General features: G+C 62.9%; 47 protein-coding genes and 1 pseudogene. 26 read left to right on the forward strand and 22 right to left on the reverse strand.

The annotated features are described in order from the left end of the window. Positions 1-433 (forward strand): annotated as a pseudogene (locus ACODTJ_RS25920) (ATP-dependent nuclease); the annotation flags it as partial. A 4-nt stretch (positions 434-437) separates the two neighbouring features. Next, positions 438-2,159: a UvrD-helicase domain-containing protein gene (locus ACODTJ_RS25925; protein ID WP_488850794.1), complete on the forward strand. Its 1,722-nt coding sequence runs from the start codon at positions 438-440 to the stop codon at positions 2,157-2,159. A gap of 53 nt (positions 2,160-2,212) precedes the next feature. Here ACODTJ_RS25925 and ACODTJ_RS25930 read toward each other — a convergent pair whose 3' ends face one another. The 4 genes from ACODTJ_RS25930 to ACODTJ_RS25945 form a co-directional block, all read right to left on the reverse strand. After that, positions 2,213-2,959, reverse strand: a complete 747-nt coding sequence (locus ACODTJ_RS25930; RefSeq protein ID WP_454654101.1) for a DNA polymerase III subunit epsilon — start codon at positions 2,957-2,959, stop codon at positions 2,213-2,215. A 69-nt stretch (positions 2,960-3,028) separates the two neighbouring features. Beyond that, positions 3,029-6,289, reverse strand: coding sequence for an error-prone DNA polymerase (locus ACODTJ_RS25935; protein ID WP_454654100.1), 3,261 nt, complete (start codon positions 6,287-6,289; stop codon positions 3,029-3,031). After that, positions 6,286-7,752, reverse strand: a complete 1,467-nt coding sequence (locus ACODTJ_RS25940) for a Y-family DNA polymerase (protein ID WP_488850797.1) — start codon at positions 7,750-7,752, stop codon at positions 6,286-6,288. The genes ACODTJ_RS25935 and ACODTJ_RS25940 overlap by 4 nt, the downstream gene beginning before the upstream one ends. Further along, on the reverse strand, positions 7,724-8,476 hold the full coding sequence (locus ACODTJ_RS25945) for an ImuA family protein (RefSeq protein ID WP_488850799.1): 753 nt from the start codon (positions 8,474-8,476) through the stop codon (positions 7,724-7,726). Before ACODTJ_RS25945 ends, ACODTJ_RS25940 begins: the two co-directional genes overlap by 29 nt. 146 nt (positions 8,477-8,622) lie before the next feature. On the opposite strand from ACODTJ_RS25945, the gene ACODTJ_RS25950 reads away from it, so the two are divergent. Together ACODTJ_RS25950 and ACODTJ_RS25955 are read left to right on the forward strand one after the other, a co-directional pair. Then, positions 8,623-8,940, forward strand: a complete 318-nt coding sequence (locus ACODTJ_RS25950; protein ID WP_454654097.1) for a hypothetical protein — start codon at positions 8,623-8,625, stop codon at positions 8,938-8,940. 145 nt (positions 8,941-9,085) lie between these two features. Continuing rightward, entirely contained in the window at positions 9,086-9,700 is a 615-nt protein-coding gene (locus ACODTJ_RS25955) for a hypothetical protein (RefSeq protein ID WP_089173078.1), read from the forward strand. Between the two features lie 114 nt (positions 9,701-9,814). On the opposite strand, the gene ACODTJ_RS25960 is transcribed toward ACODTJ_RS25955, so the two are convergent. After that, positions 9,815-10,990, reverse strand: coding sequence for a pyridoxal-phosphate-dependent aminotransferase family protein (locus tag ACODTJ_RS25960; protein ID WP_089173077.1), 1,176 nt, complete (start codon positions 10,988-10,990; stop codon positions 9,815-9,817). A gap of 345 nt (positions 10,991-11,335) precedes the next feature. Here ACODTJ_RS25960 and ACODTJ_RS25965 point away from each other — a divergent pair, with 345 nt between their 5' ends. The 7 genes from ACODTJ_RS25965 to ACODTJ_RS25995 all read left to right on the forward strand — a co-directional run bounded on the left by ACODTJ_RS25965 (position 11,336) and on the right by ACODTJ_RS25995 (position 18,807). Beyond that, positions 11,336-11,728, forward strand: a complete 393-nt coding sequence (locus ACODTJ_RS25965; RefSeq protein ID WP_089173076.1) for a VOC family protein — start codon at positions 11,336-11,338, stop codon at positions 11,726-11,728. 48 nt (positions 11,729-11,776) lie between these two features. Further along, a complete protein-coding gene (locus ACODTJ_RS25970) occupies positions 11,777-13,348 on the forward strand; it encodes an ABC transporter substrate-binding protein (protein ID WP_454654095.1) in 1,572 nt (523 codons plus the stop codon). A 100-nt stretch (positions 13,349-13,448) separates the two neighbouring features. Next, complete coding sequence (locus ACODTJ_RS25975) at positions 13,449-14,414, forward strand: ABC transporter permease (RefSeq protein ID WP_089173074.1); 966 nt, start codon at positions 13,449-13,451, stop codon at positions 14,412-14,414. Positions 14,415-14,424: 10 nt separating this feature from the next. After that, positions 14,425-15,318 carry an ABC transporter permease gene (locus tag ACODTJ_RS25980; RefSeq protein ID WP_454654094.1) on the forward strand — a complete coding sequence of 298 codons (894 nt, stop codon included), beginning with the start codon at positions 14,425-14,427 and terminating at the stop codon, positions 15,316-15,318. Further along, positions 15,216-16,334, forward strand: coding sequence for an ABC transporter ATP-binding protein (locus tag ACODTJ_RS25985; protein WP_488850803.1), 1,119 nt, complete (start codon positions 15,216-15,218; stop codon positions 16,332-16,334). The genes ACODTJ_RS25980 and ACODTJ_RS25985 overlap by 103 nt, the downstream gene beginning before the upstream one ends. Continuing rightward, complete coding sequence (locus ACODTJ_RS25990; protein WP_454654093.1) at positions 16,334-17,365, forward strand: ABC transporter ATP-binding protein; 1,032 nt, start codon at positions 16,334-16,336, stop codon at positions 17,363-17,365. Before ACODTJ_RS25985 ends, ACODTJ_RS25990 begins: the two co-directional genes overlap by 1 nt. Next, a complete protein-coding gene (locus ACODTJ_RS25995) occupies positions 17,362-18,807 on the forward strand; it encodes an ABC transporter substrate-binding protein (protein ID WP_454654091.1) in 1,446 nt (481 codons plus the stop codon). Before ACODTJ_RS25990 ends, ACODTJ_RS25995 begins: the two co-directional genes overlap by 4 nt. 37 nt (positions 18,808-18,844) lie before the next feature. Here ACODTJ_RS25995 and ACODTJ_RS26000 read toward each other — a convergent pair whose 3' ends face one another. Genes ACODTJ_RS26000 through ACODTJ_RS26015 form a run of 4 tightly spaced genes read right to left on the reverse strand, consistent with a single transcriptional unit; the run spans position 18,845 to position 23,426 of the window. Beyond that, on the reverse strand, positions 18,845-19,774 hold the full coding sequence (locus ACODTJ_RS26000; protein ID WP_089173070.1) for a dihydrodipicolinate synthase family protein: 930 nt from the start codon (positions 19,772-19,774) through the stop codon (positions 18,845-18,847). A 30-nt stretch (positions 19,775-19,804) separates the two neighbouring features. Beyond that, positions 19,805-20,467 carry an aspartate/glutamate racemase family protein gene (locus ACODTJ_RS26005; RefSeq protein WP_454654090.1) on the reverse strand — a complete coding sequence of 221 codons (663 nt, stop codon included), beginning with the start codon at positions 20,465-20,467 and terminating at the stop codon, positions 19,805-19,807. Between the two features lie 18 nt (positions 20,468-20,485). Beyond that, entirely contained in the window at positions 20,486-21,949 is a 1,464-nt protein-coding gene (gene hydA, locus ACODTJ_RS26010; protein WP_089173068.1) for a dihydropyrimidinase, read from the reverse strand. Positions 21,950-21,971: 22 nt separating this feature from the next. Beyond that, a complete protein-coding gene (locus tag ACODTJ_RS26015; protein ID WP_198302233.1) occupies positions 21,972-23,426 on the reverse strand; it encodes an amidohydrolase family protein in 1,455 nt (484 codons plus the stop codon). A 151-nt stretch (positions 23,427-23,577) separates the two neighbouring features. Here ACODTJ_RS26015 and ACODTJ_RS26020 point away from each other — a divergent pair, with 151 nt between their 5' ends. Beyond that, the gene (locus tag ACODTJ_RS26020; protein WP_454654087.1) at positions 23,578-24,270 is read left to right on the forward strand and encodes a GntR family transcriptional regulator; all 693 of its coding nucleotides are present in this window, start codon (positions 23,578-23,580) and stop codon (positions 24,268-24,270) included. A 71-nt stretch (positions 24,271-24,341) separates the two neighbouring features. Here the strand turns inward: ACODTJ_RS26020 and htpG are convergent, their stop codons facing one another. From htpG to groES, 5 genes are all read right to left on the reverse strand, one after another. Continuing rightward, on the reverse strand, positions 24,342-26,243 hold the full coding sequence (gene htpG, locus ACODTJ_RS26025) for a molecular chaperone HtpG (protein WP_488850807.1): 1,902 nt from the start codon (positions 26,241-26,243) through the stop codon (positions 24,342-24,344). Between the two features lie 115 nt (positions 26,244-26,358). Then, a complete protein-coding gene (locus ACODTJ_RS26030) occupies positions 26,359-26,625 on the reverse strand; it encodes a hypothetical protein (protein ID WP_454654084.1) in 267 nt (88 codons plus the stop codon). Between the two features lie 55 nt (positions 26,626-26,680). Then, on the reverse strand, positions 26,681-26,881 hold the full coding sequence (locus tag ACODTJ_RS26035) for a hypothetical protein (RefSeq protein ID WP_488850809.1): 201 nt from the start codon (positions 26,879-26,881) through the stop codon (positions 26,681-26,683). 91 nt (positions 26,882-26,972) lie between these two features. After that, positions 26,973-28,598: a chaperonin GroEL gene (gene groL, locus ACODTJ_RS26040; protein WP_454654080.1), complete on the reverse strand. Its 1,626-nt coding sequence runs from the start codon at positions 28,596-28,598 to the stop codon at positions 26,973-26,975. Between the two features lie 55 nt (positions 28,599-28,653). Beyond that, on the reverse strand, positions 28,654-28,968 hold the full coding sequence (gene groES / locus ACODTJ_RS26045) for a co-chaperone GroES (protein ID WP_306224585.1): 315 nt from the start codon (positions 28,966-28,968) through the stop codon (positions 28,654-28,656). Between the two features lie 261 nt (positions 28,969-29,229). Between groES and ACODTJ_RS26050 the strand changes: the two genes are divergently transcribed. From ACODTJ_RS26050 to ACODTJ_RS26060, 3 genes are all read left to right on the forward strand, one after another. After that, positions 29,230-29,499 carry an usg protein gene (locus ACODTJ_RS26050; protein ID WP_452119974.1) on the forward strand — a complete coding sequence of 90 codons (270 nt, stop codon included), beginning with the start codon at positions 29,230-29,232 and terminating at the stop codon, positions 29,497-29,499. A gap of 174 nt (positions 29,500-29,673) precedes the next feature. Further along, positions 29,674-29,967 carry a DUF982 domain-containing protein gene (locus ACODTJ_RS26055; RefSeq protein WP_173049411.1) on the forward strand — a complete coding sequence of 98 codons (294 nt, stop codon included), beginning with the start codon at positions 29,674-29,676 and terminating at the stop codon, positions 29,965-29,967. A 442-nt stretch (positions 29,968-30,409) separates the two neighbouring features. Then, the gene (locus ACODTJ_RS26060; protein ID WP_488850812.1) at positions 30,410-31,126 is read left to right on the forward strand and encodes an SDR family NAD(P)-dependent oxidoreductase; all 717 of its coding nucleotides are present in this window, start codon (positions 30,410-30,412) and stop codon (positions 31,124-31,126) included. A 59-nt stretch (positions 31,127-31,185) separates the two neighbouring features. Here the strand turns inward: ACODTJ_RS26060 and ACODTJ_RS26065 are convergent, their stop codons facing one another. From ACODTJ_RS26065 to ACODTJ_RS26085, 5 genes are all read right to left on the reverse strand, one after another. After that, the gene (locus ACODTJ_RS26065) at positions 31,186-31,740 is read right to left on the reverse strand and encodes a lipocalin family protein (RefSeq protein ID WP_089173059.1); all 555 of its coding nucleotides are present in this window, start codon (positions 31,738-31,740) and stop codon (positions 31,186-31,188) included. Positions 31,741-32,359: 619 nt separating this feature from the next. Then, positions 32,360-32,902 carry a lipocalin family protein gene (locus ACODTJ_RS26070; protein ID WP_089173057.1) on the reverse strand — a complete coding sequence of 181 codons (543 nt, stop codon included), beginning with the start codon at positions 32,900-32,902 and terminating at the stop codon, positions 32,360-32,362. Positions 32,903-33,057: 155 nt separating this feature from the next. Continuing rightward, a complete protein-coding gene (locus tag ACODTJ_RS26075; protein WP_454654077.1) occupies positions 33,058-34,293 on the reverse strand; it encodes a class I SAM-dependent methyltransferase in 1,236 nt (411 codons plus the stop codon). After that, the gene (locus tag ACODTJ_RS26080; protein ID WP_488850815.1) at positions 34,290-35,093 is read right to left on the reverse strand and encodes a DUF1365 domain-containing protein; all 804 of its coding nucleotides are present in this window, start codon (positions 35,091-35,093) and stop codon (positions 34,290-34,292) included. Before ACODTJ_RS26080 ends, ACODTJ_RS26075 begins: the two co-directional genes overlap by 4 nt. After that, complete coding sequence (locus ACODTJ_RS26085; RefSeq protein ID WP_454654075.1) at positions 35,090-36,427, reverse strand: NAD(P)/FAD-dependent oxidoreductase; 1,338 nt, start codon at positions 36,425-36,427, stop codon at positions 35,090-35,092. The genes ACODTJ_RS26080 and ACODTJ_RS26085 overlap by 4 nt, the downstream gene beginning before the upstream one ends. 164 nt (positions 36,428-36,591) lie before the next feature. Here ACODTJ_RS26085 and ACODTJ_RS26090 point away from each other — a divergent pair, with 164 nt between their 5' ends. From ACODTJ_RS26090 to ACODTJ_RS26115, 6 genes are all read left to right on the forward strand, one after another. Next, positions 36,592-37,176: a hypothetical protein gene (locus ACODTJ_RS26090; protein ID WP_488850817.1), complete on the forward strand. Its 585-nt coding sequence runs from the start codon at positions 36,592-36,594 to the stop codon at positions 37,174-37,176. A gap of 30 nt (positions 37,177-37,206) precedes the next feature. Next, positions 37,207-37,575 (forward strand): DUF2147 domain-containing protein, encoded by a 369-nt coding sequence (locus ACODTJ_RS26095; RefSeq protein ID WP_454654071.1) that lies wholly within the window; start codon positions 37,207-37,209, stop codon positions 37,573-37,575. A gap of 133 nt (positions 37,576-37,708) precedes the next feature. Next, complete coding sequence (locus ACODTJ_RS26100; RefSeq protein WP_248311333.1) at positions 37,709-38,251, forward strand: sigma-70 family RNA polymerase sigma factor; 543 nt, start codon at positions 37,709-37,711, stop codon at positions 38,249-38,251. Beyond that, entirely contained in the window at positions 38,248-38,871 is a 624-nt protein-coding gene (locus tag ACODTJ_RS26105) for a ChrR family anti-sigma-E factor (protein WP_454654068.1), read from the forward strand. The genes ACODTJ_RS26100 and ACODTJ_RS26105 overlap by 4 nt, the downstream gene beginning before the upstream one ends. Then, entirely contained in the window at positions 38,868-39,671 is an 804-nt protein-coding gene (locus ACODTJ_RS26110) for a DUF1295 domain-containing protein (RefSeq protein WP_488850820.1), read from the forward strand. Before ACODTJ_RS26105 ends, ACODTJ_RS26110 begins: the two co-directional genes overlap by 4 nt. Further along, positions 39,668-40,690 carry an SAM-dependent methyltransferase gene (locus tag ACODTJ_RS26115; RefSeq protein WP_454654066.1) on the forward strand — a complete coding sequence of 341 codons (1,023 nt, stop codon included), beginning with the start codon at positions 39,668-39,670 and terminating at the stop codon, positions 40,688-40,690. Before ACODTJ_RS26110 ends, ACODTJ_RS26115 begins: the two co-directional genes overlap by 4 nt. 20 nt (positions 40,691-40,710) lie before the next feature. Here ACODTJ_RS26115 and ACODTJ_RS26120 read toward each other — a convergent pair whose 3' ends face one another. Next, a complete protein-coding gene (locus tag ACODTJ_RS26120) occupies positions 40,711-41,124 on the reverse strand; it encodes a DUF2177 family protein (RefSeq protein WP_055727696.1) in 414 nt (137 codons plus the stop codon). Between the two features lie 280 nt (positions 41,125-41,404). On the opposite strand from ACODTJ_RS26120, the gene ACODTJ_RS26125 reads away from it, so the two are divergent. The 4 genes from ACODTJ_RS26125 to ACODTJ_RS26140 are packed head-to-tail and all read left to right on the forward strand — an operon-like array spanning position 41,405 to position 45,231. Then, positions 41,405-42,157: an alpha/beta hydrolase gene (locus ACODTJ_RS26125; protein ID WP_454654065.1), complete on the forward strand. Its 753-nt coding sequence runs from the start codon at positions 41,405-41,407 to the stop codon at positions 42,155-42,157. Then, entirely contained in the window at positions 42,157-43,608 is a 1,452-nt protein-coding gene (locus tag ACODTJ_RS26130) for a cryptochrome/photolyase family protein (protein ID WP_454654064.1), read from the forward strand. The genes ACODTJ_RS26125 and ACODTJ_RS26130 overlap by 1 nt, the downstream gene beginning before the upstream one ends. Further along, positions 43,592-43,852, forward strand: coding sequence for a DUF2256 domain-containing protein (locus ACODTJ_RS26135; RefSeq protein ID WP_488850824.1), 261 nt, complete (start codon positions 43,592-43,594; stop codon positions 43,850-43,852). The genes ACODTJ_RS26130 and ACODTJ_RS26135 overlap by 17 nt, the downstream gene beginning before the upstream one ends. Continuing rightward, positions 43,774-45,231 (forward strand): cryptochrome/photolyase family protein, encoded by a 1,458-nt coding sequence (locus ACODTJ_RS26140; protein WP_488850826.1) that lies wholly within the window; start codon positions 43,774-43,776, stop codon positions 45,229-45,231. The genes ACODTJ_RS26135 and ACODTJ_RS26140 overlap by 79 nt, the downstream gene beginning before the upstream one ends. A 306-nt stretch (positions 45,232-45,537) precedes the next feature. Here ACODTJ_RS26140 and trpB read toward each other — a convergent pair whose 3' ends face one another. Continuing rightward, a complete protein-coding gene (gene trpB, locus ACODTJ_RS26145; RefSeq protein ID WP_454654061.1) occupies positions 45,538-46,785 on the reverse strand; it encodes a tryptophan synthase subunit beta in 1,248 nt (415 codons plus the stop codon). A 467-nt stretch (positions 46,786-47,252) separates the two neighbouring features. On the opposite strand from trpB, the gene ribA reads away from it, so the two are divergent. Continuing rightward, on the forward strand, positions 47,253-48,374 hold the full coding sequence (gene ribA, locus ACODTJ_RS26150) for a GTP cyclohydrolase II RibA (RefSeq protein ID WP_488850828.1): 1,122 nt from the start codon (positions 47,253-47,255) through the stop codon (positions 48,372-48,374). 217 nt (positions 48,375-48,591) lie between these two features. On the opposite strand, the gene ACODTJ_RS26155 is transcribed toward ribA, so the two are convergent. Further along, positions 48,592-48,826 (reverse strand): hypothetical protein (locus ACODTJ_RS26155; RefSeq protein WP_488850830.1); only part of this gene is annotated, 235 nt, incomplete at its 5' end.

Genomic DNA, 48,826 nt, shown 5'->3' on the forward strand with positions numbered 1-48,826 from the left:
CAGGTGGCCGGCTTCGTTTCGGAATCAATGGCCGGCTTCATCGGAATACGCAATCGTAGCCGCGTGTGATCGAGCGTTCGAGCAGCCCTATGCTGGGTTTGAGCACCTGCTGCGTGCAGAGGTGCAAGCGGACATGCAAAGCTGGTTCGTCAACTGGTTCGTCCAGGCCGGCGAGTGGCCACCGGCGCTTGCACACCTACTTCCTGCCGCCGGCGCACCGCATGAGGCGTATCAAGCTCCCTTCCTCGCGCTGTTCATGCACAAAAAGGGAGACGACTACCTCACGATTTTCTTCGACCAGTGCCAGCTCGGCCATTTGCCCGCGACGATGATTGCCATCCTCGGTCAGCTGAAGGCCATGGTTCAGCCGCCACCTCCGCCGCCACCACCTCCGCCGCCAGCACCGCCACCGCAACCGAACATCTTCGAGTAGAACGATGCCGTTGGTGATGTGTGAGAAACGGCGTCGCCTGCTCTTAACCGATGGAAACATCCTGGTCCGCGGAGGTGCAGGATCGGGAAAAACGACAATCGCACTTGCTAAGGCCAGCGCCGATTTGTCGGCGGGAAGGATTGGTGGCGCTGCTAAGGCTCTGTTTCTGAGTTTCGCGCGAGCTACCGTTGCTCGTGTAGCCGAGCAGGCGACTGCAACCATCGACCGGGAGCAGCTGTCGCGGATTGAGATCAACACCTATCACGGCTTCGCCTGGACGGTTTTAAAAAGCCACGCTTACCTGTTGTCTGCGCGGCAGGGAGTGGAACTCCTGTTGCCAGCGCAGGCCCGCGACCGACTTGCTGGACTCGAAGGAGCGGCGCGCTTGGCGCGTCAGCGCCAGCTTTTCCAGGAAGAGGGCTTAATCGCGTTTGATCTTTTCCCAACTCTCCTGACCGAGCTCTTCCATCAGGCGCCGGTTCTGGCGCGGGCTTATGGCGGGGCCTACCCGTTGATCATTGTCGATGAGTTTCAGGACACGAATGCTGAGGAATGGTCGATGATCGCCCAACTCGGACAACATAGCCGGCTGATCGCTTTGGGGGACCCGAAGCAAAGGATTTACGAGTTCAAAGGCGCCGACCCGCGCCGCTTCGATGAGTTCGTCGCGACATTTCGACCGACGGAATTCGATTTCCTTGGCGAGAATCGACGCAGCGATGGCACCGAAATCACCCAATTTGCCGACGCGTTGATCGACGGTGTCTTTCGGCCGGCGGTATATGCAGGTGTGACTGTGGCGGCCTATCCAGGCCAGAGTCTGCGCCCTTTGAAACAGGAGGTACTCCGCGCGGTAAATCGGCTGCGTGGGGTGCAGGATTGGTCTTTGGCGATTCTGGTTCCTGCAAACGTCCTCGCTGTCAGCGTGTTCGACTATATGGCGCGGGCCGATCATGGCCTCCCGAGCTATCCTGTCGAAATCCTCGTAGCTGCCGAGGGGCCGATGCTCGCGGGCGCGCTAATAGCGCTTTTGCTTGAGCCAAACATCGATAACACCCCAATCGGGGCCCACGTTCTAGAAGGGCTTGCCGCGTTCGAGCTAGGTCGCAGCGAGATTGCGTCCGGCGCGGCAATCGCCAAAGCCAACAGGCTACGCACTCTCGGCCGCAACGTGCGATTACGAGGCGATGCAGGTTTCGGTGCAAGGGGCGTTGGCCCCGGAGTTCGACAATTGATCGCCGACGTCCAGGCGTTGGCGTTCACCGGCGACCCAATGACCGATTGGCGGGCTGTGCGTGCGGTGATGGCGGCGAACGACCGTGAGGAGATCCAAGCCGTTGCTCGCGACGCTCGCCATATGCGGCTCCTGCGGCGGGGTGCTCAGATCGAAGCTCGCCTAGCGGAGGCATGGCGAACGCAAGGCAGCTATCGCAAAGCGCGGGAGCTTCTGCGTGCAGCGGTGGTCGAGGACCAGTTCGCGGCAACGACACGACCGCACCGGGGTGTGACGGTGATGACGATCCATAAGGCCAAGGGCAAGGAATTCGATGAAGTCATCGTCTTCGAAGGCCTGTTCCAGCGCTATCTGCAGCCTCGGGGTGGTGCTGATGGCGAACGCTCTGCACGATTCAATCTCCATGTCGCTGCGACCCGCGCGCGGAAAGCTGTTAGGATCATGACGCCGGTGCGAGACCCGTGCCCCTTGCTCGAAGGTGTAGTTGGTTAAGTTGGCGACCCACGTTCAGCGCCCCCTTTACCGCCGAGGTCAGTTTTCAGCGCTCATAGCAGGGATTTCTGAGCAGGTTCAGGTGAGCACGCAGGTTCGATGTTCCTTCGCTTTAACTCGGTTTGAGCACTAAACCGAAGATCGGCATCACGGCTCGCTGAGAGCTCGGCCAGTGCGGAGACACTCAGCTGATCCCATCCCTTGCCGCGATCAGGCCCCGTCGGTACGCGGGGCAACAAGCCCGGCTCCGCACTCCACGCAATCAGTTGATCGAGCGAAGCCTCGTTCAGCATGTCCCGGAGGTGGTGTGCCGTCACATAGGCGTCGGGCATCGCACGATGAGCCGGCAGCCCAATCTCATGAACAAGCCCCGCAGGCTTGCGTTGATATCGAAGCATCTGGTTCGAGAACCGCGGCAGATCCGGCCAAAGGCGCAAGGCGCACTTCCAGGTACAGATCCATTGAGCACCTGCGCTCAGCCGCGGTCGGCAATATCGCTGCTCGAACGATGCGCGATGGGCCGCCAACGCCAGAGCTCCGCCCTCTGGTTTCAGGACGGACGGTGCAATGTCCTTCCAGTACGGAGCACCAACAACGTCCTGATCCCGAATGTGGTGCACTGCCATCGTATCGGCGGAGATGGCGCGTCCGGGATTGACGAGAAGCGCGCCGCGTTCCTCGGTGACTTCCCAGCGTCCATCGGCTCCTAGCGAGACGTCCTGCCAACCGATTTCACAGACGTCGTGGGGGCCGTCGCCGCCCGTCTCAAGATCGATGACCCGAACGCGATTACTGAGCATGGATTGTAGATCAGCATTTCCGCTGGTCCATACAAGGCAGGAGCCTTTCGATCCCCGCTGGCAGGTGGATCAACGAAAATCCCGCGTCTTCACCTTGATCGCGTCGATATGCAGATCGGGGATATAAATGTCCCGGGCTCGTAGTCCCTTGGGCGGAAGATCGCGCGGATCAGGCGTTGCAGAGCCATGATGAAACTCGTCACCTCGTCCATGAGGCAGCGGGAAAGGCTGCCCGCGCTTCCCAACACCGGCGAGGTCGGCAGATAGATCGGTGAGCCTCTGCGCCACGAGGTGGACGACCTCGCCCTCGCGCTGGATGCGTCCGCGGACCGAGATCATCCCTGCGGAAAGGATCGTCCGCCTGAACAGCTCGAACACCTTGGGCCAAACCACGAGGTTCGCGATCCCGCTTTCATCCTCGAGGGTAATGAACATGACACCCTTGGCCGAGCCAGGCCGCTGCCGTACCAGGACGATGCCGGCGGCTTCGAGCCAGCGTCCGTCGCGCGAGTCCATTGCGGCCTGACAGCTGACAATGCCCCTACGCCGAAAATCCTGCCGCAAGAACGAGACCGGATGATCGCGAAGCGACAGCCCGACATGGCGATAGTCCTCGACCACATCTCCTCCAGTCGCCAGAGGCCGGAGTGCGATGGCAGGCTCAGGCGTTTCATCGGCGCGCATATCCGCAGCCGCGGCGAACAGGGGCAGCGGTTCGTCGCGCAGGACGCGGATCGCCCAGAGCGCATCTCTTCGCGCAAACCCAAGGCTGGGCCGGAATCCGTCCGCCTCGGCGATCTGAGCTAAAGCGGCCACGGGCACCCGAGCCCGACGCCAGAGATCCTCGATCGACTCGAACGGCAGACGGGCTCGGGCCGTGATGATCGCGGCAGCGTGAGCGTTGGCGAGCCCTTTGACCATCCTGAGCCCGAGGCGAACGGCGAACCGCCGCTCGTCGCCGGTCGGCTCAAGCGTGCAGTCCCAACGTGAGGTGTTCGCGCATACGGGCCGAACCTCGACGCCATGGTCGCGGGCATCTCGGACGATTTGGGCCGGTGCATAGAAGCCCATGGGCTGGCTGTTCAGCAGCGCGGCGCAGAACACGTCCGGATGCCAGCATTTCAACCAAGCGGAGGCGTAGGCGATCAGCGCGAAGGAGGCCGCATGGCTTTCCGGAAAACCATAGCTGCCGAAGCCTTCGAGCTGCCGGAATGTCTGCTCGGCGAACTCGGCCTCGTAACCATTGGTGACCATGCCGGCGACGAGCTTCTCCTTGAACTTCGACACGCCGCCCGTGAACTTGAAGGTCGCCATGCTCTTGCGCAGCATGTCTGCCTCGCCGGGCGTGAAGCCGGCGCATTCGATCGCGACCCGCATCGCCTGCTCCTGGAAGAGCGGCACGCCAAGTGTCTTGCCGAGGACCTTCTCCAGCTCGGGCTTGGGGTAGTGCACCGGCTCACGGCCTTCACGCCGGCGGAGGTAGGGATGGACCATGTTGCCCTGAATCGGGCCAGGCCGCACGATCGCGACCTGCACGACGAGATCATAGTACGTCCGCGGCTTGAGCCGAGGCAGCATCGACATCTGCGCGCGGCTCTCGATCTGAAAGGTCCCGAGCGTGTCAGCCTTGCGGATCATCGCGTAAGTCCGGGGATCCTCCGGCGGGATCGATGCCAGGTCGAGCGCGACGCCCTTGTGGTCGGCGAGCATGTCTAGGCCTCGCTTCATGCAGGTCAGCATGCCCAGCGCGAGAACGTCTACCTTCATGAACTTCAGCGCATCGATGTCGTCCTTGTCCCATTCGATGACCTGGCGATCGACCATTGCCGCCGGTTCGATCGGGACGAGGTCGTCGAGGCGGTCATTAGTCAGGACGAAGCCGCCGGGATGCTGCGAAAGGTGCCGCGGGGCGCCATGAAGCTGGCGGGCGAGATCAAGCGCCAGGCGCAGCCGGCGGTCAGCCAGGTTGAGGTTGAGTTCCTCGACGTGTCGCTTCTCGACGCCCTCCTCGGACCAGGCCCAGACCTGCGACGACAACGTCCCGATCAGGTCCTCGGGCAGGCCCAGCGCCTTGCCGACATCGCGTAGGGCCCCTTTGGTTCGGTAGCGAATAACGGTCGAGCACAGGGCCGCGTGATCTCGGCCATAGGTGTCGAACACCCACTGCATGACGATCTCGCGGCGCTCATGCTCGAAGTCGACATCGATGTCTGGCGGCTCTCGACGCTCCTCCGAAACGAAGCGCTCGAACAGCAGGTCGTTGCGGCCCGGGTCAATCGAGGTGATGCCGAGCACGAAGCAGACGGCCGAGTTCGCCGCCGAGCCGCGACCTTGGCAGAGGATGTCACGCGAGCGGGCGAAGCGGACGATGGCGTTCACCGTCAGGAAGTATGGCGCGTAGCCGAGCCTTTCGATCAGCGTCAGCTCATGGTTCAGGCTAGCCCGGACGCTTTCGGAGAGCCCCTCGGGATAGCGTTGCGCAGCGCCCTCCCAGGTCAGCTTGGCCAGGGTCTCCTGCGGTGTCAGCGTGGGATCGTCGCGCTCCTCCGGGTACTGATAGGCGAGCTCGTCAAGCGAGAACCGGCAGCGGCCGGCAATCTGCAGCGTCCGGGCTAAGGCCTCAGGGTAGCGCGTGAACAGCCGATGCATCTCCTCCGGAGGTTTCAGATATCGGTCTGCATGGCGCTCACGCCGATCGCCGAGTGCGTCGATTGTGACGTTGTGGCGGATGCAGGTGACGACGTCCTGCAGGATCCGCCTGGCTGGCTCGTGGAAGAGCACATCGTTGGTCACGACCGTCGGGACGCGCATCCGCGTCGCCATGTTCGACAGCTTATGAAGGCGAAGTTGGTCGTTCGGTCGGCGCCGCAGCGAGAGGGCGAGATAGGCGCGGTCACCAAAGCCCTCGCGGAGGCGACGCAGGCGAAAGGCGCAATCCTCGTCGGCCAGGTCCGGCACGAGCACCGCGACCAGCCCTTCCGCATGCGCAGCGACGTCCGACCATTCGAGATGACATTGTGCCTTTCCGCCGCGCTTCTTGCCGATGGAGAGCAGTCGGCACAGGCGCGAATAAGCTGGCCGGTCGATGGGATAAACCAGCAGCGACATGCCATCAGCGAGATCGAGGCGGCAGCCGACGATCAGCCTGACGCCGGTTGTCTTCGCCGCCTCGTGCGCCCGTACGATCCCGGCAAGCGAATTACGATCTACGACCGCGAGCGCCTGGATGCCGAGCAGCGCGGCTTGGGCGAACAGTTCATCAGCCGAGGAGGCGCCGCGCAGGAAACTGAAATGGCTGGTGACCTGTAGCTCTGCATACCGGGCGCTCATCCGAAAACGCCATGCAGGAACCAGCGATGCGAACCTGTGGCGACGTCTTCGCCGTCGCCCGCGCGATAGAGCCAGTAGCGCTCGCCGGCATCATCCTCGACCCGGAAGTAGTCGCGCACGGCGACCATCTCCGCCTCGCGCTTCCACCACTCACCGAACACGCGCTCTGGGCCATCCGCGCGCCGGACCCGCCGACGGATCCCGCGCCAACTGAACCAGGCGGGTGGATGGTCCGGTAGCAGCGCCATGGTCTCGACCGGTTCCGGTCTCGGTAGCAGCCTCGCCGGGCGCGGCCAGTGGCCTGGCCAGACCGCTCCGGTCTCCTCAGTTAGCGCTGCGACACGGCGAACAGAACGCTCGGGGACATCGCTGGCAACCGGGACCATCCGATAGACGGCCCGCTCACCGACACGATTGGCGAGGGTGTCGATGAGGCCGGACACGTCCGCGCCGGTTTCCTCCACCAGGGAGTTGACCGCCTGCTTTCGTTCGAGCGGCTCAGCCAAGGTCGCTGCCAGCGTCATGATCTCGATGCCGAAGCCAGGCTCGATCGCCTCGATCTTCTCACAGAAGAGCCGCGTAAGTGGTTTCACGTCGCAAACAGGCTTGGCGAGCCCAACCCGCACTGTCTGAAGTCCGCGGTCGACACGATGGCAGATGAGATCGAGGCGCCGAGCGCCAAGACAGCGCGCCTCGAGGCGATCGCAGAGCTGGGCAACCAGTTTGCCGATGTAGCGAGCAATTGTCTCCGGCGCGCCAATCGGCTCGGCGAACGCGCGCCGAACTTCGATGAGGTCAGGTGGGCGGATAGAGATGATGGGCTCCGCGACCTCCCCGAGCGCCTGGGCCAATCGGCGAGCGATCTCTGGCCCAAAGCGCAGCGTGAGCGGCGAGCGCGGTTGGGCGATGATGTCGCCGGCAGTCTCGAATCCTAGAACGCGCAGGTCGTTCGATATCGTGGCGCGCAGTCGCAAGCATTCTAGAGGCAGCGGCAATAGCGGCTGCGCTTCATGCCCGATCGGCGTCACGATCGTTGCCCGAGAAGTGTATCGAGCGAGCGCATGGGCCGTCCCCCAGCTGTCAGCGATCGCAGCCCTGGCCTCGACGCCCGAGATCGCCAAGCGTCCAACGATGGCGTCCAGCATGTCGGCTTCTCCGCCATGCAGGTGTTCTGCACCCGTCGTGTCGATGACGATACCATCGGGAGGGTCCGGCGCGACGATCGGGGCGACGCGCTGATGCAGCCAGATTGCCAGCCGCTCAAGCTCCTGTGCGTCCGCGGCGGGGTTCGCTTCCTCGACCAGCAGGCCAGGCAAGAGCGCCTGCGCTTTCGTGGCCGGCATGCCGACGCGAAGCCCGGCTGTCAGTGCAGCGGCATTCGCCGCCTGCACTAGCCTCCTGCTGCCGTCGCGAGCGATGAGGACGAGCGGGACCTCAGGCGGAGGCGCCGCGCCGCCAGCCATCCGCCGAAACCGATCGATCGACCAGTTCGGGAGGAAGACCGAGACGACCCGTGTCTTCGCATGCCTCCAACTCAAAATCCGCGCTTTCGCCTGCCCGGGCCCGAATCAATTCAACAAGCCAGCGTGACCGCCCTACCCCCGGCACCGGCAGCGCTGTCGATGGAAGCACCGAAACCCGCCATCGGGTCATCGCCGCCGTGGGCTGACCAAAATCAGAGGCGTCGACCTCGCGTCGCCATCGTCGCAGCGCGATGCCGATAGCACCTGTCCCCTCCGCGGCGAGCTGAAGGCGACGCGACGCTGTCATGGACAAGCGGGCTACCTCGCCGACGACGGAGCCCAGCCCGCCATGGCGCAGGCCCTCTTCCATGCAGGCGAGCACCGTTTTGTCATCGCCGGCCTCGACGTAGATCACGCGGTCAGGGATCAACCCCGCCTGCGCCATCGCCGGCGCGAACAGATCGGCTCGGGTGAGGCACCAGAGCACCTTGCCGCGACTCCTCGCGGCAACCCCGGCGCTGAACAATGCCGCCGCTGCACCGTCAATCGCGCCGTTGCCGCCGCCCGCGACCTCATGCAGTGCTCCTAGCGCGAGGCCTCCACCAGGCAAGCGTGAGTCGACCGTCGCGATACCGAACGGCAGCACCGTCCGGCCGCGGGCGCCTCGGCCCTCGATCCGCTCGATCTGGTCGCGGAGCGACTGAAATAACGGCTGTGGCCGCAACGGACTTTACCTGCTAGAACGACACCTGATGTTCCTCTTATGTTCTCAGCGAGAGGCTGAGAGTCAAGCTCGTTGTTTGGCGGGAACACAGCGACGCGACGGGAGGTTGCCGAGAAGCAGCCTGTGCATCCGAGCAGGAGAACCAAATGTCCGAGGATCCAACCGAAATCGTCCAGCAGTCATACGAGGTGGTCGCCTGGCGAGGGCTCGCGCTAGCCCTTCTGGCGCAGATCCTGGTTCCAGCGCCGGAGAACGAGGAGGAGTGCTCCCAGTTCCTTCACACCGTGCTGGCAGATATTCTCGATCAGACGGTCAACAGCGAAGCCATGCCTGCAGAACTTGATCGAAGCGCCTTGCGCGCCGAATTGGAAGGCGTGAACAAACGGCTCCGGGAGGAGCTCGCTGAAGCGCAACTCGATCGACAAAAGCTCCGAAAAGAGTGGCTTAAGTCGGGAGGTAACTGATCACCCACAGCGGATCGACGACCTTCAGGACGCCCACGTCTAAGGAGCAACGTATTTGCCGCAGCCACCAGGAATGTAGAAGCTGGGAACACGCGATTGATCCATGCAATTAATTCCGGACCCGCAATCCTGAGCAGAGCATTATGTGAAGCGCATCTCAACGCACATCGCGGAGTGGCCTCTTCCATCAACGGCCACCCTTGGGTCGTCGATCCGCGCCAAGGGAATCGAGCGCGAAATCAGGCGGCGGCTTCCTTGGTCAATGCGGAAGCATTTCACGGTCGAAACCGGCAAAGCGATCCTTCACATGCCGGACGCCGAAGCTGTTGAGTTTGACGCTCTGTCTGCGATCGTAGCGGATATGTTGGCCGAAATTGCCGAGTTGCCAATCCTCCCCAGCGAGGCCGAGGATATTCTCTCCATTTCATCTCGCGAGCGTCATAAGTGGCTCGACGACGGCCGGCTCCAGAGCGCGGGGACAAAGACGGTCAAGCTACGTGGTCGGGCCAAGGCCGTCACTTTTCACGTGTTCACCCCAGGCTTCATCGAGCATGTCCTCGATAGCGGCCTGCCGGAAATCTGGCGGGAAGAGGATATCGCAACGACAGCGGAGAACCGGCGGCGAGCAGCTGGAAAAGCGGCTTTGACGCGCGCGGGCAAGCGTTCGGCCAAATCCCGTGAGGCAGCGCCCGGCCCGGACGAACAGGAAACCGGCCTCGACGGCTGGGAAGAGTTTGAGGCTGAAGGTCTGCTTCGGTGAGTATGCCGCCCCGAACGGGCGGGTAAAAAAGCTACTCAGCTGTCGCCTGAACCTGTCGGGTTGAGCGACACCTGATTTGTTCAAGTCCTTCATGCGGCAGGATCGCAGTCTCTTTCACGCGGCGGCTAAGCTGGCAATTGCGGCTGCCACACCACCCGAGCCGTGCGGGATTTCTTTGGCCTGAAGCGCCATCTCAACGGCTCCGAGAGCTCCAATAAGTGCCGCGGCGTTGAAATGACCCATGTGGGCGATCCGGAAGGCCTTGCCGTGATAATCTCCAATCCCGAGGCCGAGCGTTACGCCACAGACGTCGCGTGCGAAGGCTGTGATGACGCTTACGTCGACGCCAGGCGTTAACACAGCTGTCACAGACGGCGCTCGGTCTGCCCCATCAGTCACTCCGAAGGTGAGAGCCTGACCACTCGACCAGAGATCCACGGCAGCATGCGTCGCCTTGGCAAGGGCGGCGTGGCGGCGCCAGATCGCCTCCAGCCCTTCCTCGAAGATCATGTCGAGCGCAGCACGCTGTCCAAAGAGGAGATGCTCCGGCGCAGTGCCGCAATGCTTCATATAGGCCAGCACGTTCATCCGGCCGCTCCAATCCCAATAGCCAGTGCGCAGATCGGCGCGCTTGTGCGCGGCAAGAGCCTTCTCGTTGGCCGCGACAAAGGCGAGGCCTGGCGAGGACATGAGGCCCTTCTGCGAGGCTGAGACGCTGATGTCGATGCGCCAGGCATCCATCTCGAATTCCATGCAACCGAGGGAGGCAATGGCATCGACCATGAACAGAGCAGGGTGGCCGGCGGCGTCGATGGCCCTGCGAATGGCCGGAATATCGTTGACGATGCCTGCTGCGGTATCGATCTGGACCACCATCACCGCTTTGATCGTGTGCTGCGTGTCAGAACGCAGCCGGGCCTCGACCGCGGCTGGATCGACGGCCCGGCGCCAACTGCCGGGGAGCATCTCGACATCGACGCCCATAAAGCGGGCCATCTCGCCCCAACCGACGGCGAAGCGGCCGCTTTCCAGCACCAGAACCCTGTCGCCTCGCGACAGAACATTGCTGAAGGCCGCCTCCCATCCACCATGGCCGTTGGCGGCGTAGACGAAGGTTTCGCCGCCAGTCCGGAAGACGCGCTTGAGATCGGAGAGAACCGTTTCGGTCAGGCTGACGATGCTGTCGGAACTGAGTTCCTCAGCCGGCCGCATCATCGCCTGAAGCACACGATCGGGAATGTTAGTGGGGCCTGGCATGGCGAGCAGCGGCCGGCCATTAGCGAGCGACATGCCGAATCCTCAGAACGGTAAAATCACCACAGCAGAAATCCGCCAAGCGCGTTTCCCGGGCAAGCGCATGCGCGCATTGCCCGGCATCTCGCTCTGCATGACGCGGGGGCGCACTCGACCGTCAGTGTGTCCAAAAATCTCTCTATGGTGCGTCCGAGCTGTATCTCCGGTTCAGCTCTCCGCTGTCGTCGCAGCTGGCCCCGAAAACTGGCAAGGCGAGAGTGACTGATATCGTTGCTTGACATGAAATACGCTTGGTATACCGTTGGAATAACAACAGCGTTCAGGGTGCGGCCGTGTTGCCGCGCCGATGAGCGACGAGGAAGCAAAGCGAGGGTTTATGCGATGAGTTCACCCGTGCGGCCTGCCCATGCGGCGACTGAGAAGCTCATCACTTTTTTGTATTATCGCGATCTGCCAGCCGCGATGCGCTTCTACGAGGACGTGATCGGGCTGACGCTGGAGATCGACCAGGGCTGGTCGAAGATCTATCGCGTCACACCGAACGGTTATGTGGGGCTCGTCGACGAGAGACGCGGCAGCCACCGCGCCAACGACATCAAGCCGGTGCAGATCTGCATGCGCGTCGCCGATGTCGATGCCTGGTACGCCTATATCCGCGAGGTCGGACCAGCTGGATTGCGCGAGCCACGAAGCAGCGCCGAGCTCAAGATCCGCGCTTTCGTCTTCAACGATCCCGAAGGCTACCAGATCGAGATTCAGTCCGCGCTCGTCTGAGCGCGCGATATTTCAATCACGACCAGACCAGGCGCAGGGAGCGATCGGATGATCAGAAATGGCCTCACGGATTTGTCGCGCCGAGGAGCACTTGGTCTGGCGCTGCTTGGTGGAGTTGCGCTTTCGGGCGCCGCCCGTGCTCAGGAGAAGGCGCTCACCATCGCATTGACGGCGGATGCAGTGATCCTCGACCCGCATGCGGCCAACGAGCTCACCGGCAACATCATGTTCTACCACTTCTATGACCCGCTGGTGGCACGCACGCCGGAGCTGGGTTTCGAGCCGGGTCTCGCCGAAAGCTGGCAGGTGGTGGACGACACGACCTGGGTGTTCAAGCTCCGCAAGGGCGTGAAGTTTCACAATGGCGACGAGCTCAAGGCGCCGGACGTCGTCTTCACTTTCGAGCGCCTGAAGAAGGCGCTGATGTCGAATCTCGTCGCCAATATCGCCTCTTCTCGCGCGATCGACGACTACACGGTCGAGATCAAGACGCCCAAGCCCTACGCCGTGCTGCATATGGCGCTGGCCGAGGTGCTGATCGTCAGCGAGAAATACACAAAGGCCATCGGCGACGAACAGATGGGCCTGAAGCCCATGGGCACAGGGCCTTACAAGCTCGCCGAATGGGTCAAGGAAGACCGCATCGTGCTGGCCGCGCATGCCGACTACTGGCGCGGAAAGCCGAAGATCGACAAGGTCACCTTCAAGCCGATCACCAACCCGGCGACGCGCACCGCTGCCCTTCTCACTGGCGGTGTCGACGTCATCCAGGACCTGGCGGTGCGCGACGTGGCGAGCGTCAAGGGGAACCCGGCCTTCGAGGTGATCACGCGGCCCAGCTTGCTGAATATGGTGATCGCGATCGACACGCGCGAAAAGTCGCCGACGATCGACCTGCCGAGCAATCCGATGCGTGACCGGCGCGTGCGCGAGGCGTTGGTGCGCGCCATCAATATCGAGGCCATCAGGACTGTCGTGATGAACGGCTTCGCCACGCCGAGCGAGCAATACGTTCCGTCCTCGCACCTGGGATATGTGCCAGGGCTCGATTTCCGGAAGACCTACCCGTTCGACCTGGAGAAGGCCCGGGCGCTGATGAAGGAAGCCGGGTTCGAGAAGGGGTTCTCCATGACCCTCGACACGACCAACAACCGCTATGTCAACGACGGCGCGATCGCGCAGGCGCTGGCCGGGATGCTCGCGCGGATCAACGTCAAGCTGAACCTCAACCTGATGCCGCGGTCGAACTTCTTCGGGTACATCCGCGTGCCGTCCGACAAGTCGAGCTTCATCATGAGCGGTTGGGATACGCCCTCGGGCGATGCGGGCAACATGTATTCGACGCTGCTGTACAGCCGTGGCAAGAAGCCTGGCTTCGGCCAGGCCAACCGCGGAGCGTTCAGCAACGAGGAGTTCGACGGCTGGATCGACAAGGCAGACGCCACCGCGGATATCAAGCAGCGTAACGGTTTCCTGCAGGAGGCGACAAAGGTTGCAACCCGCGAGATACCGATGATCCCGCTCCATTACGAGCAGGACATCTACGCGGCCAAGAAAGGCATCAAGGTCGTGCCGCGCATGGACAAGTTCATCTGGGCCTACGAGATGGATGTCAGCTGACGGCTGTTCCCGGCTTACGAAAATAGCCCGGCCGGCCTGGCAAGGCCGGCCCCTTATGGCGCCCGCGCCAATGACACGTCACGCCTGAAAGTTTGCCCTCGTGCTAGGCTATCTGCTCAAGCGATTGATCCAGATGATCGTGGTCCTCTGGGCCGTGTCCGTGCTCGTCTTCGTGATGATGAGCTTCACGGGCGATCCGACGTACATGATGGTCCCGCTCGATGCGACCGAGGCGCAGATCGAGCAGGCGCGCCGGCTGCTTGGGCTGGATGACAGCCATCTCGTGCAGTACTGGCGTTTCCTGTCGAGCCTACTGCAAGGCGATTTTGGCCGATCTTTCGTGTTTCGGCAGCCGGCGATGCAGCTGATCCTGGAGCGCTTGCCGGCGACGCTTGAGATCGTCGCTCTTGCCATGGCGATCGCGCTCGTGCTGGCGATTCCACTCGGCGTCTACGCCGGTGCCAACCCGCAGCGCGCGGGCAGCCGCGCCGTGATGGCGGGCTCGCTCGTCGGCATCTCCCTGCCGGGCTTCTGGCTCGGCATGGTTCTGATCTTCGTCTTCGCCGTGAAGCTCCAGCTCTTTCCTTCCTCGGGACGCGGTCCGACGCAGGAATGGCTCGGCATTCGGGTCAGTTTCCTGAGCTGGGAGGGCCTGCGCCACCTCATCCTGCCGGCGCTGACGCTCTCGGTCGGCACGCTCGCCATACTGATGCGCATCATCCGCGCCGAGATGATGGAGGTGATGAAGCAGGACTACATCAAGTTCGCCCGCGCAAAGGGCACGGATCGGCGGGGCGTGCTGTTCAAGCACGGGCTCAAGAACGCGCTGATCCCGCTTGTCACCGTATTCGGGCTGATGCTGGGCGATCTCATCGCTTTCGCGACGCTGACCGAGACGATCTTCGCCTGGCCCGGCATCGGCAAGCTCCTGGTCGACTCGATCTATCGCGGCGACCGACCGGTGATCGTCGTCTACCTGATGTTCGTAGCCTTCATGTTCGTCGTCGTGAACTTCGTCGTGGACATGCTTTATGCGCTCATCGATCCGCGCATCAAGATCAAGTGAAGCGCAGCCGATGAACGCTTTATCGTCGTCGATCTCCCGCTTTGCAGCCTCGGAGTTCTTCCACAACTTCCGCCATAACAGTTCCGCCATCCTCGGCAGCGCGATCGTTGTGATGTTCGCGGTTATGATCGCGCTGGGCCCATGGCTCGTCGCGCAGGACCCTTATGACGTGGCCCAGCTCGAACTGATGGATTCCTTCAAGCCGCCGGTCTGGCTGGAAGGCGGGACGTCGCAATATCTGCTGGGCACCGACGGACAGGGCCGCGACGTGCTCGCCAGCATCGTTTACGGCAGCCGCATATCGCTGTTCATCGGAGTCGCGGCGATGTTGGGCTCCTGCCTGCTCGGCACCACGCTCGGGCTTCTCGCGGGCTTCTACGGCGGCCGGCTCGACAGCCTGATCATGCGCATCGCGGACATCCAGCTCTCCTTTCCCTCGGTGCTGACCGCGCTCTTCCTGATGTCGGCGTTTGGAACCGGCGTCGACAAGGTGCTGATCGCGCTCGTCTCGGTGGGCTGGGTCGTCTATGCGCGCATCGTTCGCGGTTCGACGCTCCGCGAAACGCAGAAGGAATATGTCCAGGCGGCGCGGGTTTCAGGCTTGCCGAACCGCAAGATCATCCTACGCCATGTGCTGCCCAACGTGCTGACGCCGCTGATCGTCGTGGCGACGATCCAGGTGGGTACCTTCATTTTGATTGAAGCGTCCCTTTCCTTCCTCGGCGTCGGCGTGCCGATCACGGAGCCCTCGCTTGGCCTGCTCATCAAGAACGGCTTCGACGTACTGTTCTCCGGCCTGTGGTGGATCTCGGTATTCCCGGGGCTGTTCATCATGCTGATCGTGTTCGGCATCAACCTGCTCGGCGACTTCCTGCGCGACGAGCTAAACCCGCGGCTCAAATGATCTCAGCCCCGCTCCAGACCGGCGCGATCCAAACCGCCGAGAATGTGCCGTTGCTCTCCGTCCGCGGCTTGAAGACGTACTTCCACACCTTCGGCGGAGTGGTGAAAGCGGTCGACGGCGTCGATTTCGACCTGGCAACAGGCGAGATACTCGGTCTCGTCGGAGAATCCGGCGGTGGCAAGTCCATGATCGGCTTCTCAATCATGGGGCTTATCGACCCGCCGGGCCGCATCGAGGCTGGCGAGATCCGATTCGAAGGGCAGGATCTGGTTCGGCTCGACGAAGGCGGCATGCGCAGTATTCGCGGCAAGCGCATCGGCATGATCTTCCAGGATCCGATGACGGCGCTCAATCCGCTCTACACGGTCGGCAACCAGCTGGAGGAAATGCTACGCCTGCACACCGATCTACCGGCGGCGGCGCGACGAGCCCGCTGCATCGAGATGCTGCGCGAGGTCGGCATTTCCCAGCCGGAGGAACGGCTGAACAACTACCCGCACCAGTTCTCGGGCGGAATGCGCCAGCGCGTCGTCATCGCGATCGCGATGATCGCCGGCCCCCGCCTGCTGATCGCCGACGAGCCGACGACGGCGCTCGACGTGACCATTCAGGCGCAATTGCTGCGGTTGATGAAGCGGCAGGTCGAGCAGACCTCTGCCTCGCTGATCCTGATCACCCACGATCTGGCGGCCGTTTCGCAGATGGCCGATAAGATGGTTGTCCTTTATTGCGGACGCATCGTCGAACGGGGCTCGACAGCGCGCTTGATCCGCAGCCCTGCCCATCATTACACGCGCGGACTGCTTGACTCGATCCCGCATGACGACCGCTCGCGGCGCCGTTTGCACCAGATTCCCGGCTCGGTGCCGAACATTCGAAAGCTGCCGCCCGGCTGCGCCTTTGCTCCGCGCTGCCCGGCGGCTCAACCTCTATGCCGCGAGGTCGAGCCGGTGCTGACCGAGTTCGCGCCGGGCCAAGCCGCAGCATGCCATTTCCCGCTGGAGGCGAAATTCTGATGGCCCCGCTGCTGCAGGTCCGTGATCTCGAACAGCGCTTCGACGCGAGCGGCGGCTTCTTCGACCGTCTGCGCCTGCGCAACGGTCGGATCACCGCGCCGCGACGCATCGTGCATGCGGTCAACGGCGTCAGCCTGACGATCGAGCGCGGCGAGGTGCTCGGCATCGTCGGCGAGAGCGGCTGCGGGAAGTCGACGCTCGCCAAGACCGTTATCAAGCTGCACGAGCCGACGGCCGGCTCCATCCTGCTCGACGGCGAAGACATCACCCGCCACGGGTTCGCTCTCATGCAGCCAATCCGCAGCAAGATGCAGATGATCTTCCAGGACCCCTATGCTTCGCTGAACCCGCGCCAGCGCGTCCGTGACATCGTGATGGAGCCCTATCTCGAAAACGCGCCGGGCAAGGTGCACGATGTGCAAGAGAAAGCGCTTGCGCTGCTCGCCAAGGTGGGCCTCGGCCCCGAGCATGCCGACCGCTATCCGCACCAGTTCTCCGGTGGTCAGCGCCAACGCATAGGGATCGCGCGTGCGCTGTCGGTTGAACCCAAGCTCATCATCGCGGATGAGCCGGTCTCGGCGCTCGATGTTTCTATCCAGGCTCAGATCCTCAATCTCATGATGGATCTCAAGGACGAGTTCGGCTTCTCCTATCTCTTTATCACGCACGATCTTTCAGTGGTCCGTCACATCAGCGACCGGATCGGGGTGATGTATCTCGGCTTCATGGTGGAGACCGGTCCGACCGAGGCGATCTTCGAGAGCCCGAAACACCCCTATACGCGCGCGTTGCTCGCAGCCGCGCCGGTGCTCGGAGAGCCGCTCGCAGCGGCCGCCGATGAGATCAAGGGTGAGGTGCCGAGCGCGATCGACCTGCCATCGGGCTGCTGCTTTCGCACCCGCTGCCCGCTTGCCTTCGATCGCTGCGCGCGGGAGCGCCCTGTCCTGCGGTCGAAACCAGGCGGGCAGTCCGTCGCCTGCCATCTCCATGACGGTACGGCGCTCGCCACCTCGACGGATACTCATCCATGACAACGGTTACGATCAGCCAGCCCCGGATCACCCTCGACGATCCCCATGCCTGCACGGACTCCAATGACGTCCTCACCGTTTTCGGCGCGTTGTTCGACACGCTGGTACGGCGCGTGCCCGGCGGTGGTTACGGTCCCTCACTCGCGACGCAGTGGTCGGTATCGGAGGATGCGCGGTACTTCACCTTCCGCCTGCGCGAGGGCGTCGTCTTCCATGATGGCGAGCCTTGCGACGCGAACGCGGTGCGTTACGCATTGCTGAGGATGGCGCGCCCGGACATGGGCGCGACGCTCGGCGCGCCGGGCGTCTACGGACAGTATCTTGCTGGAATGACGGTCGAGGTCATCGCCAGCCACGAAATCACGCTCACACTGGCTCAGCCGCTCGCGGACCTCTTCGACATCCTGTCCTACGGACACATCATCTCGCCGGCCGCCGTCGAGGCGGCGGGTGATGATCTCGCGAAACGGGCGGTCGGAACCGGTCCTTACAGGCTTGAGCGCTATGTCCCTGGCGAGCGGATCGAAGCCGTTGCCAACCCGAACCATTTCGACGGAGCCCCCCGCTTCGAACGGCTCGCGTGGATCAAGGGCGAGACGGCGCCGGCGCGCGCCGAGGCGCTGCGGACAGGCTCCGCCGATGTCGCCAACGGCCTGCCGCGCTCGGCGCTCTCGGAGCTCGCCGCGCCCGGCTTCACCACGCATGACTTTCTGGCGCCGACGGCGCTGATCATGATGTTCAACGCCGCCGAAGGACCCGCACGCGACCCTCGCGTCCGGCTTGCGCTCAACCTCGCTATCGATCGGGAGGCGCTGGTCCGGGAGGTGCTCGGCGGCGCGGGCCAGCCCCTGCATGGCTTCGTCAGCCCCGTGCATTACGGCGTCGATACGAAGGCGCAGCCCTTCGCCCGCGATATGGCCCAGGCGCGAAGGCTCCTTGCCGAGGCTGGCCACGACAACGGCCTCACGCTGCAGCTCTATTGCCCGACACGTTTGCCGGACGAGGCGCTGGCGCTAGCCGATGCGGTGGAGGCGCAGTTGATGGAGCTGAACGTGCGCTTCGAACGCCATATCGAACCCGACCGGGTGCACTACGCCAATCAGGTCCGGCTCAAGGCGATCCACGACCTCTGCGTCTTCGATTCAAGCCCGATGAGCGTCTTCCGCGTTCTGCACGAGAAGATCGATTCGCGCGTCCGCGGCGCGTGGTGGGAGGGCTACGCCAACCCCGCCGTCGAGCGGCTTATCGACGAGGCGCGCGCGACGGTCTCGTCCGAGAAGCGCGAGGCGCTCTACCGGCAATGCTACCGCCTGCTGCAGCAGGACCCGCCCTGGCTCTATCTCTACAACCATCGCCGGGTGATCGGTCTGCGCGGCGACCATCCCGGCTGGCGGATGCACACCGACGGCGTGCTCGACGTTCGCGCGCTTCCACCGCTCTGAGCCTTGCAGGCAGAGCGGCGAAGCTGCGCTCGCCGATCTACGCGAGAGCCGCCAGGCGCCGCTCCTGGCGTTCGATCAGCCGCTCGATATCGGCGAGATCACCGGGCGAAAGCCGACCGGAGGGCGCGCGCAGCGCCGCCGAGGCAATGACCCCGCGCCGCGCCAGAATGTGCTTCCTGATCTGCAAACCGAAGCCGGGCTGGAGTTCGTAGCGGGCCAGCGGCAGATAGGCGTCGAAGAGATCATGCGCGCGCTCGACATCGCCCGCTGCATGCGCCTTGCAGACATCGATCATCATTTCGGGGTAGGCGAAGCCGGTCATCGCGCCATCGGCGCCGCGGCTCAGCTCCTCGGGCAGGAAGACCCCGCCATTGCCGCACAGAATGGAAATGCGGCGGGCCTCGCCGCGATCGCTTGCCGCGCGCAGCGCGCCGATCTTGTTGAGGCCCGGCCAGTCTTCGTGCTTGAGCATGACGCAGCTTGGGAGATTGCGAACGATGCGCAGGATCACCGAGGCCGAGATCTGCACACCCGTCGCCAGCGGGTAGTCCTGCAGTACGAACGGAATGTCGCCGAGTATCGCGGCGGCCGTCTCGAAATAGGCGTAGATCTGGTCGTCCGTTCTCAGTGAGGAGGGAGGAGCGATCATGACGCCCGAAGCGCCGGCATCCATCACCTGGTCGCTCAACTCCTTCATCGGCGCGAAGCCCGATGCGGAAACGCCAACCACAACCGGCACCTGGCCGGAGGTCCGCGCCAGCACCTGTCTGACGACAGTCAGCGATTCGGCGGCGGTGAGCTTGGGCGCCTCACCCATCATGCCGAGCAGCGTGAGGCCCGTAGCGCCCTTGTCGACGTAGAAATCGACCATCGAATCCAGACTGGCGGAATCAATTGCGCCCTGGTCGGTGAATGGGGTGACAGCGATGACATACACGCCGGACGCAGTTTCGCTGATGTGTGGCATGGGCCGTGTTCTTTCGAGCAGAGAGTAAAATCAGAGATCGGCGAGGAGCACGCGGCCGAGCGCCATCGCTGTCGCGGCCTGCGTTGGCTCGACGACCGGGATGCCCAGTTCGGCCTCAAGGCGGGCGCGATAGCGCGCCATGCCCGCGCAGCCCATCACGATGACGTCCGCGGCATGGCTGTCCCGCAGGGACCGGCCGGTCGCCGCCATGCGCTCATAGGTGCGCAACTCGTCGGCGAGCTCGGTCACGCCCAGGCCGATCGACAGGTCGCCCGCGAAGCGCGCCATCACGCCCATCGCGCCGAAATAGCGCAGGTGGCGGGGGATCGAGGTCGGCAGGATCGCAATGACGCCGAAGCGCTGGCCGAGTGTGAGCGCGGTCAGGACGCCAGCTTCCGCGATGCCGAAGACCGGGTGCCGGCTCTGCTCGCGCAGCGCGTGCAAGCCTGGATCACTGAAGCAGGCGATGACGAACGCCGCAGCCTCGTCTTCGAGTTCTCTCGCTCGCTTCAGGAGGGGGCTGATGACCCCATCCACATCACGCTGGCTCTGGATGCCGGCGGGGCCCTCCGGCAATGTCAGGCAGGCGATCTGCGGACCCTCTGGAGTGCGTAGCGGCGCCACAGCCCTATTGATGGCATCGGTCACCAACTCCGAGGAGTTCGGGTTGATGACGAAGATCGTGCGGCTCATGCGGAGCTTTCCTCAGCCTCAGTAGAGATCGGCGCCGAAATTGCGCGCGGGATCGAATTCGGGAGAGAGCCGGCTGGTCGGCTTGGTCGCTTCGCCGGCCTGGCGCAGGAGGAGCCGGCCGGAGCCCGGCCGAGCGTTGAGAGCGCCTTCGGCAACGATGATTTCGCCACGCCTGACGACGGTGCCGGGCCAGCCGGTGATGGTGCGGCCGGCGAACGGGTTGTAGCCGGCATTGTCGTGCAGCTCGTCGGCGAGCTCGACGCGGCGCTCGGGGTCCCAGATGGCGATGTCGGCATCCGCCCCGATCGCCAGCGAGCCCTTGCCGGGCAGGTCGTAGATGCGGGCGGGAGCAGTCGCGGTGAGTTCGACGAATTTCGACAACCCCATCCGGCCTCGGGAGACCATGGCGTCGAACAGCAAGGGCAGGCGCATCTCAAGGCCCGGCATGCCGTTGGCGATCTGCTTGAAGCTGGGATTGTCGCCGGCGCTGAGCTTGCCGCTGGCGTCGAAGCGGTAGGGTGCATGATCGGAGGACAGGATCTGCAGATCGCCGAGTGCCAGCGCCCGCCAGAGCGCTTCCTGATCCGCTTGCGTGCGCTGCGGCGGCGAGCAAATCCATTTCGCGCCCTCGAGGCCGGGGCGATCGAGATCTTGAGCCGTCATCAGCAGATAATGGGGGCAGGTCTCGGCGAAGATCTTGACGCCGCGACCGCGCGCCTCGCGGATCACAGCCGCGCCCTCCGCCGTCGAGACGTGGAAGATCACGATCGGCTGGTCGAGCAGTTCGGAAAAGGCGACCAGGCGGTGGAAGGCCTCGACCTCCGCGGCACGCGGGTGGCTTACCGCGTGGAACTTCGGCGCGACGTAGCCTCGGGCGACGAGCCTGTCGCCCATCCATTTCAGCAGGCCGTGATTCTCCGCGTGGACGCAGATCAGCGCGCCTTCGGCTCGCGCGGCCGCCATCACGTCGAGCAGTTGCTGGTCGTTCACCTGCACCGCGTCGTAGGTCATGAAGACCTTGACCGAGCGATGGCCGGCCCTGATCAGGGCGGGCAGATCGAGCGCGATGGTCTGCTCGTCCGGGTTGGCGACCATCAGGTGGAAGGCGTAGTCGATGATCGCCCCTCTTCGCGCCAGCGCCGCATAGTCCTCGACGACCGTCACGAGGTTGGCGCCGCGGTGTTGCGCCGCGAATGAGACGACCGTGGTCGTACCGCCGAAGGCGGCCGAGCGCGTTGCAGTCTCGAAAGTGTCGGCGTTCATCAGGCCGCCGCCCGACAACTGCTCGATATGGCAGTGGGCGTCGACACCCCCGGGCAGCACGAGCATGCCCGCAGCATCGATCTCGCGCCGCCCGGCAGGCAGGTTGAAACCGATCGCCGCGATCTTTTCGCCGGATATCGCCAGATCGGCCTTGAAGACGTCGGTCGCGGTGGCGAGCGTACCGTTGCGAATGACGGTGTCGTATTGGATGTCTGTCATCGCTGTCTCCGGTACTGGGCGGTCAGTGGACGCCGCTCGCGCGGGTATGGCCGAAGAAGTCTTCCGGCATCGCAAGCAGGTGGCTCAGCCCGGTACGCTCCAGCATCCGCTCGCATTCGCGCTGTGCCGCCGCGATCACGGCATCCTCCGCGACACTCAGCACGCGGCGGTCCTGCATCAGCACGCGGCCGTCCACGATCACCGTGTCGACGTCGTTGCCGTTGGCAAAGCAGGTGACGCGGAAGGCGGGCATATTCATCGGCGCCATGTGCGGCCGTGCCAGGTCGACCAGGATGATATCGGCCTTCTTGCCGGGCTCCAGCGATCCGATCTCGGCCTCCAGCCCGAGCGCGCGGGCCCCGTCGATCGTCGTCATTTCGAGCACGCGCCCAGGCGGGAGGACGGCAGGGTCGCGGAAATGCGTGCGGTGATAGTGCATGCATTGCTGCATGTGGCGGAACATGTCGGCCGAGCGGTCGGGCGCCGTTGCATCCGAGCCGAGGCAGACCGTGACGCCTGCGTCGAGCAGCTCCGTCGCCGGGCAGCGGCCAAGGATAGAGGCCACTGCGCTCGGGTTATGCGCGATCCGGGTGTCCGTTTCGGCGCAAATAGCGATCTCGCGCTCCGTCAGGTTCGTCGCGTGCGAGAGCAGCGCATCGGGCCCAAGCAGTCCCATCGCATGGGCATAGGCGACGCTGTTTCGCGTGTGACCATCCTGCGTGAAGAGCGTCCCTGTCTCACGGGACAGGGCGCGGGCGGCAAGCGTCTGCCGCCTTGCTTCTTCAAGCATGACGGGATCGAGGCTATCGATATGCTCGTCGCGCAATGTCGGCGTGAGCATGGCGATGCGGATGCGGTTGCCGAGCGCCCCGTGCCAGCGCGCGATGACTTCCCGGCAGGTCTGCATCTGGCGATCGAAATCGACCTTGGTGTCGCTGCGCCGGTCACCGTCCCAGCGTGCATAGGTTCGCGGGTGCGGCGGCCGCGTCGGGCCGATCGCGACGATGGAGCGCGTCCCGACCTCGCCGACTCCCTCGCAATGAGCAGCCGCATAGGCGGGATCGTCCGTGCGCATGATGCTATCGCCGCCGCCGAGCAGGGATACACCGGTCGTCACGCCGAAGCGAAGCCGCTCCACGGCCGCAAGCTGGGCCTCGGCATGCCAGAACGCTTCGGACGAGCCCACCGTGTAAGCCTGCTCGCAAGCGTCGTACCAAAGGTCGCTGCGGCCGCCGCCCATCGTCTTGATCAACCCGTGGCCGGCATGGGCGTGACCGTCGATCAAGCCGGGCATGATCGCCTTTCGCCGGGCATCGATCACGCGTCGAGCGCTATGCCGATTGCCGATCTCTTTGCTCGGGCCAACATCGACGATGCGGTCCTCGACGATCGCGACGGCTCCGTCATCGATGATGCGTCTTGAACCATCCATGCTGATGACCACGCCGCCCGTTACAATCAGATCAGCCAAGCTCATCTCCCTCGACCTGCAGCAGCGACGCGCTACGTGACTCCAACATACTGATGGTATACACATGGGATGGCGTGACGTGAACCCTTTCAATGCGGCTTCCGGTGCAAGATTGCCCGTGACCGTTGGGCGGGCACCCGTTGCGTCCGGCGAGTAAATGCGGCAGCTCAAATCCAGGAATGAAGGGATCCCCGCATTGACTGCCGACCAAGCTTCGATCTCGACCCTCGGCCACTCGACCTATGAGCGGCTGCGCGACATGATCCTCAATGGTGAATTGCCGGCGGGGGCCTCGCTGCAGGAGAAGAAGCTCGCCGAGCGTCTTGGGGTTTCCCGCACGCCAGTGCGCGAAGCTACGATGCGCCTTATGATGGAAGGCTTAGTCCTACGTACTGCTGGGCTAACCCCGGTCGTGCGCCGTCTCTCCACTGACGACTTCATCGAAATCCTGCATGTCAGGCGACTACTCGAAGTCGAGGCTGCCGGACGAGCCGCCGAAACGGGCGGATCTGCGGAACTCCGTGCGATCGCCGCTCGCATCGCCGAATTTCGCGATGGCTACGAGCCTACGCCTGAAGAGCATGTGGCCGTTGATGATCGACTTCACCAAATCATTGCGGGTCTTGCGGGATCCCGCCTGCTGGCGGAGATGATCGACGATCTTCGCAAAAAGACCAAAATCTTCGACATGGGACGGTTGCCCGAGCGTTTTGAGCCCGGGGTGCACGAGCATCTGGAGATCATCGATGCCGTTTTGGCGCGGGACGTGACACGTGCGCAGGATGCGATGCGAGCTCACATCGACAATGTTCGATCTAGCGTCATGAACCACTTGAGGCGGTTGTTCTGAGGCGTGCCACAATCAGACATTTCGAAGGGACTTGGAACCGGACATTCAAGAACCATCCGCAGCGGTAAAATCTACCCTTTGCGTTGCCCTCCGCTATCGCCGAAGCTTTGTGTCACGAGCCGGTTGAACCTCTCCACGAATGCATTTGCGTCGGTCGGCCGCTCGCCGTCCAAGACGCGGGCGGTATCGAGGAGTAGGTGGGCGACATCGCAACGCAGCACATGATCGTTATCTGATGCGAGAGCTGAGATCATCACATGCCGAGGGTTGACCTCGAGGATCGGCTTGGCAGCACTTTCGACGCGCCCCGCGGCGCTGAGCAGGCGTTCGAACTGGCGATCCGGCCCCTTATCCGACGCGACAAGGCAGACCGCGCTCTCGGTCAGCCGATCGGAGGATCGGACATCCGCAACCTGTTCGGCCAAAATCTCCTTCATCGATGCAAGTAGAGCGGTGATCTTCTCGCTCGCTTCCGCCGACGGAGGCGCCGCGCCATCAAGCAGCGGGATAAGACCGAGATCGGCCGCCCCTTGCGTCACCGACTTGAACGGCTTGCCTTCGAAATCCGGGGCTGCCGAGGCCCAGAAGCTGTCGATGGGATCCGACAGCAACAGCACCTCGATGCCGCGGGCCCGAAAACCTTCGAGCTGCGGGGAATTGGCGATCCGGGAGGCGTCGTCGCCGGCGATATAGTAGATCGCGGTCTGGTTGTCCTTGAGCGCGCCGATATAGCCTTTGAGGCTGCGCCACCCTTCGCCGGAGGCCGTGGTCCGGAAGCGAGCGAGGCCGAGCAGTTGCTCCCGGCGCGCGAAATCCTCGTAAAGCCCTTCCTTGATGACGACGCCGAAGTTTTCCCAGATCAGGCGGAATGTATCCGGTTCCTGTTCGGCCAGTTTCGCGAGATCGGCGAGGACACGGCTGGTGACGCCCTTCTTGATCGCGCCGAGCAACGGGCTGTCCTGGATCATTTCGCGAGAGAGGTTGAGCGGAAGGTCGGCGGTGTCGACGATGCCGCGCACGAAGCGCAGGTAGCGCGGCAGGAGTTCGGCTTCGTCCGTGATGAAGACGCGCTTCACATAAAGCTTGATCCGCCCCTTGCGGTCGGCGTCGAAGAGATCGAACGGGCGTGCGCCCGGGACGAAGGCGAGCGCGGTATATTCGTGCAGTCCTTCGGCGCGAAAATGGATCGTGGCCACCGGCTCGTCATATTGTCCCGCAACGCTGCGGTAGAAATCGGCGTATTCGTCCTTCGTGATCTCGCTTTTCAGCCTGGTCCAGAGCGCGGCTCCATCGGAGAGGGCGACCGCATCTGCGCCCGGCTCCGTGATCAGCGAGATCGGGACCGGTACATGGCCGGACTGTTCCTTGACGATGCGCTCCAGCGTCCAGCGCTCGGCATAGGACTTGGCCTCCTCCATCAGGTGAAGCGTCACGCGCGTCCCGCGGGACGGAGCCGCGTCGAGCGCCGCAGGCGCCACGGTGAATTCGCCCTTGCCGTCCGAAGACCAGATCCAAGCTTCGGCGCTGCCGGCACGGCGGCTGACAACCTCGACCTTCTCGGCCACCATGAAGGCGGAATAGAAGCCGACGCCGAACTGGCCGATGAGCTGCGCGCCGTCCTTGCCTTCGGTGTTAGCGACCCGCTCCATGAAGCTGCGCGTACCGGAGCGGGCGATCGTGCCGAGAGCTTCGATCATCTCGTCATGGCTCATACCAATGCCGTTGTCGGCAATGGTTAGCCTGCCGGCCTCCGGATCGGCCGAGATGGTGATTGTGAGCTTCGGGTCGTCCCCCAGAAGCGCGGGGTTGCCGATCGCTTCGTAGCGCAGCTTCTCGCAGGCATCAGCTGCGTTCGAGATCAGCTCGCGTAGGAAAACGTCCCGGTCGGAATAGACCGAATGCACCATCATGTGGAGCAGGCGGGAGACGTCAGCTTCGAAGCTGCGATGCTCGGCTGCGGCGGTCGTTGTCATTCGGATGTCTCGAATAGATTGGCAGCGGGGAGACGCTGGCAGAGAGCGATATCGCGCGGGACCGCGGCGAGCCAGCCTATTTGCTAACGGCCGGGGGTACTGTCGAGAGCGGCGTTCACCCGCTCCCCGACGCTTGTCGATTAGATAACGTCCTGACCAGAGCAAGTATGGCGTTCAACCGCGCGGTCGCGAACTCGCCGGCGCCAGGCAACTGAGCCTCGATGTGAGCGGCGACGGTCTGCCACGTTGCTGATCCATCCCGCGTCATGACGGCCAGGAGATTATCCTTGAGGCCATACGTTGCGCTCTCGGCGTTGGTGATGAGGGCCTTGAAGCGGTCGGAAGGCGAGCGGTCTTTAGGTTCCTGTGGGGCATCGGTCATGTTGGATATCTGATGCGATGGAGGAAATGCAGGGGGATTTTTTGCGGCTTCTCGCCTAGGCCTTCTCGCGAAACCGGTCGATCGCACGCAGTGCGAGATCGTCCTCGTCTAGCGCCAGCGGAACCAGCGAAGCCACGATATAGGCGAGGTTGTTTCGCTCCAGCTCGTCAGAGCCCGCCGAAAGCGACGGCTTGAGTTCCGCCCATGCCTTTTCAAGAGCAGCTTCGGCACGGGCCAGATCGATGGGATCGGTCAATGAGGAAAGGGGCATAGCGTTCCCCTAGGCATAGCGTGTGCGGTTGGGATCCTGAGAGGGGGCGCCGCGGAAACCGCGGCACCCCCGATGCTCAATAGTCCATGCCGCCGGCGGGCATGGCCGGTGCCGGGTCCTTCTTCGGCGCCTCGGCGATCATTGCCTCGGTGGTGATCAGCAGGCCCGCGACCGACGCCGCGTCCTGGATTGCCGTGCGCACGACCTTGGTCGGGTCGATAATGCCGGCCTTGACCAGATCGCCGTACTCGCCTGTCTGGGCGTTGTAGCCCCAGGCGTAGTCCTGCGACTCCAGCAGCTTGCCGACCACGACCGCGCCGTCGCCGCCGGCATTCTCGACGATCTGGCGGGCAGGCGCGGTGATCGCCTTGCGGACGATCTCGACGCCGGTCTTCTGGTCGTCATTGCCGGGCACCAGCCCTTCGAGCGCCTTAACCGCGCGCAGCAGGGCGACGCCGCCGCCCGGCAGGATGCCCTCCTCGACCGCTGCGCGGGTGGCGTTCAGGGCATCGTCGACGCGGTCCTTCTTCTCCTTGACCTCGACCTCCGTCGCCCCACCGACGCGGATCACCGCGACGCCGCCGGCGAGCTTGGCCAGACGCTCCTGCAGCTTCTCGCGGTCGTAATCCGAGGTGGTTTCCTCGATCTGCGCCTTGATCTGCGCGACCCGGGCGTCGATCTCGGCCTTCGCGCCAGCGCCATCGACGATGGTGGTGTTCTCCTTCTCGATCCGGACCTTCTTGGCGCGGCCGAGCATGTCGAGCGTGACGGTTTCCAGCTTGATGCCGAGATCCTCGCTGATCGCGGTGCCGCCGGTCAGGATCGCGATGTCCTCCATCATGGCCTTGCGGCGATCACCAAAGCCCGGAGCCTTGACGGCCGCGATCTTCAGACCGCCACGGAGCTTGTTGACGACGAGCGTGGCGAGAGCCTCGCCCTCGACATCCTCCGCCACGATCAGCAGCGGTTTTCCAGTCTGCACGACCGCTTCCAGCAACGGCAGCATCGTCTGGAGGCCCGAGAGCTTCTTCTCGTGGATCAGGATGTAGGGGTCTTCGAGCTCCGCGACCATCTTCTCGGAGTTGGTCACGAAATAGGGAGACAGGTAGCCGCGGTCGAACTGCATGCCCTCGACGACATCGAGCTCGGTCTCGGCGGTCTTGGCTTCCTCGACGGTGATGACGCCCTCGTTGCCGACCTTCTTCATCGCCTCGGCGATCATCTCGCCGATCGTGCGATCGCCATTGGCCGAGATGGTGCCGACCTGCGCGACCTCCTCCGAGCCGGTTATGGTCTTGGAATGCTCGCCGAGCGACTTTGTCACCGCTTCGACGGCGAGGTCGATGCCACGCTTCAGGTCCATCGGGTTCATGCCGGCGGCCACCGCCTTGGCGCCTTCCCGAACGATCGCCTGGGCGAGTACGGTCGCGGTCGTGGTGCCGTCACCGGCGGCGTCGTTCTGCTTCGAGGCCACCTCGCGGACCATCTGGGCGCCCATGTTCTCGAACTTGTCGGAAAGTTCGATCTCCTTGGCGACGGTGACGCCGTCCTTGGTGATGCGGGGCGCACCGAACGACTTCTCGATCACGACGTTGCGGCCCTTCGGGCCCAGCGTGACCTTCACCGCATTCGCCAGCGTATCGACGCCGCGCAGCATCCGCTCACGCGCGTCCTGCGAAAACTTCACGTCCTTCGCAGCCATGATTCCTCACTCCTTCAGACTTGAGGTTTCAGGTTGATGTATGGATGAGGCCCCGTCAGGCGGCCTTCTTGAGGGCGGCAGTCGTCTCGACGACGCCCATGATGTCGGTCTCCTTCATGATCAGGAGATCCTGGCCGTCGATCTTGACCTCGGTGCCGCTCCATTTGCCGAAGAGCACGCGGTCGCCGACCTTAACGTCGGGCGGCACGAGCTTGCCGGTCTCGTCGCGCGCGCCGGCGCCGACGGCGACGACCTCGCCCTCCTGCGGCTTTTCCTTGGCGGTATCGGGAATGATGATCCCGCCCTTGGTCTTCTCCTCGGCGTCGATGCGCTTCACGACGACGCGGTCATGCAGTGGCCGAAACTTCATGAGTTCCTCCAGTTTCCATGTCGGTCACATGTCAAAGCGGGCCGGCCCTGTTCAGGTCTTGCGGCGAGGTTCCGCGCGCCCTGAGGCGCCGTGCCCGCGCGAAGATTTGGGTTGCCCGATTTTTGCCTTCAAGAGGTCGGCAGCACTTTTTTTGATCGAGTGCTAACAGGCTGAAAAAGCAGCACAAACGCAACCTATCATCTTGCCAGAGCGTTGAGAATCCGCTGCCATCGGCGCAGTGAAACCAGGGAGCTGAAAGGAATGGCTTCGACGGACTTCGCCCGCCAGATCGCTGGCTACGGATTGACCACCGCCGGTATCCTCTACCGCCTGCCCGACCACCCATCGATCCTGCAGGAATACGTCTGGCAGGATTACGACCTCGCTCCGCGCTTTCCCGAGCTCAACAAGTTCCTCGCCTTCTGGCAGGCCAAGCTCGACGGCAAGCTGTTCCGCATCACCGTCGCTCACAAGGACCTGATCGGTCCGGCCGACCTCAGCGCGGTCAGCGGCGAGTTCCGGCTCCAGTGACGTCGATGCTTTGGAGGCCTTGATCCGAAGAGAACATATCCCAAAATCATAGCAGCCGCCGACAGCGACAGCGCGCTCGACGCGGCGATCAACCAAACCGGATCCATGTTGCTTCCAGGAGGATATGGCTATGGCAACGTTGGCAATCGCTCCCCGCCGCGGGAGGACTGCATGATGACATCAGACGACTTCGAGAGGCCGGTCGTGATCCTGACCGGTCTTGGGCATCCGGCGGCGATCGCGTCCGCAATGGAGGCCTACATGTTCTTGGCCGACTGGCCGGAGAGCAGGCGCGATCCGGTCCACGGCTTTGCGCTGAAAGCCTGCCTGGCGGCGATCCGCGGCGAGATCGAACCAGACACGGCGCGCGGCCTGTTCGCGTCCTGGGCGGAAAAGCATGATCTCCTTGCGCCCGACGTGGCCGCGTTCGCCAGCAGCCGCAAGGAAGGCTCGCGCGGCCACGCCTGACCTAAAGCCCGGCGCCGCACCAGCGGCGCCGGGCGTCTTTGAGGCGAAGGCGCCATTCAAAGGATATGAATGTTTCGGAGCGAGAGAGTGCTGTTGTTTCGCTTGCCTCGCATCCGCCTGGACGTCAGCAAATGCGAGAAGAGATTCGTGCGGGCGCTCGCACAGAACGCTCCGAGCGGGAGCGGTCGAGCTGCCAAGGCCCTCGGATGGGCCTGTGATGCGCGAACGTTATTGAGCGCGGGAGCGATCTGGTGGCTAGTCTCGCCACCTATGAAGCGCCGAACTTCTCTGCGCTATCTCGCGGAAAGTATTCGGGCCTTTCGAAGTGACGGGCATCGGGCCGCAACTCTGGCGCTATCGTGGCGCACCCTGCGAGGCGGCCGGTGATTCTCCGTTCGAAGGGTAAAGTCGTCCGGGCAAATCAGGCCAGAAGGATCCGCACATGCCAAATGCTGCGGTGATTATCGGTGCCTCCGGTGGGATTGGCGGAGCGCTTGCCGAACAGGTGGCCGGGTCGAGCCGATACCCTGCCGTTCACGCGATATCACGGACGCCGAGCGCGGATCGTGGGTCAATCCGGTTTCACATCGCGGATATCGCCGACGAGGCAAGTGCCGAACGCGTCGCTGGAACGATCGGCACGGAGGAGCCGGTCGGCCTCGTGATCGTTGCGAGCGGCCTTCTGCACGACACCAATATTCGTCCGGAAAAGGCTTTGAAGACGATAGACCCCGTCGCAATGGCCAGGCTCTTTGCGGTCAACACCATCGGCCCTGCCATTGTCGCCAAACATTACGTTCCGCTGCTGCCGCGACGGGGGCGATCGGTTTTCGCCGTCCTGTCCGCCCGCTTAGGGTCGATCGAGGATAACCGGCTCGGCGGCTGGTATTCATATCGCGCCTCGAAGGCCGCGCTCAATCAGGTGATCCGCACGCTTGCCGTCGAGCTCAAGCGAACGCATCCCGATGCTATAGCGCTAGCACTCCATCCCGGCACGGTGGCGACGACTCTCTCGGGGCCATTCCGGAGCGACGAAACGCGTGCCGGATTGTTCGTAACTGACGATGCGGCGTCGAACCTGCTCAAGGTTCTCGACCTCGCGGCTGTCGAGCAATCTGGTGCATTGTTGGCATGGGATGGATCGCACATCCCATATTGAGACCGGGTTCGGGCAAACGACCGACGTCGATCTCAATACAGGGCGCAATCCCGTGAGGCTCAACGGCGCGGCTGCTCGGGGAATTCGAGCTTGCTGACATCGTAGCCCAGCGCGGCCGCACGCGCGACCAGCCGCTTGCGCTGTGTGGGGCCGATCTCCGGATCGCGCGTGAAGATATAGAGGTCACGCAATGTCGGATCAGCCGAGATGAACCAGCTGTAGTCGTCGGCCCGGTCGAGTACCCAGTACTCCCGCTGAACCGGCACAAAGCCGTAAAGCTTATAGTCGACCCTAAGCTTGGCGTTAAAGCCGGGATCGAGGATCGTGCCGGGTCCGCCGACGGTCTTGAGTTCGCCGCGCGGGCTGCCCATCCGACAGGAATCGAGGACCTGGATGCCGCCGGCGCGGTCTGGCCCATATTCCGTCGCGCCGGCGACGCAGCCATCCGTGATTGTCATGGGGCGTCGAGCGATCTCGCGCCAAGTCCCCGTGTAGAAGCGCTGAACGTCGACCCGCTTTCGCGGCTCGGGCGCCTGCTGCGTGTGAGTTATCGAGTTTCCCACGCATCCGGCCAGCGAAACGGTGGCGACGGCAGTGAGCAGGATCGATTTCATGGCGGCCTCCCTGGCGACGGGCGGCCGTCTCCCGCGGCGCGCCAGAGACGTTACGCGCAAAACCGTGCCGCGGATCACTGCCGGCCGGTCTCGTAAGGGAGCGTCAGCTGCAGGTGGTCAACTGGGCCGAACAAATCTTGGCCGGCGGAGATCCTCCGGAAGTCGCTCCGGGTATGATCCAACCCCGCCCGAGCGGCTTGTCCTCGAGAGTGTGTATCGTCACCTCGACGTTTCCCGCTCGGCAATCGTGAATGGCGGCGACATGGACACCGGGCTCCGACGCCAGGATTATCTCCGAGACGGAGAGGCTGATCCAGCAGCGTGCAGACAACACGTTCAGGCAGCGCGGACTGCGGATGGCCAAGGATGCTTCCGACAAGCAGGCAGCGCTCACGGCGCAGGTCAGCATGAAGGGACGCCGGGGGCCCGGCTTCAAGTAGCACCGGACTACTTTTGCCATCCACAACCGAAACGGGAGCCCAGGGCTGATTATAGGCGCCTTACGTCGGAGCGTTTTGCTAGGTCACGCCGCACCACCCTGCATGCTAACATACGAAAGCCTGCCGGATCGCGCGGACGAATTCGAGGGGTGCGCCGACGGTCGATCTCTGGCGCTTAGCTATTGCTGCGTCCGCCTCAGTAACGCGGTGTTGTAACCGAGCGTCTTTGCTCTGCCCACGAGAGTAGAATATTGCTGCGGAGTGATAGCGGGGCTTCGCGTCAAGATCCAGAGATAGCGCCCAGACGGTTCCCCAACGATCGACCATGAATAATCTGGCGCCCTGTCGAGAACCCAATAGTCGCCTTCGAACGGCCAGAAGAATGTGACCTTCAGCTTCGTACCTTTGGATCCCTCGACTACGCGGGCGGATGCTTCCGATCTTTTCAGAGCACCAGAGGGACTGCCCTGCCGGCAGGAGTTGATGACAGAAACATGCCCGTCCGGCTTGAGCGCGTATTGGGCTGAAACGGCTTCGCAGCCCGCCTGAAAACTTGCTTCATAGCGCGCCTGTTCATACCACTTGCCTAGATAGCGGGTCAGCTCGACCGGCTTGCTCGGCTGGGGAACGTTTGCGTTCCCAACTGGCCGGTCTTCCAGAGGAAGGCACGCCCCAGAGAATGTTCCGATTCCAACGGCAAGCAGGAGCGAAAGCGGTTTCATTGCTAGTCCTAATGGGAGGGCGCTATTCCAACGCCACACGGAACTGGCTGTTCCCGCTCCTTGCCTGCTAGAAGCAGAACGGCTTCCGGATACGCACCGTGGCCTTTCCACGAAGGCAGAATGTGCCGGTCGGCACAGCACCTTCGCAGCCGCCATCAGGCTCGGCGCAGGGCCACCAGTTTCACGTCGATTCTCTGTGCGCGGAAGCCTGCCTCGCAATAGCAGAGGTAGAATTCCCACAAGCGCCGGAAAGCTTCGTCGAACCCCAAGGGTGCGATCTCGGCCCAGTTCTCCAGAAAGCGCCGGCGCCACTCCTTCAAGGTCAGCGCGTAGCTGCCGCCGAAATCGAGCTGCTCGACCACGGCGAGCGCAGCAGCCTCAGCACTGCTTTTCAGCACCGGGACCGACGGCAGGCTGCCACCGGGAAAGATGTAGCGCTGGATGAAATCGCTGCCCTGCTGGTAGCTTTCGAACAACGCATCGTCGATCGTGATCGCCTGCAGCACGACCCGGCCGCCAGGCCTGAGCGAGCGATTGAGAGTGTCGAAATAGGACGGCCAGTAAGCGCGGCCGACCGCCTCGATCATTTCGATCGAAACGATGCGGTCGAACTGCCCGGCAATGTCGCGATAGTCCCTGAGCTCGATGGTGACGCGCTCGGATAGGCCAGCATCGGCAATGCGCTGCCGTGCGGCTTCGAGCTGTGCCGGCGACAGGGTAATCGCCGTCACGCGGCAGCCCTCGCGGGCCAGCCGCTCCGCCAACGCACCCCAGCCGCAGCCGATTTCCAGGACATGCTCGCCGCCCGAAAGGTCGAGCATGTCGACGATCCGGTCGAGCCGGCGCTGCTGGGCGACTTCGAGCGTCTCGGCCGGCGTCTCGTAGAGCGCCGAGGAATACATCATGCTGGCGTCGAGCCAGCGGCCGTAGAACGCGTTGCCGAGATCGTAATGCGCGGTGATGTTGCGGCGGCTGCCGCGGCGCGTATTGGCGTTCAGAACGTGGCGCAGGCGGTTGAGCAGCCGCGCCGGCCAGGCGCCCGACACCAGCCCGCGCAGCGTCGCATCGTTGCGCGCACCGAGCTCGATCAGGGCGGTGAGGTCCGGCGTGTGAAGGTCGCCGTCGCGATAAGCTTCGGCCAGGCCGATATCGCCGTCGAGCAGAAGGCGGCGCATCGACCGCCAGTTGTTCAGGATCATCGTCGCCTGCGGCCCCGGCAGGCCGGGCGCGCTGCAAAGCCGTTCGCCATCCGGCGTGAAGACCGTCAGGTGGCCGATGGCGATGCGGGAGAGCACGCGGCGCAGGAACCAGCGCGACAGGCCGATACCACCTGGCAAGGCGAGCGCCTCTTCGGGCATGCTGAAATGCTGTTCCGCGTCGGGACGGCTCATGGCTTCATCGGTCCTTTCGCATGGGCTGTCACGGCTCTGCCAAGACTGAAGGAGTGTTCGGGCGCCGCCGGATGGGGCCGCCAGGAAATCCGCTTCGCCAGCAGGCGCAGGGCGTGCCAGTGGATGGCCGCCGTGACCTTCAGCGTGAGCAGCGGATGGGTTGCGAGCAGCCGCAGCAGGGCCGCGTCGCTCAGTTCCGTGCGCTTGCCGCTCAACACGGCGGTGATCAGGCGCCCCTCGGCGTCACTGCCATCGATGGCGACGGAAATGCGCTCCCCCGGTGGCGTCACCGTAAAGGCGTAGCGCATGTCGAGGTTCATAAACGGCGAGACGTGGAAGACCTTGTCGGCCTCCTGCCTCAGCATGCCTTCCGAGACATCGGCGGGCGCCACATAGCTATGGATCTCGCCGAAGGTGTTGTGCACCTCGTAGACGGTCGCGCAGAGGCTGCCGTCGCGGCGGTAGCAGAAATAGGTGCTGAGCGGATTGAAGGCGTAGCCCAGGATGCGCGGCATGGTCAGCAGGCGGATCGCGCCGCCGTCATGCGCGATCCCGGCCTTGGCCAAGGTTTCCTCGATCTGGGGCCGCAGGGGCCGCCCGCTGCGATCCCCGTAATCCGCGTCGCGAAAGGCGTAGAGGTTGAAGCCGTTGCGCGAGAAGAGGCGGAGCTTCGTCGACAACCCATCGATCTCGTCGAGATCGAGCAGCATCCAGAACATGCGATAGGACAGCGCATGCGGCCGGGGCCGGAACCGATGGTGCCTGACACGGCCGACATAGAGGGCGGATCGCCAGGTCATGCGGCCTGCTCCAGTCGCGGCAGGATCGGAATGCGACCGGATTCGTTGGGGACGCTCCAGGGCCGGCGAACGCCGCCGAGCGCCTCGGCGACGGCAAGCCCCGCCTGCAGGCCGTCCTCATGAAAGCCCGATCCAAAATAGGCGCCGCAGAACCAGCTTCGACGCATGCCCTGCAGCGACCAGAGCCGTTCCTGCGCATCGAGCGCTGCCGCATCGAACAGCGGGTGTTCGTAGATCTCCTCGTGGAAAATCGACTCTTCGCGCAGCGTATCCGGCGGGTTGAGCGTGACGAAGAAGGGCTGAGCCTCCGGCAGGCCCTGGAGCCGGTTCATCCAGTATGTCACCGCACAGGCGGAATCCGGCTGCGCGCGCTGACCGATATGGTTCCAGCTTGCCCAGGCGCGGCGGCGCTTCGGCATCAGCGTTTCGTCGCCGTGCAGCACGGCGCGGTTGCGGCTGTAGCGGAACGCGCCAAGCGCTTGAGATTCCGCCTGGCTGGGATCGGCGAGCATGGCGAGCGTCTGGTCTGCATGGCCCGCAAAGACGACCTGGTCGAATGTCTCGGTCCAGCCATCGCCCGTCAGGATGACATCGTTTCTCCCACGTCGAACCCGACGCACCGGCGCGCCGGCCCTGACTTCACCCGAAAAGGCGGCCCGCAGTTTCTGCACATAGACGCTGCTGCCGCCTGTGACGGTGCGCCAGACGGGCCGGTCGGTGAGCTGGAGCAGCCCGTGATTGTGATGGAAGCGCAGGAAGGCGGCGGCCGGATAGGACAGGATCTCCGAGCATGGAGCCGACCAGATCGCGGCGGCCATCGGCAGGAGATGATCGTCCCGGAAAGCGGCGCCGTAGCCTCCGGCGGCGAGATAGTCGCCGAGCGAGATATTAGCAGCGTGCCCCGCCAGCACATCCCGCGATGCATTCCGGTAGAAGCGGGTGATATCCTGCAGCATCGCCCAGAAGCGCGGGCGCACCAGATTGCTGCGCTGGGCGAACAGGCCTGCGACGCTGGTGCCGCTATATTCAAGCCGCCCGCCATCGAGCGAGACGGCGAAGGACATCTCGGTCGGCTGGGTGGCGACGCGCAAATGCTCCATCAGCGCGATGAAGTTCGGATAGGTCGCCTCGTTGTAGACGATGAAGCCAGTATCGACCGCCGTCTCGCCGCCGGCCCCCGCGACGCAAACCGTGTTGGCGTGACCACCGAGACGGGGGGCAGCCTCGAAAAGCACCACATCATGCGCCTGCGCCAGCAGCCAGGCCGCCGAGAGACCGGATATGCCGGCACCGATCACGGCGATCCGCATCGCCTTGCCATGTGCCCGTTCCATCGTCGCTGCTTCATCGATCATGACGGGTATACGCGGCCAGGGCCGGACTGGATTTGCTGCCGCGCCAGCAAAAGCGCGCCGGCCGAGTGACCCGCCGCAGCGCTTCCTGCGTAACCGAAGACAGGCCGGGACTTTCCGGGAGGGCGACGATGCCGATGAGCCGAATGAAACGGGTCGCTGCTGCGATCGGCGCCTACGTGGCGCATCCCGATCCGCGGGCCGCGATCGCCAATACCGTCGCGCTGGTCATCGTCTCGAACCAGCCCTTCTACCCGCTCTATCTTTATTGGGCGGTCTCGCCCGTCGTCACGCCGTCCTATCTCACCTTCCTGTCGACGCCCTTCTTCGCGGCGGTGCCGGCCGTCATGCGGCGCAGCGCCGTGCTCGGGCGATCGCTGCTTCTTGTCGCCGGCATCGGCAATACCTTGCTCTGCCGGGCCGCCTTTGGCCCGGTCTCAGGGGTCGAGGTCTTCCTGTTTCCTTGCCTCATGCTGGCGCTGATGCTGTTTCGCCGCACGGAGCGCCTCTTCGCGCTCGGCTTCGCGGCACTGGCCTTCGCCGCCTATCTGCTGCCGGCCGCCATCCTGGGGGCACCGATACATCTCTACGGGCCCGACGAATACGCAGCCTTACAGCGCCTGAATTTTCTGAGCGCGGCATCCCTGACCGCCCTGATCGGGTGGCTGTTCGTCGGGCGTCCGGACACAAATTCGCGCGCCGATGAAACCGACGGCGCGGCCGGAGCGTAGACGAAACGCATTCGCCGAAAGGACTTCATTATGACGCGCCTTCCGCTTGTCCTCGCCCTCATCGCTTTTTCGGCCCATAGTGCCGCCGCCAACGATCTCGACGGGACATGGTTGCGCGACGACGGCAACGCCCGCGTGAGGATCGCGCCCTGCGGCGACAAGATCTGCGCCACCAATCTCTGGATCGGCGACACCAGCACGGGAGAGGCGGCCGGCGACAAGCTCGTCATGACGCTGGCTCGCCAGCCCGACGGAACGTTTTCCGGCAGCGCCTACGACGCGAAGCGCGACTGGACCTATTCGATGACGATCACCGCTAAACCCGGTGCCCTCACCACCCGCGGCTGCATCGCGGCGAAACTGATCTGCCGTGACGTGCGCTGGAAGGCCGTGGAGTGATGGCGCCCGCTCTCGCCCAAGTGATCCAGTGCGGAGCCGGCCGCGTATCTCGTATATGGTTCCCGCACTCGCCCTGACCGTCGACGGCATGCGCAACGCGGGAGCTGTCGCGCAAGGAGTTCGGTTTATCATCTTGTTCGACCCCAACAGTCTGATTGCCGCCATCGCGCGCTCGGGCGACCGGGCGGCCTTTGCTGAATTGTTCGACCATTTCGCGCCACGCGTGAAGGGATTGCTTATGCGCGGCGGCGCCCCGGCCGAGCTGGCCGAGGAGGTCGCGCAGGAAACGCTCCTGGCCGTCTGGCGGAAGGCCGCCCTGTTCGATCCGGCGAAGGCCAGCGCCTCGACCTGGATCGCAACGATCGCGCGCAACCTGCGCATCGACATTGCCCGACGCGAGACCCGGTCGCGGCTGTCGCAAGTTTACGAGATCCTGGATGAAGAAGCCCCTGAACAACCCGATGCGATGCTCTCCGGCGCCGAACGCGATGCGCGCGTGCGAGCCGCGATGACCCACCTTTCACCCGACCAGTACCGCGTGGTCGAACTCGCCTTCATCGAAGGCTTCAGTCACCAGGATGTCGCCGATCGCCTCGCGATCCCGCTGGGCACGGTGAAATCCCGCCTGCGCCTGGCCCTATCGCATCTGCGCGGCCGGCTGGAGGACCTGCGATGAGCATGTTGCATCGCCCGTCCGACGAGACGCTGGCCGCCTTCGCAGCGGGCCAACTCGACGAAGGCCTCGCTGTCGTCGTCGCCTGCCATATCGAGGCGGATCAGGAGAGCCGCGGCCGCCTCCGCGAGCTCCAGGCCGTGCAAGGCGCGCTGCTGGATGCGGCCGAGCCCGTCGCAATGGCTTCCGGCCCAAGTCCTGCGGCTATTGCAGCACGACCCGAGGCAAAATCGGTTGCGACCGCCCCGATGTCCGAGGGGATGCCGAAGGTGCTGCGCCCCTATGGCCTCGGTCCCTGGCGCCCGATCGGCATACGCATCGCCATGCGACGCGTCGAGGTTCCCGGAGCAGATGCGCGCGTCTTCATGCTGCGCGCCGGGCCCGGAATTTCCTTGCCGCACCACAAGCATACCGGGTTCGAGTGGACCACGATCCTCGCCGGTGCCTATGAGCACGAATACGGGCGCTACGCAGCCGGCGATTTCGACGAGGCCGATGCAGAGCATGATCATACGCCGCGGGTCGATCCCGTGGAGGGCTGCACCTGCATCGTCGCGATGACCGGGAGCGTGCAGTTGCAGGGATGGCTCGGCCGGCTGCTGCAACCGCTGGTGCGGTTTTGACGATCGCGTCCTTCGCAGCAGCTCTGGTCTTCGTGGCCGTGGCCATGTCCGCCTTCATGGCCCTGGCGACGCTGGTCGAGCGTCGCACCGGCAATTCCGGCTGGATCGACGTGGTCTGGACTTTCGGATTGGGGCTGATGGGGGTTGCCGGCGCCTTGCTGCCTTTCGGGGCTGGGCCGATGCCACGACGTTTCCTTGTTGCCGGGCTCGCGTTGGCCTGGGCGCTTCGGCTCGGCCTGCACATCGCGCGACGGACCGCCGGCATCACCGAAGATCCCCGCTATGCGAAGCTGAAGCGGGACTGGGGCAGCGCCGCGCCGCAGCAACTGGCCCGGCTGCTGCAGATGCAGGCGCTGGTCAGCATTCCCCTGGGATTGGGGATCGTGCTGGCGGCACATAGCCCCGCGCCGGCGCTGGGCTGGCAGGATCTTGCCGGTGTCGCCGTATTCGTCGCCGGCCTTGCAGGAGGCGCCATCGCCGATGGCCAGTTGCGGGCCTTCGCACGCTCGGGAACGGGCGGCGTCTGCGACTCCGGCCTGTGGCGCTGGTCGCGGCATCCCAACTACTTCTTCGAGTGCCTGCTCTGGTGCTGCTATCCCGTGATCGCGCTCGGCGCCGGCTATAGCTGGGGCTGGCTCGCCCTGCTGGCACCGGCCTGCATCACGCTGCTGCTCACCCGCATCTCCGGCATTCCGCCTCTGGAGGAGCACATGCTCGCCAAGCACGGCGAGGCCTATCGGGCGTACCAGAATCGAACCAGCGCCCTGATCCCGCTGCCGCCGAAAGGAGCAACGTCATGACGATCATGCAGAAGCTTTCGGCTTGGGGAGAACGGCTTCGTGTTCCCGACTTCGTAAGTCGGGCTGTTATTGCGTCCCTAGTGCGGACTACAGATCGTTCGCTTGAGGTTGATCCGGCAAATACTGAGACCTTCGTACGTGAAATGGCGGCCCTTCCTATTGCCGTCCATACTGACGCGGCCAATAAACAGCATTATGAACTACCTGATACATTTTTTGCTCAGATTCTCGGTTTGCAGCTAAAATACTCGTGCTGCTATTACAACAGTCGATACGACACGCTCACGGTTGCTGAGCAGAACGCTCTGAAACTGACTGCAGAGCATGCGGACATTTTGGACGGACAACGAATTCTAGAGCTTGGTTGCGGTTGGGGTTCCTTGTCGCTGTGGTTAGCGGAACGCTATCCCAAGGCTCAAATCACGGCCGTATCCAACTCAAATTCGCAGCGCAATTTTATCGAACAGGAAGCATGGCGCCGTAGTATCTTAAATTTGAGAGTTATTACGGCAGACATCAATAACTTTTCTCCGCCCGAGAATTTTGATCGCGTCGTTTCGGTCGAGATGTTCGAGCACATGGCGAACTGGCGCGAACTGCTCGGGCGGATTCGTGGCTGGCTGAAGCCGGACGGCCGGCTCTTCATTCATGTCTTCGCCCACCGGCAGGGCTGCTATCGATTTGATGTAGCCGATACCCGCGACTGGATCGCGCAGCATTTTTTCACCGGCGGCCTGATGCCGAGCGCGACGCTCGCTCACCAGTTCCCCGATCTCTTCACTGTCGAGGCCGAGTGGCGCTGGAGCGGCGAGCATTATCGCGCCACAGCCGAGGACTGGCTGGCGAATTTCGATCGCAATCTCGCGCAGATTAATCCGATCCTGCGCGAGACCTATGGTGCGGACGCGCCGCTATGGCGCCGGCGCTGGCGGCTGTTCTTCCTGGCGACGAGCGGACTGTTCGGCCATGCCCAGGGCGATGCCTGGGGCGTCCATCACTACAGGCTGCGCGCGGCCTGACCAATTAGCTGGGCTGGGGATCAGACCCAGCCCCAGCCGACCAGGCGCCGGACCACGATAAAGGCGACCCATGTGCACAGGCCGACGACGACGGCGCCATAGACGAGGTCGGCGAGCGTGATCGTCAGCGTCCAGGGCCGCAGTGTGGCGTAGTTGGTGAGGTCGTAAGTCGCATAGGCCAGCAGCCCGATGAGCGCGCCATTGAGCAAGGCGGCGCCCGCGCTTCCGTCACGCAGCGCGGGCATCAGCGCAAAATGGACTACGCCGAGCGGGAAGCCGAAATAGAACAGTGCCGCCGGCCAATAGCGCACCTGTTCCAGAAGTAGATCGCCGAGCGCAGGGCGATAGAGTTTGGACGCCATTGTGCCCAGCCAGATGGCATCACAAATGCCGAAAGCGACAAGAAAAGCGAGATAACCGGCAACGAAGCTCATCGTGATCTCCAGAGGTTCCGCAAAGAGATACGTCGCTTTCGCGCTCGTGGTTCAGAGCCGCCGGCGATCAAGAACGATCGGCCAGGAAATCCACTTTGATGAGGGAAGCGTATAGGCTTGCATGCATTCTTGCGAACCGTCCATTGCGACCCGGATTGTCCGACGTACGATCGCGCCGCTGCTGGCTGGGCTCGGCGTTTCGGCATGCGCCGCACTCCGACCGGGGCGCCTGACCGACGGCGCACGCGATGTAGCTTATGGCCTGCATCCCCGGCAGCGGATGGATATCTACCTGCCTTCGGATTGCGCTAGCGCACCCAAGCCGGTCGTTTTCTTCGTCTATGGCGGGTCCTGGGCCAATGGCGCCAAGGAAACCTATTCGTTCGTGGGGGACGCGCTCTCGGCTCGCGGCTTCGTCACGGTGATCGCGGATTACCGCCTGGTCCCGGAGGTCCGCTTCCCGGTCTTCATCGAGGACGGCGCGCAGGCCCTGCGTTTCGTGCGAGACAACATAGCCCGCTTCGGCGGCGCCCCGGAGGCGATCCACATGATGGGACATTCGGCGGGCGCCTACAATGCGATGATGCTGACTCTGGACAAGCGCTATCTTGCCGCCGTTGGCATGCGCGCCGACGATGTCCGGTCGATTGTCGGCCTCTCCGGCCCCTACGACTTTCTCCCGTTCGATATCGACGTGACGAAGGAGGCGTTCGGAAACGCGCGCGATCCCGTCCGGACGCAGCCAATCAACTTTGCCCGGCGCGACGCACCGCCAGTCTTTCTGGCCACGGGATCGGAGGACACGACGGTCATTCCGCGCAATAGCGAGCGTCTGGCGCTGGCGCTCCGAAAGGCGGGCGCGCGATCGGTCTCGCTGAAGATCTATCAGGGTCTCGGCCATGCTGGCACGGCCACGGCGCTGTCCCGGCTTCTGCAATGGCAAGCGCCGGTGCTCGACGACGTCGTCACGTTTCTAAAGACGTCTGTGCATCCGGTTATGGGAACCGAGCTTCAATTCCAAGGCAAAAGCTGATGGCATCTTCCGCGAATTTGCATCCGGCAGAAGCTCCGGTGATCGTTTGGTTTCGCGATGATCTGCGGCTATGCGACAATCCGGCCTTAACTGCCGCGGCACAAAGCGGCCGGAAAATCCGCTGCGTTTTTGTGTATGATGAAGAATCTGACGGTCTGCGTCCTCTCGGGGCGGCAGCAAAATGGTGGCTCCATGGCGCGCTGGAGAATCTGGACAAGGACCTGCGTCAGCGCGGCACACGCCTTTCAATCTATCGGGGTCGTGCGTCCGAATTGATCCCGCGCCTCGCCACCCTCTGCCGGGCGGCCATCGTTTACTGGAATGATCGATATGGCGAAGCCGAACGACGGGTGGATTCGGCCGTACAATTGTTGCTTGAGCAGCGTCGCATCGATGCTCTCACTTTTAACGGCTCTTTGCTGTACGATCCGGCGGCGATCAAAACCAAATCCGGCGAGCCTTTTCGAACGTTTTCCGCATTTTGGCGCGCAGTTTACCAAGCGGGTGACCCTGCCCAGCCGCAAGCGGCTCCCGTAGCATTGCAGGATTTCGGCGACTGGGGTGACAACTCGCCTCGGGCTGTCGAACTCTCCGAGTTATGCCTTGAGCCTCGGGGACCCGATTGGTCAGGCGGCCTGCGTTCCAATTGGAAACCTGGCGAGACCGGTGCCCAAATGCAGCTCAAGCAGTTTTTAGATAATCACTTCGATACATACGCAGAGTGCAGGGATTTTCCCGATAGGCAAACGACATCTCACCTGTCTCCCTACTTGCGCTTCGGAAATATTTCGCCTCGGCAGATATGGCATGCGGCGGAATCAAAGAACTCTGAAAGCGACGTAAAATCTTACCGGAACCTGGAGAAATTCCAGTCCGAGCTGGGCTGGCGAGAATTCTCATATCATTTACTGCATCACAATCCGACCTTAGCCGCCCGAAACCTCCAGTCGAAGTTCGACCGGATGCCGTGGCGAGAGGATCCCGTTTCGCTGCGAGCGTGGCAAATTGGGAAGACCGGTTATCCTCTGGTCGATGCTGGCATGCGTCAGCTGTGGACCACGGGGTGGATGCACAACCGGGTTCGCATGGTGGCCGCATCGTTCCTGGTCAAGCATCTCCTCATTGACTGGCGCCAGGGTGAGGCTTGGTTTTGGGACACTCTGGTCGACGCCGACCAGGCCAACAATGCGGCGAGCTGGCAATGGGTTGCCGGATCGGGCGCAGACGCGGCGCCCTACTTCCGCATCTTCAACCCCACTCTTCAGGGGGAAAAATTCGATTGCGGTGGGCATTACGCGAAAGCTTGGCTACCAGAATTATCGGGTCTGCCTCCACAAGACGTTCATCGCCCGTGGCAGGCATCATCCGCAGTCGAAGGGTATCCCACGCGCATCGTCGACCACGATTTCGCTCGTCGCCGCGCGCTCGACGCGTTTGAAGCGCTGGGCTGAGGCAAACGAGCAAAGTTCATCCCCACGAATTCAGCAGGCTGAGGCAACAACCCATACGGACCTGCCATGCCAAAGGACAAAACGCATGGCTCGAATGCGCCGAAAAATCGACCTTCCAAGTAAGACGTGCCCGGTTTGCCGCCGACAATTCAGCTGGCGCAGAAAATGGGCGCGCAACTGGGATCAGGTCACATATTGCTCGAAGCGCTGCCGAGACACAAAAGGAAAGCCGCTTCAGAGATGAGAAAACTGATTTTTATCCTGGGCGATCAGCTTAGCCCTAATATCAGCTCGCTCACAGGAATCGATCGCGATACCGACATCGTTTTGATGGTTGAGGTCGTTGAAGAGACGACCTACGTGCCACACCATAAGCAAAAGATTGCTTTCATTCTTTCAGCGATGCGGCACTTCGCGAATGAGCTTCGGAGCGCCGGCATCGAAGTCGACTACGTCGCGCTTGGCGACGCGGGCAATACCGGTTCCTTCTCGGCTGAGCTGGACCGCGCCATAGAGCGCCATAATCCAGATCGAATTGTGATTACCGAGCCCGGCGAGTGGCGGGTCCGACGCATGATGGATGACTGGAGCGGGAGGTTCGACCGACCTATCGAGATTCGTGCCGACGATCGCTTCCTATGCTCGATCGCGGACTTCCGGGCTTGGGCGGACGGCCGCAAGGGTTACCGTATGGAATATTTCTATCGGGAGATGCGTCGGCGAACCGGTCTACTCATGGATGGTGATTATCCCGCTGGCGGCACCTGGAACCTTGACACATCCAATCGGAAGCCGCTGCCGGCATCGATCCAACCTCCAAAGCGCATTTGCTTTGAGATCGATGAGATCACCGCTGAGGTCATATTGCTAACCAACCGGTATTATCCAGATAATTTCGGTAATATTGATGCATTTAATTGGGCGGTTTCCAGAGAAGATGCGCTGGTTGCGCTAGCGCACTTTATAGAATTCTATTTGCCGTTGTTCGGAGACTATCAAGATGCGATGGCCACAGACGAGCCGTTTCTGTTTCACGCCGTCCTATCGCCGTATCTCAATGTCGGCCTCCTCGAACCATGGGAAGTTTGTATCGCTGCTGAAGCCGCGTTCCGATGCGGTAGCGTGCCGCTCAACGCTGCAGAGGGGTTCATCCGTCAGATACTGGGCTGGCGTGAATATGTTCGAGGCATCTACTGGCTGGAGATGCCAGGATACAAGAGCAGGAATGCCCTATCCGCAACGAGACAGCTTCCCTGGTTTTACTGGTCGGGCGAAACAGACATGCATTGCCTGAAGTGTGCGATCGAGGATACCAAGCGCAGCGCATATGCCCATCATATTCAAAGACTGATGATCACTGGAAATTTCGCGCTTCTGGCAGGGGTAAATCCAGCCGAGATCGAGGAATGGTACCTCGCAGTCTATGCCGATGCATTTGAGTGGGTTGAGCTTCCAAACGTCCACGGAATGGTCATGTTCGCTGATGGCGGGCTACTGAGTTCCAAGCCCTATGCCGCCTCAGGCGCATACATCAATCGGATGTCGAATTATTGTCAAAGATGCGTCTATGATCCCAAAATTAAGACTGGTAGGGATGCCTGCCCTTTCAATTTTCTTTACTGAAACTTTCTGATCCAAAACCGCAGTGCACTTTCACGAAACCCGCGCATGAAAATGCCTTACCGGATTCTCGACCACATGGAGCCGGTTAAAATCGCTGCCGTGCGGCGATACGCTCGTGATTTTCTAGAACAGATCAATGAAAATAGACCTCGAAAATTTCGCAGTGACCTGTTCGATTCTGCTTAAATAGGCGGTTGTTTGAATTCGATTTATAGATCGCGTTAATTATTTGGCGTATAATTTCGGTTATATTTGATAAAATTTTGTCTGAAACTCCATAATTATTCCCAATTTTTTATCCAGGTATCAGCTTCTATTCGAAAGCATATCTGAAACTTGGGGTATATCCTTGTCGCCTCGGCCGCAAAGGTTGACGACCATGAGGTGGGAAGCGCTTTTCATCGCCGCAATTTCGCAAGCTCTGGCGATGGCATGCGCCGGCTCAAGAGCTGGAATTATGCCTTCCAGCCGCGAGATCAGCTGGAAAGCCTCCAGCGCCTCCTCGTCGGTGGCCGAGAGATAGGTCACGCGACCGACATCGTGCAGCCAGGAATGCTCCGGGCCGATGCCGGGATAGTCGAGCCCGGCTGAGATCGAATGGGCGTCCTTGATCTGTCCGTCATCGTCCATCAGCAGGAAGGTGCGGTTACCATGCAGCACGCCGGGACGCCCGCCAGCTATGGATGCCGCGTGCAGGCCGCTCAGGATGCCGTGGCCGGCCGCCTCGACGCCGTAGATCTCGACGGATGCGTCGTCGAGGAAGGGATGGAACAGCCCCATCGCGTTCGAGCCGCCGCCGATGCAGGCGATCAGCGAATCGGGAAGGCGTCCTTCGGCCTCCTGCATCTGCTCGCGGGTTTCCTTGCCGATGATCGACTGGAAGTCGCGCACCATCGCCGGATAGGGATGCGGGCCGGCGACCGTGCCGATGCAGTAGAAGGTTGTCGCGACATTGGTCACCCAGTCGCGCAGCGCCTCGTTCATCGCGTCCTTCAGCGTCTTGGTGCCAGACTCGACCGGCACGACCTTGGCGCCAAGCGTCTGCATGCGGAACACGTTGGGCGCCTGCCGGGCGACGTCGACCGCGCCCATATAGACGATGCATTCCAGGCCGAAGCGGGCACAGAGCGTCGCGGTCGCGACGCCGTGCTGCCCGGCGCCGGTCTCGGCGATGATGCGCTTCTTGCCCATGCGCCGCGCCAGCAGGATTTGGCCGAGCACGTTATTCACCTTGTGCGAGCCGGTATGGTTCAACTCGTCACGCTTCAAGTAAATTCTTGCCCCGCCGAGATGCTCCGTCAGGCGTTCGGCGAAGTAGAGCGGTGAAGGCCGGCCGACATAATGCTTCAGGCCGCTGGTCATCTCGGCGTGATAGGTCGGATCGGCCTTGGCCGCGTTGTAGGCCTCTTCCAATTCAAGGACGAGCGGCATCAGCGTCTCGGCGACGAAGCGCCCTCCAAAACGTCCGAATGAACCCTGATCGTCGGGCATTGATCGTAGCGAGGCGTTGATCCCGCCGAGAGGCCGATTGAGACCAACCCTATCGGTAGCCATGATGGGTTTTATCCTCTGATGCCATGTAGGTATTTTTACCCCTAAAGTACGTTCTGGGGGTCACTTTAGATCTCCTCGGAATTCAAGATTCGGACCATCGAGGACCTGGTCTCCTCGGCGCTTTCCGCCCGCTGCAGAACCGCGGTAAGGCCAATCGTACCTACGCCCAGGGATCGGTTGTTGCTGCGACCCGTCCGGCGAACGCCTGACGAGCCAGGTATGCCGCGATCTTCAGATTGATCGCCCCTCATCAGGGGTCGAGCGTTAGGCCGGATTTCGCATCGGCGCTCAAAAAGTGAACCGACTGCCTTCAGAGCTCGTATTGAATTGCAACTTACGCAGAAGGCCGTTCGCAATAGGATAATCGGAGAAAGTCGCCATCCAAATGCGCCATTCTTCGAAAGAACACTGCTTAAGAATGGATTTAATAGCCCGTCTCCAGAATTCTCCAGATGAGGGAATTGATTATGATAGTATACGATCGCGAAATTATTTCCCTGGGCAGCCGAGGCAGCCTGAACGTTGATCGAGCGATCGCTGAGTTTCGCTCCGGCCGCCCGGTGCTATTGCGGGACAACAACCGGCTGGTGCTGACGCTCTCTGCTGAACTTGCCGACGAGGCGCTGGTGCGAGGGCTTAACGTGTTGGCTCGCGGTGCTGGCCACCTCGTGCTGAGCGCGGCGCGTCTGCGACGCCTTGGCGCCAAGGGGCGCGGCGAGAGCGGCGCTTTTGTCCTGCCCGCCATCGATCTGGATCGGATCGAAACGTTGGCCCTGAAGATCGATGCACGGATAGATGCGCCAATCGCGCCGGCTTCTCCCCATGACGAGGCAGCGCTGGAGCTCGCCCGTCTATCGCTCGTCCTGCCCGCCGTCATTGTCGTGCCAGTCACCGAAGCAGACATCGCCAGCGAGCCGCTGGTCGAGGTCGCGCTCGCCGCGATCAACGGCTATCGCGCCGAACAGGCAGCTTCTCTCAGGATCGCCGGCCGTGCCCCGGTGCCGCTTGAAGGCGCGCCGGAGACTGAGTTCGTTGTCTTCCGAGGCGGCGAGGGCCTGCGTGACCAGGTCGCGATCGTCGTCGGCAGGCCGGACCTGGACTCGGCCGTGCCCGTACGGCTGCATTCGGCTTGTCTCACCGGCGACCTGTTCGGCTCACTCAAATGCGATTGCGGCGACCAATTGCGCGAGACGGTACGATGGATGGCCGAGAATCGCGGGGGCATCTTGCTCTATCTCGACCAGGAAGGCCGTGGAAACGGCATTTCCAACAAGATGCGCGCCTACAGGCTGCAGAGCAGAGGGTGGGATACCTACGATGCCGATGAAGTGCTGGGCTTCGATCTGGATCAGCGCCATTTCGACTTTGCGGCGACCATGCTCAAGCACCTTGGCGTCTCACGTATCGTGGCCCTGACCAACAACCCGCAGAAGATCGGGGCGATCGAGGCCGCGGGCATTGAAGTCGCGGCGAGCCAACGGGTTCTGGGACGCCCGAACGTCCACAATGTCCGCTATCTCGCTTCCAAGCGCGACCGTGCCGGTCATTTCATCGATATGAAAGCTCTAAGCGGGATCTTTCCTGCGTGATCATCTCGTTACAGGATCGGCGGCGATCAAACACTTCGATTTCGCCGCCGGTCCCGTGCCCGCGCTACTTTTGGCCTCGCGAACGATGACCGATCATCATCCACGTCCTCCTACAGCTGCGACAGATTCTGAGCTCGCGTCCTTTCCTAAGGGCGGTATAGCAGTCGTCTTCGGCGGGGGCGGCGGAATCGGAGGGGCATTGCTTGATGCGATCAGATCAGCAGAACGTTTCGAGCGTGTGATTGCATTCAGTCGCAGCAGTTCGCCATCGATAGACCTTCTCGACGAAGCCACTATCGATCGGGCCGCGGCGTTTGCCGCCGATCAGGGAGAACTTCGTCTCGTGATAGATGCGACCGGGTTTCTGCACGATGATCGTCAGCGACCGGAGAAGAGCTGTCAAACGGCCCGCAAAGTTGCCCCCCGATCGGCGTCCAATGTTGACCCCTTGA

Source organism: Allobosea sp. FG18, from assembly GCF_057809495.1.

Coding starts and splice junctions, on each gene's coding strand:
- ACODTJ_RS25925 (WP_488850794.1), top strand. CDS start 438: ATGCCGTTGGTGATGTGTGAGAAACGGCGTCGCCTGCTCTTAACCGAT.
- ACODTJ_RS25930 (WP_454654101.1), bottom strand. CDS start 2,959: ATGCTCAGTAATCGCGTTCGGGTCATCGATCTTGAGACGGGCGGCGAC.
- ACODTJ_RS25935 (WP_454654100.1), bottom strand. CDS start 6,289: ATGAGCGCCCGGTATGCAGAGCTACAGGTCACCAGCCATTTCAGTTTC.
- ACODTJ_RS25940 (WP_488850797.1), bottom strand. CDS start 7,752: ATGGCTGGCGGCGCGGCGCCTCCGCCTGAGGTCCCGCTCGTCCTCATC.
- ACODTJ_RS25950 (WP_454654097.1), top strand. CDS start 8,623: ATGTCCGAGGATCCAACCGAAATCGTCCAGCAGTCATACGAGGTGGTC.
- ACODTJ_RS25960 (WP_089173077.1), bottom strand. CDS start 10,990: ATGTCGCTCGCTAATGGCCGGCCGCTGCTCGCCATGCCAGGCCCCACT.
- ACODTJ_RS25965 (WP_089173076.1), top strand. CDS start 11,336: ATGAGTTCACCCGTGCGGCCTGCCCATGCGGCGACTGAGAAGCTCATC.
- ACODTJ_RS25970 (WP_454654095.1), top strand. CDS start 11,777: ATGATCAGAAATGGCCTCACGGATTTGTCGCGCCGAGGAGCACTTGGT.
- ACODTJ_RS25980 (WP_454654094.1), top strand. CDS start 14,425: ATGAACGCTTTATCGTCGTCGATCTCCCGCTTTGCAGCCTCGGAGTTC.
- ACODTJ_RS25990 (WP_454654093.1), top strand. CDS start 16,334: ATGGCCCCGCTGCTGCAGGTCCGTGATCTCGAACAGCGCTTCGACGCG.
- ACODTJ_RS25995 (WP_454654091.1), top strand. CDS start 17,362: ATGACAACGGTTACGATCAGCCAGCCCCGGATCACCCTCGACGATCCC.
- ACODTJ_RS26000 (WP_089173070.1), bottom strand. CDS start 19,774: ATGCCACACATCAGCGAAACTGCGTCCGGCGTGTATGTCATCGCTGTC.
- ACODTJ_RS26005 (WP_454654090.1), bottom strand. CDS start 20,467: ATGAGCCGCACGATCTTCGTCATCAACCCGAACTCCTCGGAGTTGGTG.
- hydA (WP_089173068.1), bottom strand. CDS start 21,949: ATGACAGACATCCAATACGACACCGTCATTCGCAACGGTACGCTCGCC.
- ACODTJ_RS26015 (WP_198302233.1), bottom strand. CDS start 23,426: ATGAGCTTGGCTGATCTGATTGTAACGGGCGGCGTGGTCATCAGCATG.
- ACODTJ_RS26020 (WP_454654087.1), top strand. CDS start 23,578: ATGCGGCAGCTCAAATCCAGGAATGAAGGGATCCCCGCATTGACTGCC.
- htpG (WP_488850807.1), bottom strand. CDS start 26,243: ATGACAACGACCGCCGCAGCCGAGCATCGCAGCTTCGAAGCTGACGTC.
- ACODTJ_RS26030 (WP_454654084.1), bottom strand. CDS start 26,625: ATGACCGATGCCCCACAGGAACCTAAAGACCGCTCGCCTTCCGACCGC.
- groL (WP_454654080.1), bottom strand. CDS start 28,598: ATGGCTGCGAAGGACGTGAAGTTTTCGCAGGACGCGCGTGAGCGGATG.
- groES (WP_306224585.1), bottom strand. CDS start 28,968: ATGAAGTTTCGGCCACTGCATGACCGCGTCGTCGTGAAGCGCATCGAC.
- ACODTJ_RS26050 (WP_452119974.1), top strand. CDS start 29,230: ATGGCTTCGACGGACTTCGCCCGCCAGATCGCTGGCTACGGATTGACC.
- ACODTJ_RS26055 (WP_173049411.1), top strand. CDS start 29,674: ATGACATCAGACGACTTCGAGAGGCCGGTCGTGATCCTGACCGGTCTT.
- ACODTJ_RS26060 (WP_488850812.1), top strand. CDS start 30,410: ATGCCAAATGCTGCGGTGATTATCGGTGCCTCCGGTGGGATTGGCGGA.
- ACODTJ_RS26065 (WP_089173059.1), bottom strand. CDS start 31,740: ATGAAATCGATCCTGCTCACTGCCGTCGCCACCGTTTCGCTGGCCGGA.
- ACODTJ_RS26070 (WP_089173057.1), bottom strand. CDS start 32,902: ATGAAACCGCTTTCGCTCCTGCTTGCCGTTGGAATCGGAACATTCTCT.
- ACODTJ_RS26075 (WP_454654077.1), bottom strand. CDS start 34,293: ATGAGCCGTCCCGACGCGGAACAGCATTTCAGCATGCCCGAAGAGGCG.
- ACODTJ_RS26080 (WP_488850815.1), bottom strand. CDS start 35,093: ATGACCTGGCGATCCGCCCTCTATGTCGGCCGTGTCAGGCACCATCGG.
- ACODTJ_RS26085 (WP_454654075.1), bottom strand. CDS start 36,427: ATGGAACGGGCACATGGCAAGGCGATGCGGATCGCCGTGATCGGTGCC.
- ACODTJ_RS26090 (WP_488850817.1), top strand. CDS start 36,592: ATGAAACGGGTCGCTGCTGCGATCGGCGCCTACGTGGCGCATCCCGAT.
- ACODTJ_RS26095 (WP_454654071.1), top strand. CDS start 37,207: ATGACGCGCCTTCCGCTTGTCCTCGCCCTCATCGCTTTTTCGGCCCAT.
- ACODTJ_RS26105 (WP_454654068.1), top strand. CDS start 38,248: ATGAGCATGTTGCATCGCCCGTCCGACGAGACGCTGGCCGCCTTCGCA.
- ACODTJ_RS26115 (WP_454654066.1), top strand. CDS start 39,668: ATGACGATCATGCAGAAGCTTTCGGCTTGGGGAGAACGGCTTCGTGTT.
- ACODTJ_RS26120 (WP_055727696.1), bottom strand. CDS start 41,124: ATGAGCTTCGTTGCCGGTTATCTCGCTTTTCTTGTCGCTTTCGGCATT.
- ACODTJ_RS26125 (WP_454654065.1), top strand. CDS start 41,405: ATGGATATCTACCTGCCTTCGGATTGCGCTAGCGCACCCAAGCCGGTC.
- ACODTJ_RS26130 (WP_454654064.1), top strand. CDS start 42,157: ATGGCATCTTCCGCGAATTTGCATCCGGCAGAAGCTCCGGTGATCGTT.
- ACODTJ_RS26140 (WP_488850826.1), top strand. CDS start 43,774: ATGGGCGCGCAACTGGGATCAGGTCACATATTGCTCGAAGCGCTGCCG.
- trpB (WP_454654061.1), bottom strand. CDS start 46,785: ATGGCTACCGATAGGGTTGGTCTCAATCGGCCTCTCGGCGGGATCAAC.
- ribA (WP_488850828.1), top strand. CDS start 47,253: ATGATAGTATACGATCGCGAAATTATTTCCCTGGGCAGCCGAGGCAGC.